This is a genomic window from Coleofasciculus sp. D1-CHI-01 (genome assembly GCF_040218875.1).
GTDB lineage: Bacteria > Cyanobacteriota > Cyanobacteriia > Cyanobacteriales > Coleofasciculaceae > Coleofasciculus.
On sequence record NZ_JAVJQP010000008.1, the window covers coordinates 1 to 56994 of the forward strand.

64 protein-coding genes and 1 pseudogene are annotated in these 56994 nt (G+C 45.1%); 40 read left to right on the plus strand and 25 right to left on the minus strand.

The window, feature by feature from the left end; translation table 11 throughout:
• The first annotated feature begins 489 nt into the window (after window positions 1-489).
• From RIB93_RS01090 to RIB93_RS01100, 3 genes are all read left to right on the plus strand, one after another.
• On the plus strand, window positions 490-888 hold the full coding sequence (locus tag RIB93_RS01090; RefSeq protein WP_446369461.1) for a hypothetical protein: 399 nt from the start codon (window positions 490-492) through the stop codon (window positions 886-888).
• Window positions 885-1304, plus strand: a complete 420-nt coding sequence (locus RIB93_RS01095) for a PIN domain-containing protein (protein ID WP_446369463.1) — start codon at window positions 885-887, stop codon at window positions 1302-1304. The genes RIB93_RS01090 and RIB93_RS01095 overlap by 4 nt, the downstream gene beginning before the upstream one ends.
• Before the next feature lie 390 nt (window positions 1305-1694).
• Window positions 1695-2594 carry an Rpn family recombination-promoting nuclease/putative transposase gene (locus tag RIB93_RS01100; RefSeq protein ID WP_446369616.1) on the plus strand — a complete coding sequence of 300 codons (900 nt, stop codon included), beginning with the start codon at window positions 1695-1697 and terminating at the stop codon, window positions 2592-2594.
• A 492-nt stretch (window positions 2595-3086) separates the two neighbouring features.
• On the opposite strand, the gene RIB93_RS01105 is transcribed toward RIB93_RS01100, so the two are convergent.
• A complete protein-coding gene (locus RIB93_RS01105) occupies window positions 3087-3275 on the minus strand; it encodes a hypothetical protein (protein WP_446369465.1) in 189 nt (62 codons plus the stop codon).
• Window positions 3276-3369: 94 nt separating this feature from the next.
• On the opposite strand from RIB93_RS01105, the gene RIB93_RS01110 reads away from it, so the two are divergent.
• The 5 genes from RIB93_RS01110 to RIB93_RS01130 all read left to right on the plus strand — a co-directional run bounded on the left by RIB93_RS01110 (window position 3370) and on the right by RIB93_RS01130 (window position 8954).
• A complete protein-coding gene (locus tag RIB93_RS01110; RefSeq protein ID WP_446369467.1) occupies window positions 3370-4695 on the plus strand; it encodes a methyltransferase domain-containing protein in 1326 nt (441 codons plus the stop codon).
• A 125-nt stretch (window positions 4696-4820) separates the two neighbouring features.
• A complete protein-coding gene (locus tag RIB93_RS01115; RefSeq protein ID WP_446369469.1) occupies window positions 4821-5399 on the plus strand; it encodes a type IV pilin-like G/H family protein in 579 nt (192 codons plus the stop codon).
• Window positions 5400-5520: 121 nt separating this feature from the next.
• Window positions 5521-7755 carry an O-linked N-acetylglucosamine transferase, SPINDLY family protein gene (locus RIB93_RS01120; protein WP_446369471.1) on the plus strand — a complete coding sequence of 745 codons (2235 nt, stop codon included), beginning with the start codon at window positions 5521-5523 and terminating at the stop codon, window positions 7753-7755.
• 150 nt (window positions 7756-7905) lie between these two features.
• Window positions 7906-8409 carry a DUF4365 domain-containing protein gene (locus tag RIB93_RS01125; protein WP_446369473.1) on the plus strand — a complete coding sequence of 168 codons (504 nt, stop codon included), beginning with the start codon at window positions 7906-7908 and terminating at the stop codon, window positions 8407-8409.
• On the plus strand, window positions 8406-8954 hold the full coding sequence (locus tag RIB93_RS01130; protein ID WP_446369475.1) for a hypothetical protein: 549 nt from the start codon (window positions 8406-8408) through the stop codon (window positions 8952-8954). Before RIB93_RS01125 ends, RIB93_RS01130 begins: the two co-directional genes overlap by 4 nt.
• A 113-nt stretch (window positions 8955-9067) precedes the next feature.
• On the opposite strand, the gene RIB93_RS01135 is transcribed toward RIB93_RS01130, so the two are convergent.
• The 3 genes from RIB93_RS01135 to RIB93_RS01145 all read right to left on the minus strand — a co-directional run bounded on the left by RIB93_RS01135 (window position 9068) and on the right by RIB93_RS01145 (window position 13652).
• Window positions 9068-10033 carry an FkbM family methyltransferase gene (locus RIB93_RS01135; RefSeq protein WP_446369477.1) on the minus strand — a complete coding sequence of 322 codons (966 nt, stop codon included), beginning with the start codon at window positions 10031-10033 and terminating at the stop codon, window positions 9068-9070.
• 66 nt (window positions 10034-10099) lie between these two features.
• Window positions 10100-11689: an FkbM family methyltransferase gene (locus RIB93_RS01140; protein ID WP_446369479.1), complete on the minus strand. Its 1590-nt coding sequence runs from the start codon at window positions 11687-11689 to the stop codon at window positions 10100-10102.
• A gap of 304 nt (window positions 11690-11993) precedes the next feature.
• Window positions 11994-13652 carry an O-linked N-acetylglucosamine transferase, SPINDLY family protein gene (locus RIB93_RS01145; protein ID WP_446369618.1) on the minus strand — a complete coding sequence of 553 codons (1659 nt, stop codon included), beginning with the start codon at window positions 13650-13652 and terminating at the stop codon, window positions 11994-11996.
• Window positions 13653-14462: 810 nt separating this feature from the next.
• Here RIB93_RS01145 and RIB93_RS01150 point away from each other — a divergent pair.
• Together RIB93_RS01150 and RIB93_RS01155 are read left to right on the plus strand one after the other, a co-directional pair.
• Entirely contained in the window at window positions 14463-14858 is a 396-nt protein-coding gene (locus RIB93_RS01150) for a hypothetical protein (RefSeq protein WP_446369481.1), read from the plus strand.
• Complete coding sequence (locus RIB93_RS01155; RefSeq protein WP_446369483.1) at window positions 14848-15282, plus strand: HNH endonuclease; 435 nt, start codon at window positions 14848-14850, stop codon at window positions 15280-15282. The genes RIB93_RS01150 and RIB93_RS01155 overlap by 11 nt, the downstream gene beginning before the upstream one ends.
• A gap of 315 nt (window positions 15283-15597) precedes the next feature.
• Here the strand turns inward: RIB93_RS01155 and RIB93_RS01160 are convergent, their stop codons facing one another.
• On the minus strand, window positions 15598-15816 hold the full coding sequence (locus tag RIB93_RS01160; RefSeq protein ID WP_446369485.1) for a hypothetical protein: 219 nt from the start codon (window positions 15814-15816) through the stop codon (window positions 15598-15600).
• A gap of 168 nt (window positions 15817-15984) precedes the next feature.
• Window positions 15985-16179 carry a hypothetical protein gene (locus RIB93_RS01165; protein ID WP_446369487.1) on the minus strand — a complete coding sequence of 65 codons (195 nt, stop codon included), beginning with the start codon at window positions 16177-16179 and terminating at the stop codon, window positions 15985-15987.
• Between the two features lie 139 nt (window positions 16180-16318).
• Between RIB93_RS01165 and RIB93_RS01170 the strand changes: the two genes are divergently transcribed.
• The 4 genes from RIB93_RS01170 (at window position 16319) to RIB93_RS01185 (ending at window position 19354) form a co-directional block, all read left to right on the plus strand.
• Window positions 16319-17455 (plus strand): flagellar assembly protein H, encoded by a 1137-nt coding sequence (locus tag RIB93_RS01170; RefSeq protein ID WP_446369489.1) that lies wholly within the window; start codon window positions 16319-16321, stop codon window positions 17453-17455.
• A gap of 235 nt (window positions 17456-17690) precedes the next feature.
• Entirely contained in the window at window positions 17691-17813 is a 123-nt protein-coding gene (locus RIB93_RS01175) for a hypothetical protein (protein WP_446369491.1), read from the plus strand.
• A gap of 492 nt (window positions 17814-18305) precedes the next feature.
• Complete coding sequence (locus tag RIB93_RS01180) at window positions 18306-18809, plus strand: DUF4365 domain-containing protein (RefSeq protein WP_446369493.1); 504 nt, start codon at window positions 18306-18308, stop codon at window positions 18807-18809.
• Entirely contained in the window at window positions 18806-19354 is a 549-nt protein-coding gene (locus tag RIB93_RS01185; protein ID WP_446369495.1) for a hypothetical protein, read from the plus strand. Before RIB93_RS01180 ends, RIB93_RS01185 begins: the two co-directional genes overlap by 4 nt.
• Before the next feature lie 117 nt (window positions 19355-19471).
• Here RIB93_RS01185 and RIB93_RS01190 read toward each other — a convergent pair whose 3' ends face one another.
• A complete protein-coding gene (locus RIB93_RS01190; RefSeq protein WP_446369497.1) occupies window positions 19472-19714 on the minus strand; it encodes a hypothetical protein in 243 nt (80 codons plus the stop codon).
• A 164-nt stretch (window positions 19715-19878) separates the two neighbouring features.
• Here RIB93_RS01190 and RIB93_RS01195 point away from each other — a divergent pair, with 164 nt between their 5' ends.
• From RIB93_RS01195 to RIB93_RS01205, 3 genes are all read left to right on the plus strand, one after another.
• The gene (locus RIB93_RS01195) at window positions 19879-20922 is read left to right on the plus strand and encodes a flagellar assembly protein H (RefSeq protein ID WP_446369499.1); all 1044 of its coding nucleotides are present in this window, start codon (window positions 19879-19881) and stop codon (window positions 20920-20922) included.
• 10 nt (window positions 20923-20932) lie between these two features.
• Window positions 20933-21073, plus strand: coding sequence for a hypothetical protein (locus RIB93_RS01200; protein ID WP_446369501.1), 141 nt, complete (start codon window positions 20933-20935; stop codon window positions 21071-21073).
• A 280-nt stretch (window positions 21074-21353) separates the two neighbouring features.
• On the plus strand, window positions 21354-21518 hold the full coding sequence (locus RIB93_RS01205) for a hypothetical protein (protein ID WP_446369503.1): 165 nt from the start codon (window positions 21354-21356) through the stop codon (window positions 21516-21518).
• A 194-nt stretch (window positions 21519-21712) separates the two neighbouring features.
• On the opposite strand, the gene RIB93_RS01210 is transcribed toward RIB93_RS01205, so the two are convergent.
• Window positions 21713-21943: an antitoxin gene (locus tag RIB93_RS01210; protein ID WP_446369505.1), complete on the minus strand. Its 231-nt coding sequence runs from the start codon at window positions 21941-21943 to the stop codon at window positions 21713-21715.
• A 289-nt stretch (window positions 21944-22232) separates the two neighbouring features.
• On the opposite strand from RIB93_RS01210, the gene RIB93_RS01215 reads away from it, so the two are divergent.
• From RIB93_RS01215 to RIB93_RS01240, 6 genes are all read left to right on the plus strand, one after another.
• On the plus strand, window positions 22233-22610 hold the full coding sequence (locus RIB93_RS01215; protein WP_446369507.1) for a hypothetical protein: 378 nt from the start codon (window positions 22233-22235) through the stop codon (window positions 22608-22610).
• Entirely contained in the window at window positions 22552-22836 is a 285-nt protein-coding gene (locus RIB93_RS01220) for a hypothetical protein (protein ID WP_446369509.1), read from the plus strand. Before RIB93_RS01215 ends, RIB93_RS01220 begins: the two co-directional genes overlap by 59 nt.
• Before the next feature lies 1 nt (window position 22837).
• Window positions 22838-23335: a hypothetical protein gene (locus RIB93_RS01225; RefSeq protein WP_446369511.1), complete on the plus strand. Its 498-nt coding sequence runs from the start codon at window positions 22838-22840 to the stop codon at window positions 23333-23335.
• A gap of 290 nt (window positions 23336-23625) precedes the next feature.
• The gene (locus RIB93_RS01230; protein ID WP_446369513.1) at window positions 23626-23847 is read left to right on the plus strand and encodes a hypothetical protein; all 222 of its coding nucleotides are present in this window, start codon (window positions 23626-23628) and stop codon (window positions 23845-23847) included.
• 226 nt (window positions 23848-24073) lie between these two features.
• Window positions 24074-24472, plus strand: a complete 399-nt coding sequence (locus RIB93_RS01235) for a hypothetical protein (RefSeq protein WP_446369515.1) — start codon at window positions 24074-24076, stop codon at window positions 24470-24472.
• Between the two features lie 5 nt (window positions 24473-24477).
• Window positions 24478-24741, plus strand: coding sequence for a hypothetical protein (locus RIB93_RS01240; protein ID WP_446369517.1), 264 nt, complete (start codon window positions 24478-24480; stop codon window positions 24739-24741).
• A 48-nt stretch (window positions 24742-24789) separates the two neighbouring features.
• Here RIB93_RS01240 and RIB93_RS01245 read toward each other — a convergent pair whose 3' ends face one another.
• Together RIB93_RS01245 and RIB93_RS01250 are read right to left on the minus strand one after the other, a co-directional pair.
• Window positions 24790-24936: a hypothetical protein gene (locus RIB93_RS01245; RefSeq protein ID WP_446369519.1), complete on the minus strand. Its 147-nt coding sequence runs from the start codon at window positions 24934-24936 to the stop codon at window positions 24790-24792.
• Window positions 24937-24975: 39 nt separating this feature from the next.
• Window positions 24976-25116, minus strand: coding sequence for an antitoxin (locus tag RIB93_RS01250; protein WP_446369521.1), 141 nt, complete (start codon window positions 25114-25116; stop codon window positions 24976-24978).
• A gap of 72 nt (window positions 25117-25188) precedes the next feature.
• Here RIB93_RS01250 and RIB93_RS01255 point away from each other — a divergent pair, with 72 nt between their 5' ends.
• Complete coding sequence (locus RIB93_RS01255) at window positions 25189-25356, plus strand: hypothetical protein (RefSeq protein ID WP_446369523.1); 168 nt, start codon at window positions 25189-25191, stop codon at window positions 25354-25356.
• Window positions 25357-25488: 132 nt separating this feature from the next.
• Window positions 25489-25806 (plus strand): hypothetical protein, encoded by a 318-nt coding sequence (locus RIB93_RS01260; protein ID WP_446369525.1) that lies wholly within the window; start codon window positions 25489-25491, stop codon window positions 25804-25806.
• Window positions 25807-26130: 324 nt separating this feature from the next.
• On the opposite strand, the gene RIB93_RS01265 is transcribed toward RIB93_RS01260, so the two are convergent.
• Window positions 26131-27681, minus strand: a complete 1551-nt coding sequence (locus RIB93_RS01265; RefSeq protein ID WP_446369527.1) for an ATP-binding protein — start codon at window positions 27679-27681, stop codon at window positions 26131-26133.
• 223 nt (window positions 27682-27904) lie between these two features.
• Here RIB93_RS01265 and RIB93_RS01270 point away from each other — a divergent pair, with 223 nt between their 5' ends.
• Window positions 27905-28705: a hypothetical protein gene (locus RIB93_RS01270; RefSeq protein WP_446369529.1), complete on the plus strand. Its 801-nt coding sequence runs from the start codon at window positions 27905-27907 to the stop codon at window positions 28703-28705.
• A gap of 144 nt (window positions 28706-28849) precedes the next feature.
• Here the strand turns inward: RIB93_RS01270 and RIB93_RS01275 are convergent, their stop codons facing one another.
• The gene (locus tag RIB93_RS01275; RefSeq protein WP_446369531.1) at window positions 28850-29305 is read right to left on the minus strand and encodes a hypothetical protein; all 456 of its coding nucleotides are present in this window, start codon (window positions 29303-29305) and stop codon (window positions 28850-28852) included.
• 384 nt (window positions 29306-29689) lie between these two features.
• A complete protein-coding gene (locus RIB93_RS01280) occupies window positions 29690-30175 on the minus strand; it encodes an allophycocyanin subunit alpha-B (protein WP_044207711.1) in 486 nt (161 codons plus the stop codon).
• 318 nt (window positions 30176-30493) lie between these two features.
• Between RIB93_RS01280 and rlmD the strand changes: the two genes are divergently transcribed.
• The 3 genes from rlmD to RIB93_RS01295 all read left to right on the plus strand — a co-directional run bounded on the left by rlmD (window position 30494) and on the right by RIB93_RS01295 (window position 32914).
• Entirely contained in the window at window positions 30494-31900 is a 1407-nt protein-coding gene (gene rlmD, locus RIB93_RS01285; RefSeq protein ID WP_446369533.1) for a 23S rRNA (uracil(1939)-C(5))-methyltransferase RlmD, read from the plus strand.
• 18 nt (window positions 31901-31918) lie between these two features.
• Window positions 31919-32050, plus strand: coding sequence for a hypothetical protein (locus RIB93_RS01290; protein WP_446369535.1), 132 nt, complete (start codon window positions 31919-31921; stop codon window positions 32048-32050).
• 417 nt (window positions 32051-32467) lie between these two features.
• Window positions 32468-32914: an ATP-binding protein gene (locus RIB93_RS01295; RefSeq protein ID WP_446369620.1), complete on the plus strand. Its 447-nt coding sequence runs from the start codon at window positions 32468-32470 to the stop codon at window positions 32912-32914.
• Here RIB93_RS01295 and RIB93_RS01300 read toward each other — a convergent pair.
• Complete coding sequence (locus tag RIB93_RS01300) at window positions 32911-33183, minus strand: DUF6439 family protein (RefSeq protein ID WP_446369537.1); 273 nt, start codon at window positions 33181-33183, stop codon at window positions 32911-32913. The two genes, RIB93_RS01295 and RIB93_RS01300, sit on opposite strands and share 4 nt — an antisense overlap.
• Window positions 33184-33292: 109 nt before the next feature.
• On the opposite strand from RIB93_RS01300, the gene RIB93_RS01305 reads away from it, so the two are divergent.
• Together RIB93_RS01305 and asnS are read left to right on the plus strand one after the other, a co-directional pair.
• Entirely contained in the window at window positions 33293-33661 is a 369-nt protein-coding gene (locus RIB93_RS01305) for a DUF2203 domain-containing protein (protein ID WP_446369539.1), read from the plus strand.
• A 576-nt stretch (window positions 33662-34237) separates the two neighbouring features.
• Window positions 34238-35629, plus strand: coding sequence for an asparagine--tRNA ligase (gene asnS / locus RIB93_RS01310; protein WP_446369541.1), 1392 nt, complete (start codon window positions 34238-34240; stop codon window positions 35627-35629).
• 1204 nt (window positions 35630-36833) lie between these two features.
• On the opposite strand, the gene RIB93_RS01315 is transcribed toward asnS, so the two are convergent.
• Window positions 36834-37637 (minus strand): hypothetical protein, encoded by an 804-nt coding sequence (locus RIB93_RS01315; RefSeq protein WP_446369543.1) that lies wholly within the window; start codon window positions 37635-37637, stop codon window positions 36834-36836.
• Between the two features lie 968 nt (window positions 37638-38605).
• On the opposite strand from RIB93_RS01315, the gene RIB93_RS01320 reads away from it, so the two are divergent.
• Entirely contained in the window at window positions 38606-39376 is a 771-nt protein-coding gene (locus RIB93_RS01320) for a DUF4058 family protein (RefSeq protein ID WP_446369545.1), read from the plus strand.
• A gap of 219 nt (window positions 39377-39595) precedes the next feature.
• On the opposite strand, the gene RIB93_RS01325 is transcribed toward RIB93_RS01320, so the two are convergent.
• A complete protein-coding gene (locus RIB93_RS01325) occupies window positions 39596-40444 on the minus strand; it encodes a hypothetical protein (RefSeq protein ID WP_446369547.1) in 849 nt (282 codons plus the stop codon).
• A gap of 608 nt (window positions 40445-41052) precedes the next feature.
• Complete coding sequence (locus tag RIB93_RS01330) at window positions 41053-41304, minus strand: hypothetical protein (RefSeq protein WP_446369549.1); 252 nt, start codon at window positions 41302-41304, stop codon at window positions 41053-41055.
• Window positions 41305-41494: 190 nt separating this feature from the next.
• Here RIB93_RS01330 and RIB93_RS01335 point away from each other — a divergent pair, with 190 nt between their 5' ends.
• From RIB93_RS01335 to RIB93_RS01355, 5 genes are all read left to right on the plus strand, one after another.
• Window positions 41495-41710 carry a DUF3285 domain-containing protein gene (locus RIB93_RS01335; protein ID WP_446369622.1) on the plus strand — a complete coding sequence of 72 codons (216 nt, stop codon included), beginning with the start codon at window positions 41495-41497 and terminating at the stop codon, window positions 41708-41710.
• 61 nt (window positions 41711-41771) lie between these two features.
• Window positions 41772-42299 carry an rRNA maturation RNase YbeY gene (gene ybeY, locus RIB93_RS01340; protein ID WP_446369551.1) on the plus strand — a complete coding sequence of 176 codons (528 nt, stop codon included), beginning with the start codon at window positions 41772-41774 and terminating at the stop codon, window positions 42297-42299.
• A 50-nt stretch (window positions 42300-42349) separates the two neighbouring features.
• Window positions 42350-42865, plus strand: a complete 516-nt coding sequence (locus RIB93_RS01345; protein WP_446369553.1) for a diacylglycerol kinase family protein — start codon at window positions 42350-42352, stop codon at window positions 42863-42865.
• Between the two features lie 72 nt (window positions 42866-42937).
• Window positions 42938-43558: an anthranilate synthase component II gene (locus RIB93_RS01350; RefSeq protein WP_446369555.1), complete on the plus strand. Its 621-nt coding sequence runs from the start codon at window positions 42938-42940 to the stop codon at window positions 43556-43558.
• 26 nt (window positions 43559-43584) lie between these two features.
• Window positions 43585-44373: an MBL fold metallo-hydrolase gene (locus RIB93_RS01355; RefSeq protein ID WP_446369557.1), complete on the plus strand. Its 789-nt coding sequence runs from the start codon at window positions 43585-43587 to the stop codon at window positions 44371-44373.
• Between the two features lie 40 nt (window positions 44374-44413).
• Here RIB93_RS01355 and RIB93_RS01360 read toward each other — a convergent pair.
• The 3 genes and pseudogenes from RIB93_RS01360 to RIB93_RS01370 all read right to left on the minus strand — a co-directional run.
• Window positions 44414-44734, minus strand: a pseudogene (locus RIB93_RS01360) (Fic family protein); the annotation flags it as partial.
• A gap of 201 nt (window positions 44735-44935) precedes the next feature.
• Window positions 44936-45058, minus strand: coding sequence for a hypothetical protein (locus RIB93_RS01365; RefSeq protein WP_446369559.1), 123 nt, complete (start codon window positions 45056-45058; stop codon window positions 44936-44938).
• A 109-nt stretch (window positions 45059-45167) separates the two neighbouring features.
• Complete coding sequence (locus tag RIB93_RS01370; RefSeq protein WP_446369561.1) at window positions 45168-45524, minus strand: hypothetical protein; 357 nt, start codon at window positions 45522-45524, stop codon at window positions 45168-45170.
• 308 nt (window positions 45525-45832) lie between these two features.
• Here RIB93_RS01370 and RIB93_RS01375 point away from each other — a divergent pair, with 308 nt between their 5' ends.
• Together RIB93_RS01375 and RIB93_RS01380 are read left to right on the plus strand one after the other, a co-directional pair.
• Window positions 45833-46909: an SGNH/GDSL hydrolase family protein gene (locus RIB93_RS01375; protein ID WP_446369563.1), complete on the plus strand. Its 1077-nt coding sequence runs from the start codon at window positions 45833-45835 to the stop codon at window positions 46907-46909.
• Window positions 46910-47887: 978 nt separating this feature from the next.
• The gene (locus RIB93_RS01380; RefSeq protein ID WP_446369565.1) at window positions 47888-52285 is read left to right on the plus strand and encodes a response regulator; all 4398 of its coding nucleotides are present in this window, start codon (window positions 47888-47890) and stop codon (window positions 52283-52285) included.
• 187 nt (window positions 52286-52472) lie between these two features.
• Here RIB93_RS01380 and RIB93_RS01385 read toward each other — a convergent pair whose 3' ends face one another.
• The 5 genes from RIB93_RS01385 to RIB93_RS01405 all read right to left on the minus strand — a co-directional run bounded on the left by RIB93_RS01385 (window position 52473) and on the right by RIB93_RS01405 (window position 56029).
• Window positions 52473-52931 carry a GUN4 domain-containing protein gene (locus RIB93_RS01385; protein ID WP_446369567.1) on the minus strand — a complete coding sequence of 153 codons (459 nt, stop codon included), beginning with the start codon at window positions 52929-52931 and terminating at the stop codon, window positions 52473-52475.
• A 104-nt stretch (window positions 52932-53035) separates the two neighbouring features.
• Window positions 53036-53335, minus strand: a complete 300-nt coding sequence (locus RIB93_RS01390) for a putative quinol monooxygenase (RefSeq protein ID WP_446369569.1) — start codon at window positions 53333-53335, stop codon at window positions 53036-53038.
• A gap of 236 nt (window positions 53336-53571) precedes the next feature.
• Window positions 53572-53925, minus strand: a complete 354-nt coding sequence (locus RIB93_RS01395) for a DUF1257 domain-containing protein (RefSeq protein ID WP_006100016.1) — start codon at window positions 53923-53925, stop codon at window positions 53572-53574.
• Between the two features lie 144 nt (window positions 53926-54069).
• The gene (gene ycf46 / locus RIB93_RS01400) at window positions 54070-55581 is read right to left on the minus strand and encodes a stress-responsive protein Ycf46 (protein ID WP_006100306.1); all 1512 of its coding nucleotides are present in this window, start codon (window positions 55579-55581) and stop codon (window positions 54070-54072) included.
• An 85-nt stretch (window positions 55582-55666) separates the two neighbouring features.
• Window positions 55667-56029 (minus strand): hypothetical protein, encoded by a 363-nt coding sequence (locus RIB93_RS01405; protein WP_446369571.1) that lies wholly within the window; start codon window positions 56027-56029, stop codon window positions 55667-55669.
• A gap of 256 nt (window positions 56030-56285) precedes the next feature.
• Between RIB93_RS01405 and RIB93_RS01410 the strand changes: the two genes are divergently transcribed.
• Window positions 56286-56786, plus strand: a complete 501-nt coding sequence (locus tag RIB93_RS01410; protein WP_446369573.1) for a hypothetical protein — start codon at window positions 56286-56288, stop codon at window positions 56784-56786.
• The last annotated feature ends 208 nt before the right edge of the window (window positions 56787-56994 follow it).

Sequence of the window (56994 nt, forward strand, 5' to 3'; positions counted from 1 at the left end):
TAAATGCCGAACAGCGTAGGGTAGCACAGCCAGACGTGCACCCTTGTGGTAAATGGCGTCACCGATGATGATCTAGAAGCGGTGCGACGGTTGAGGTAGGAATTGTCATGAGTGAATGCGATCGCGTGTTTATTCATGGTATACTTTTCATCGTGGGAAAATGTGCCTACCTATAGACCCCATCAACCGTAAGCCGTAGGGTGGGTTAGGCAGTATTCAATTAAGAGAACAAATCATTTAATTACCTAGGAGCCGTAACCCACCAAGTTATCGTTTCTAACCAGTGAACAAAAGATTCGGGCTTTTTCAATCACATTACAAGGATGTACCCTAACAATAGTGCAGCGAGGAACCCTTACATTACCTACATTATCAAATGCACCTGACGGATGCAGCAAGCCCATGCGATCGCTAGGTGTTGATCCAGACTCTTGGTGATAACACAGATGACACAGATTGAATCACATTCTGCTGTAAAGTCACTCTTAAATGACACAGATTGACGTTTTCAGCGATCGCACCCAAGACCCAATTGTTGCGATATCGGGTAGGATTGAGCTGATGATGGAGAAAATTGGGTTCCCAGTGAGTCTAAACTCGGTTATCTGTGTCTGTTATAATTTTTCCAAATCGGGAGAGTCGATTATGCAAATCACAGCGATTAAACGCGGTCAAACGTTAGAATTTTCAGAACGTCTGGATATTCCTGAAGGTCAAGTCGTAAGAATTGAAATTATTGATACTCCAATTAATCAGGATAAAGGCAAGTTTGGTGACAAGTTAGAGGAATTTAGGCTCAGGTATAATATTGCTGAACTAGATATTGATGTTGATGCTATTTTTGGCGATGTGCGCGATAAATCTCCGGGACGCGAGGTGAATTTGTGACACTTCGATTTTTGCTAGATAGTAATATAATATCTGAACCGATGAAGCCAAAGCCTGATGCCAGAGTTATGGCAAATTTATCCCGTTATGCTGGAGAAATGTCAACAGCAACGATAGTCTGGCACGAGCTGTTATTCGGTTTGAATCGATTACCACCATCAAGAAAGCGTCAAGCTTTAGAACAATATCTTCAGGAAGAAGTCAAAGCGAAATTACCTTTTTTTGCTTACAATGAAGCCGCCGCAGAATGGCACGCCCACGAGAGAGCGCGTTTGGTTAAACTGGGCAAAACTCCCTCGTTCGCAGATAGTCAAATTGCGGCAATTGCTAAGGTGAATCAGTTAATTTTAGTGACTAATAATGTATCCGATTATGCCAATTTTAATGAATTGCAAATCGAAAATTGGTATTTCTAAAGCCTGGTTGATTTTCTCCGGCTGATCTGCGATCGCGTGTTGGTTTATGGTATACTTTTCATCATGGGAAAATATGCCTACCTATAGACCCCATCAACCCTAAGCCGTAGGGTGGGCTCTTGCGGTATTCAATTAAGAGAACAAATCATTTAATTACCTAGGAGCCGTAACCCACCAAGTTATCGTTTCTAACCAGTGAACAAAAGATTCGGGCTTTTCCAATCACATTAAAGGATGTACCCTAACAATAGTGCAGCGAGGAGCCCCTACATTCCCTACATTATCAAATGCACCTGACGGATGCAGGAAGCTCATGGGATAGCTCTTCGAGTAGAGCTTACAGCAGCTAGCGTGTTTTTTAGGTCTAATTTTAATGGGGAGAAAATGAGTATGATTTTCATTAATCCAAAAACTGATTTTGCCTTTAAAAAAATATTTGGTTCTGAACAAAACCCAGATATTCTAATTAGTTTCCTGAATTCCCTCCTCTACGGTGGATATCCCCGCATCACCGAGTTAGAAATAATTAACCCTTATCTCGCTCCGAAGATTCAGGGAATTAAAGATACGTTTCTGGATGTAAAAGCCAAACTAACCGATGAGACAACGGTGATTATAGAGATGCAAGTCCTGAATTTATCGGGGTTTGAGAAGCGGATATTGTATAACGCTGCTAAAGCCTATTCGATTCAATTGCAACCGGGAGACGATTATACCCTATTGAATCCGGTGATTGCGTTGACGCTGACGGACTTTGAAATGTTTGAGGATTTGCCCCAAGTGATATCTAACTTTGTTCTCAAAGAAAAGAACTTGTTGACGGATTACCCGATTAATGAGTTGGAATTAGTCTTTGTCGAATTACCCAAGTTTACCAAAGAGCTGGAAGAATTAGAAACCGTAGCAGATAAATGGATATACTTTATCAAATGTGCTAGAGGATTAGAAACAATTCCAGAAACAATGGCGCAAGTACCGGAAATAAGGAAAGCGTTTGAAGTAGCCAATCAAGCGAATATGACTCGTGAAGAGTTAGAAGCGCTAGAACAGCGAGAAATGTATATTCATGATCAACGGAATGCGATTAAACTGGCGTTGAGACAGGGAATTGAACAGGGAATGGAAAAGGGTATTCAAGTGGGACGAGAACAGGGTATTCAGGAAGGAAGAGAACAGGGTATTCAGGAATCTAAAGTAGAAATGGCTAGGAAAATGATTGGGGTTGTCGATGAAGATGCGATTAGTCAAATCACTGGCTTGAGTTTAGAAGAGGTGCGACGGTTGAGGTAAAAATTGTCATGAGTGAATGCGATCGCGTGTTTATTCATGGTATACTTTTCATCATGGGAAAATATGCCTACCTATAGACCCCATCAACCCTAAGCCGTAGGGTGGGTTCTTGCGGTATTCAATTAAGAGAACAAATCATTTAATTATCTAGGAGCCGTAACCCACCAAGTTATCGTTTCTAACCAGTGAACAAAAGATTCCGGCTTTTTCGATTACATTAAAGGATGTACCCTAACAATAGTGCAGCGAGGAGCCCCTACATTACCTACATTATCAAATGCACCTGACGGATGCAGCAAGCTCATGCGATCGCTAGGTGTTGATCCAGACGCTTTGTGATAACACAGATGACACAGATTGAATCACACTCTGCTGTAGACTCACGATTAAATGACACAGATTGACACAGAAAACCGTTTCATATCTGTCTCAATCGAATCTTACGTTGATTATGTCCTCACACCTCCATCTGTGTCTGTGAAATCAGTGGGGCTAACCTCTCACATCTCCACCCCTACGGTTTCGATAAATCTGAGAAATCAGTGTTTTTTCTGGTATACTTTTCAAAATGGGAAAATGTGCCTGCCTATAGACTCGACACATAAAGTTATCAGACAAGGACACAGAAGGAGCGATCGCACCCAAAACTCGGTTGGCATCCGGGGTAGGATAGAATCTCATCGGTATTTCTCTGTAAAATCAGTGTGAGTAACACCCATCGCCCCACCCCTAACCTTTCTAGAAATCCGTGACATCAGTGTTATGAAATTTAACAATGGACAATCTATCTCCCGAAATCATTGAGAAAATTCGCCAGCAGTTTGAAAAGGCACCTTATCCGAGGGTTCCCCTCGATCAGTCTCCGAAAGATGACTTGAATGCTCTCTATATTCATAATCTAGTTACGGCTTATTATTTAAGACAGCAAAAAGTTATCGAAACCCAAGGAAAAGTTATTCTGGATGCTGGTTGTGGCAGTGGTTACAAGGCTTTGATGTTGGCTGAAGCCAATCCTGGAGCCAAAATCGTTGGCATTGATATTTCTGAAGAATCGGTTAAGCTAGCGCGACAACGGTTACAGCATCATGGCTTTGAGAATGTCGAGTTCCATGTTCTCTCAATTTATGACTTAGCCAATCTGGGTCAGGAATTTGACTATATTAATAATGATGAGGTGCTATATCTGATTCCGGATATATTTGCGGCTCTAAAGGCGATGAAGTCGGTTTTAAAGCCCCAAGGAATTATTCGCACGAATCTGCACAGTGCTATCCAGAGATCTGGTTATTTTCGCGCTCAAGAACTCTTTAAAACGATGGGTTTGATGGATGGCAACCCAGAGGAGATGGAGATAGAGGTTGCCATCGAAACGATGAAAGCCCTGAAGAATGGCGTTGAACTCAAAGCGAGGGCTTGGAATCCAAGTTATGAAACCCCTGAAGGAAGAGCAGCACTATTGTCTAATCATTTGCTGGTGGGTGATAAAGGATATACGATTCCGGAAATGTTTGCGGCTTTGAGAGAGGCAGATTTGGAATTTGTTAGTATGGTGTACTGGCGATATTGGGATGTCACAGATTTGTTTCAAGAACCGGATAATTTACCCGCTTTATGGGCGATGAGTTTACCAGAGATTGCGTTAGAAGAACGGTTGCATCTTTATGAACTTCTCCATCCCATACATAGGTTGTTGGACTTCTGGTGCGCCCATCCCAGTCAAGTAGATTTGGTAGTTCCCGTTGAGCAGTGGGAGCCGTCGGATTGGGAGAAATCACGGGTGCATCTGCATCCCCAGTTGAAGAGTGCTAAAGTGCGGGAAGATTTGCTCAAGTGCATTACTGAGCAGAAGCCGTTTGTAATCAGTAGTTATGTGACACTGCCAGCATTGGCTCCTGTGGAGATTGATAGTACGGTGGCAGCTTGTCTGCTACCTCTGTGGGATGGATCTGTGCTGGTTAAAGCTATTGTGGAACGCTGGCTGAAAATTCGACCTTTGGATCTAGTGACGTTGGCACCTGTGAGTGAACAGACGGCGTTTGATGAGGTAAAGCAACTTTTAAGGAAGCTGGAAGTCTTTCTCTACGTGCTTTTGGAGCGATAAGTTTGAGAGATATTCCTAGGGTTGAACAAAATTTTTCGGCGAGGGTGATCAGAAACGGGGCGTAGATGGGTAAGTTAGGTTCAGGAGTTAAAGTCGGACACCCCCACCCTAGAGAGGAAATATTCATGAAGACTGAACTGAAAGCTAAGTTTCTACAACACCTCAATCAAAAGAAGCAGGATCAGGGCTTCACGCTGATTGAACTGCTCGTTGTTATTATCATTATTGGTATTCTCTCTGCTATTGCGCTGCCATCCTTCTTGAACCAGGCGAACAAAGCGAAGGAGTCGGAAGCGAAACAGTACACGGGTTCTATGAATCGCTCTCAACAAGCTTACTACCTGGAGAAATCAGATTTTGTAGTTACAACCACTGACATCGGCAAATTAGGTCTTGGTATTTCGACTCAAACTACCAATTACAATTACCAGATTGACGCACCAGCAGCAGCAGCAGATGGTAGTACTCACACGGCTGTCGCTAATATTGGTGAACCAATCAAGCAGGTACTCAGAGCGTATGTAGGAGGCGTAGGAGTAGCAACCACTACGGATACCAGTGAGACGACAACCTTAGCTGTGTTGTGTCAGGGACAGACACCTCCGTCAGCTAATGGTCCCACAGGTGATCTTACTGCCGTGACGTTTGATCCCCAGCAGGCACCCGAATGTGAGCCGGATACCTATGAAAACTTAGATGGTTAGGAGAAGAGAAACTATTGTTATGAGGGGTTTTGCCAAACTGAGTTAGACATTTTTTTGGAGTGGGTAAATGATTATACCCACTCTGTTTTATAAAGATGATAGGTTAAGAAAATAATAGCTGATGAATCCTCCATCTTCTTTAACTAATCTGAGTAACTGGCAGGAGCAAGCTGAGCAATATTTGATTAAGGGAAACTACAGTAAAGCAGCAAACCTGTATGAACAAGCCATTGAAGCCGAACCAGATGTCAAGTCTCATTACTGGAATTTAGGTTTGATGTTGCTGTTGCAGGGGCAGGAAGCAGAAGCCCAAACAACTTGGTTTTTAGCAATAGCGGAAGGTGAATCAGAAAACGTTGATTTATGGACAGCTGAGCTACTTCAAGTTCTACAAACTGAAGCTGAGCGGCAAGAAGAGCGTGGAGATTTTTCGCTGGCTTGGGCAATTCGTCAGCATATCCGGGAAATCAACCCAAATGACATCAATAATCTGTTGCAGATTATTCAACTTTCTATCAAGCTGGAGACGTTTACTGGAGATGAATTAAAGTCTCTAGGAGTTATAGAGATTCTCCAGTCAGAAACACAGGTGAAAGTTGACTCTGATTTATTGCTTCAGGTGCTGAAAAATGGCTTAAAGCACGCACCCCTTCACCCCTTACTGCTAGAATTCGTGGAAGCTTGTCTTCCTCATGTGGATGATGCTTATGCTTTTACTTATATTGTAATTGATGCAGCTATAGATATTGCTTATTTTATCAAGCAACCCGGAGTAGCCGCACGGCTGGCTGAGCTATGCCTGAATGTAGATGCCAATCGTTTAGAGGTAATGATGAGTCTGGCATCCTTTTATCAAAATGCGACCCTATATGACAAAGGCATAGAAACAGCTAAATTATGTTTTTCAGAAGCACAGACATTACCCGCAAAAGTTTATACAAGCCACATTCTTCTGCGAGCCTTAATGAATGCTGGTGGATATTGGCAAGAATCTCTTTCTGTTTTTCAACAGCACGAATTGTTATTATCGGAGCTAATTCAGGAAAAACCGCTTAATATTAGTCAAGGTTATGTCCTAGGCTTATTTTGTTCGACTTTCTTTCTATGTTATTTTAAAGATAATGCAAAAAGTAATCGCTTAATTCATAATCAAGTCGCTCAAATTTGCCAAAATAATCTAGAAATTTATGCGAATGAACAATCAGTACGATACCGCCAAGGTTTATTACTCAATAAAAAGAAGAATATTTCTCCTAAACCATTAAGAATTGGATATTTGTCTAGTTGCTTAGGGAGACATTCTGTTGGTTGGTTAGCTAGATGGATATTTCAGTATTATGATCGTGATCGCTTTCAAGTCTATACCTATGCTGTGACAAATGAATTCATAAATAATGCTTTAGAAGAATGGTATATTAATCAAGTATTCAAAGCTCACCGATTAGGAAAAGATAGTATAAAGATAGCTGACCAAATTTACCAAGATGAAATTGATATTTTGGTAGATCTCGATAGCCGCACAGCCGATGTTAGCTGCGAAGTAATGGGGCTGAAACCTGCCCCTGTTCAAGTCACTTGGTTGGGTTGGGATGCTTCGGGATTACCCTCAATTGACTATTTCATTGCTGATCCTTACGTTTTACCCGATTCCGCGCAGGATTACTACACAGAAAAAATCTGGCGATTACCTCAAACTTATATAGCCGTTGATGGTTTTGAAGTGGGTGTACCTAGCATAAGGCGTGATCAGTTAGATATTCCTAGTGATGCAGTTGTATATCTTAGCGCACAGAGAGGTTACAAGCGTCATGCTGATACAGTACGATGGCAGATGAAAATTATCAAAGAAGTGCCGAATAGCTACTTTCTGATTAAAGGTTTAGCAGATCAGGAATCACTTCAAAGACTTTTTCAACAGATTGCAGAAGAAGAAGGAATAAACGGTAATCGCCTGCGTTTTCTGCCAATGGTTCCTTCAGAGGAAATTCATAGAGCCAACTTGGGTATTGCAGATGTGGTACTTGATACCTATCCCTATAATGGAGCAACGACAACTCTAGAAACTCTTTGGATGTGTATTCCTATAGTAACGCGAGTTGGTGAACAATTTGCCGCTCGTAACAGTTACACAATGATGATGAATGTGGGTGTAAAAGAAGGCATTGCCTGGACTGATGAGGAATATATAGAATGGGGTATTCGCTTAGGTAAAGACGCTGCCCTGCGGCAACAAATATCTTGGAAACTCCGGCAATCAAAGCACACATCTCCCCTCTGGAATGGCAAACAATTCACCCGCGAAATGGAAAAAGCTTATGAGCAGATGTGGGCAAATTATGTGGAAGGGAATAAATAGATTGATGAGTCATGAAGGCTACCGCCGTCAATATCCAAATTCCCCAACGTGCAAAACGTCTATCAAGTAAAATCTGAGTAAAAGAAAAAGCAGGGGAGACACTCTTATGATTTAATCAAACACTTGTCTTCATTCAAGGTGAATATCGCAGTGGATATTAACATCCAAAAAGAAGAATTTAGCTATGCCTATATTTATGCCATTGCTGCAACCGCAGGTTGTGCCGTTCAGAGAACAACCACACCCCTAGATCGACTCGGTGTAGACCTAATCATCACAGGCATTAATAATCAAGATATAATAGACTTCCCTCTCCTCTATGTTCAAGTCAAATGTACGTCCAGACAAGTCCTGACTGATAACGCTATCAGATATCCTCTCTCCGTCAAAAACTATGAAGAATTAAGAATCCGCGATCGCTATCCTCCCTTAATCTTAATTGTCGTCATCGTCCCAGACCAAGTAAATGACTGGTTAAATCAATCCGAAGCTGAACTCTGCCTCAAGCGTTGCGCTTACTGGATATCTTTAGCAGGTAAAGCACCAACCCAGAATCAAGAAACCATCACCGTTTATATACCCAGAGAAAATATATTCACTGCCAATGTACTTAAAACCATGATGCAGCGCATTACAGTAGGAGAACGGTTATGAATGTAACAGTTAAAGATATTGAATTACTCAAAGCCATACATCCCCAACAGGTAGCAACTTACCTCCAGGCAAAGGGTTGGCAACAAAAGCAGCAGATACCAGATCAGGCAATAATTTGGCTCAAAGACAAAGAATCCCACGGGCAATTTAACCTTGTCTTACCCCTAAATCCAGACGTTCCTGATTTTCCCGTTTCCATGAACCTTCTGCTGGAAACTCTTGCCAAAGCAGAAGAACGTTCCCAACTTGATATTCTCAATGATTTAATCATTAAACTTTCCAATAGAATTATTCAGGGAGTGGTTATGCAAATTAACTCGCCTAACCCCGATAAGCTCAGCGGAGAAATCACACTAATTAGTGTGATTTTTGATAAATTTTGTAAAATCAAAGCAGAGTTATTTGATCATGACTATATTAAAGCGATTAAAGCCTATCAAGAACGCTTACCTGTATCCTGTATAGGGGACTTAATCAAGGAAGGTAACGTCTTTATTCTTAATAATACTCGCAATTTTACCATAGATGAAGCCTGGAAAAATTAACCGTGGAGACATTCTAGTGATTGAATCCAAAAAATCATCTTCATTCAAAGTGAATATCGAATTGAATAACAAAGAAGTCGAACAAGCCATTTTAAGACTGGAATATTTGGACACTATATATAATCTCGAATACTAGCAACAATAGGTAACGAATCTAACCCTTGTTGCACCAGTTCAGGAAACTGAGAAAGACTTTCTAGAATAGTGTTAGCAAAATTATAATTAGTATCTGTGCCATATTGAAGAGTTAAATACTCTAGTAACTCCAAGGCATAATCTGAAAAATTCATAATGTCAGCGATGCAAGCTAACTTGAAAATTTGCTCAGGTGTTTTTAAAGGTATACTGCTATCCTCTCCTATCAAATCCCGAAAGTAATATGCATCAGCCCAGAGTAATTGTCCAGGATGAACCGAGGATTGAATTGGTGATCTAGCCCGAATACGGTAAGCCTTAGAGAGATCAAACAAAGTAAAATCCTGTTTCCTCAAAAAAGTATCTACATCAGCAAACAGAGGTTGATTGAGATACAAGCTGGAAAACTCAACTTCAACTTGAACCGCTAAAATACTACGTTCTAATATCCAACGCGCTCCCTCTAATACCTGAAATTCTGCACCTTGAACATCAATTTGCAGAAAATCAATTTCATTGATTCCTTCCTTTTGACAAAAAGCATCTAACGTTGTTGTCTCAATTCCTATAGTAAAATCTAAGTTAACTAATTCTGGTAGCCCTGCAAACCTTGCTAAATAAGGTTCATTAGGAGGATATAGGGAACTACACATCGGATGTTGAGTGACATAGAGTGTAGATTCTCCTACAGAGTTTCCCAGTGCTAAAGGAATGTGTTTTTCTGTCCAATTCACCTGTCGCGCTTCCAGATCAGCATTTGCTGCATCACAAGCATCCACATCAGCATCAAAGCCGTAAATAGTCAAGTGAGGCGCAAAAATACCCCATCCTTGACTCGCATAGTCATCATCAACTCCCACTTTCCGAGAGCCGATATTACATAGAGTTATATGAATCTGATCCAGATGACCACTTTTCTTTAAGCTTGAAAGAAATACCGACATTTAATCATCCTCTATTAGCACTTTATAAAAAAATATGATAATTTGGGGAACGCTAACGCTAACTATTTACTTCAAAGTTTTCTTATCAACCATGGCAATTAGGTTTAGCATTCCGGCTAAATCTTCGGTCGATTCTATAGGAAGTAACTGCTCCAAGAAAGGTTTATACTGAAATAGCTGATACCCTCTATCTCTGAGAAAATTAGCCACAGCCACGTTAGCGCCTTGACTCCCCGCAATATTCTCATACATGATACAAGGTTGGAATTCGGTTAAAATCCGGCTACTTCCCTCTAAAACCTTAAGCTCATGCCCTTCTGCATCAATTTTCAACAAATCAACCTGATTGATATCTTCTTCCTCAATCAAACTATCCAGCGTAAAGCAGCGCACCTCCTCAAACATTCCTGGCTGCATCCTTTCCCCCTCCCCCTCAACAATCTGATTCAGTTCATTCGCCCCTTGCAACGCCAACCGAGCCGTACCCTGGTGATCACTCGCCGCACCTGCACAAACTTTCACCCAATCTAACTGATTAACTTTACAGGTTTCTTGCAAACAACGCACACACCCAGAAAACGGCTCAACCGCTAGCACACGCCCTTCTGCTCCTACCCTGAGCGCCGCACTAAACGTATAAACCCCCACATTCGCCCCCACATCAATAACCGTCATCCCCGGTTTAATCCAACTCCGCCAAAACTCCATTTCCTTCTCAAACCAATCTCCCTCGGTAATCAGCACACTGGTAACAATACTGCGTAAACTAGGCTCTACAGCTAACAAAAGCTGATTTTCAAAGGGAACATAACTAACGTGACTCTCTTGTGCCAACCGAGTCCAATACAACTCTAACCCCTGTGACGTTCCCTGGCTCAACTGAGTACCAATCCTGCGCCATACCCTAGCACTCTCCATCTGTCCTAAATCTCGATAAGCCAAATAGAGCGCTTGTAAAATATTACCCCGTTCTGGCTCCAGCTTTCTCGCCCGATGTAAATAAAACAATCCTTCCTGTTGATTATTCGTCAAACTGGAAATCCCCAGCTTTAAATTAACCGCAGCCGATTCAGGATAAAGTTGAGCCGCTAAATGGAGAAATCGCAGTCCAGCAACATTGTAAAAAACCAGAACTGAATAACACAAAACCTCACTTAATAGCCGCAGGGATTGAGTATAACCATTCTCAGTTCCGAGAATTTCCGCCAGCTTTTCCCCGCGACTATCGATACAATGATTACCATGAGGCAAATAAACTATCCCTGAATCAATGGACTCCTCAACATAAGCAGGCATTAAACATTGGATAAACGTAGAAAACGCCATCTGCATTCCCTGTCCCGTTTCTCCAGTCATCCCATAAACCAGAGCCAGATGAGCCGCACAAAGGGGATGTCCAGACAACTCCACTCCCCGATTCAACGCCTCAACCGCCATCTCAAAATACAGCAAACGCACCGAAGCATCCTGGCTTTGTTCCGCTTCAATCAACGCCACAACCGCAACATTATTCAACTCAACAGCCGATGTCGGCTCATCCCAATCCGTCTTTTCCAGACTAGCCGTTACATAAAATAACGCGGCTGAATCCAGGGTCAGACCGATACGTTTAAGATAGTTCCAATAGGAATCAATCGGATGAAAAGAAGAGTCCATAAAAAGTTAATTTATAGTACGTTTCCCTATATCCCATCGCCAAGGGGAGTCTACACCTAACTTTACCCCAATTTCAACATAATCTGCCGAATCCGGACAGTGCGCCTGTTCTATACCCCTCAACCAAGATGGTGCGATCGCAGGTTAAGACCATTTCCGTCAATTGTATTGGGCGCAAGGGTTTAAGCCGAGGGCGACCCGATCCAATGGAGTGGATTGGAGTTGTTCATTGATGCAGGCGGGTCGCCCCTACAAGGATCACCTGTTCCCTCCCCTTCAAGGGGAGGGTTAGGGAGGGGTCAGATCAAGGTATTATCTGCTGATAAAAAGCCTCCAAACCAGCCACACAAAGCCTATCCTCATAAAGATAGTCAAGTCGCTGTGCCATACGTTCCCCGATTTCCCGTCGCCAAGCCGAGTCTACACCCAACCTTACCGCAATTTCCACATAATCTACCTCATTCTCAGCAATTGTCTGTGTCACCCCCAGCATTTTCAGAAAGCTATACGAATGACGACCCCGCATAAATTCCCCAGGACAGGTAACAATAGGTAGACAACAGGCGATCGCCTCTAACGTTGTATTCCCTCCAGACCAACAAAATGTATCCAGGTAAACATCGGAAAGTAAGTTGATCATTAAATAGTCTAGCCGTTCGGGAATAGCACGAAACACACAATACTCTTCACTCCTCAAACCTACTTTGGCAAAAGCCCGATTTAAGCGCGGCTTCAGTAAATCACCCCGCAGAAACAAAAACTGAGCCTGAGGAACCCGACGGGCAATTTCCGCCAAGATCCAATCATATTGAGGCAGATATTTAAACGGCGCTTGACAACACAAATAAATAACCGCATCCTCCCGAAGCTGAAAATCTGAACGGGACTTAACTCGTGGCGGAATATAGGGTTTAGGATAAGCCACGCCAATATTTGGCAAACGAATCAACCTCTCCGAATAATGATCTTGTGCTTTTTCCGGTTCCATTAACTCACTCGACAAAAAGTAATCAATCGTCGGTAATCCTGTCGTAACCGGATGACCCCAAGCGACACACTGCACGGGGACTAATCGTAGACTCCCCATTTGCCTAATTTGCGGGTCCATCCCAATTTCTGGAAAGACGAGAATATGAAGTTGATCCCGAATGATTTGTTCACAAACGTTTTCGAGATTACCAGGACTATGGTAAAATACATCACTATAGTTTTGGAACTGTTGGGTAACCGCATCCGGCGTATTGCCCGTATAGTAACAATAGATCTCAAAGCGGGTGCGATCGCAATAACGCAACCAGCCTGTTAACCAAAGAGTTCCACTGTAAGCGTGAAGATAAGCGGAAACGTAACCAATCCGAATTTTATCATTTGCCCGAAGCGGTGGTATAGAGACAAGAACTACCCATTGCGGATAGTTTGCTGCCATAATTTTATGGACTAATTCTCCATACTGAGATTGCAGTTCTCGATCATTTTGAGCTTGATAGGGCAAATAAAAGTTCGTCAGGCTACCTATCCCTACCAGAGCATTCTTTTGATTTTCATAGGTTTCTAGAGAGGTTTCCTGAATTAATGCTTGTAGTCCTCTGATAAATTCTTGTCGATAGCCAGCCATTTCCGCTTGATTATCATAGATTATAGGTAAAAGCAAGTATTTCAGGATTTTAAACCTATAATTACTAGGAAATAATTCTGAAGCAATCTTCGCCCGGTTTCTTGCCTCTTGAATACGACCCATGGCGTGCAAATTCATGATTAACGAGAAATGCAGCTTACCTTCTTTTGGGTACAATTCAATTCCTTGAGTAAGAAAGCTAATCGCTGCATCAGTCAGCCGTAAATATCTCAAACATTCACTCAACCGCCAATACAGTTCTGCATCTCCAAGCCCAACTGCCAGAATTTTTTCATAGCACTCCCTAGCCGCTTGCCATTTTCCCTGTTGAAATAACCCATCCCCCAATTCCTGCAAAAAAAATCTAGCATCTTTCTGACTCAAGCTTGCCAAATCATAGGCAGGAATAGATTCAGCGTGAGCGTGGGAAATTGCCAACTGATTTTCACACTCCAAAACCAGTCTAGCTTGAATATGAGGCAAAAGAGCCTGCCACTCACTACAACTCAGCTTGCCCGTGAGTACAATTTCCGCACCTTCAGTAACCTGGAAATCTTCTGCCATCAAAAGATGCATTGTCACACCAGACAAAAACAGTTCAGCATCAGCTTGAGCAATGGTACTTGTATCAATCAACAACGTGATATACCGACTCGCCAGATGAGTCGCACTCATCCTTACCACTTGTTGTAAATCACGTTCTAAGAACTCCTCAGGTTGAGTCCAATCGGGAAAGAGAACGAAATTGATATCGTTGAGGTTAATCAATGGTGATTGCTGTCCTTGCGACCCTATCGACTTCCAGACTATCAACCGAGGCACTCTCTTTAACTTACCCACTTCTGTACCTAAAGCGATCATCTGACTTAAGCAAGGGTGCAAGCTGGGGTTGTCCATGCGCCAATGACAAACGGTGCGATCGCAGGTTGTTTCCATTTCCGTCAATTGTATTGGGCGCAAAGGTTTAAGCCGAGGGCGACCCGATCCAATTAAATGGATTGGAGTTGTTCATTGATGTAGGCGGGTCGCCCCTACAAGGATCGCTTGTTTCCTTCCGGTCAATTCAATCGTGCGATTCACGGTCAATCAGAGATTAGACCGTGAGGCTTCTCGCCGATAAAGCTAAAATATGAATTAACCATGACTTAGGGATGGACAATGGCTCCTGCTACTGATATTCACCAAAAAGCGATCGCGCTGATTGGACAGCTACCTCAGGACAAATTAATAGCAGTTGTGCAGCTATTGGAATTTTTAGCGCAGCCGCCTCAGTCGAGTACAGTTAGTCCCCAGGAAGCCCAATTGCTTGAGGTGATAGAGAGCCATATCTCTGAAGAGGAACAAGTACATCTAAACACATTACGCGATCGCTGTGAATGGGGTGAACTGAGCGAAGCGGAATATCAGGAACTTATTGGTTACGAAGACTTGCTAGAGGAGAAGCGAGTAAAACGATTAGAAGCCCTGATCCAACTCGCGCAGATTAGGAATATTGACCTAATCCGCTTAAACCAACAAATTCAGTTGACATCCCAACCTTCCCATGCCATCTGACTATGAACGAATCCCCACAGCACTGAGACAGGAAATCGCTCAACGGGCGAAGCATCGATGCGAATACTGCCGTTGCCCAGATGAATTCTCTCCTGATAGCTTTACCGTTGATCATATTAAGCCTCGGCAACTAGGCGGAGCAACCACTACTGAAAATCTAGCCTGGGCGTGTTTCGGCTGTAATGGTCGTAAATACACCCGCACTGTTTATCCTGACCCACAGACTGGACAAGAGATTGCCCTATTCAATCCTCGTCAGCAGAATTGGACAGAGCATTTTGATTGGAGTGAAGATTTAACTCAACTACTCGGTCCAACCCCCTGCGGTCGTGCAACCATCGCAGCACTTGCACTCAACCGTCCGGGAGTCGTAAATCTTCGACGTCTACTTATCTTAGCCGGACTGCATCCACCGAATCAGTGAACAGAAAGAATCCAAAAGCTTACTATGTAATTATTCATTGATGAGGTGCATCTCGCCCCTAGCAGGATCGCCTGTTTCCTTCCGGTCAATTCAATCGTGCGATCGCCTCCGGCACTGCGCTCCGCGCAATCGCAGCCTTATTCCCAGCAAGCGCCAATCTTGTTCCCTCCCCTTGAAGGGGAGGGTTAGGAAGAGGTCAGATCAAGGTATTGCTTTGTTGATTAAGTAAAGGGCGACCCGATGCAATTGAAGGGATTGGAGTTATTCATTGATGCAAGCGGGTCGCCCCTACAAGGATCGCTTGTTTCCTTCCGGTCAATTCAATCGTGCGATCGCCTGTTCGGTTCCAGTTAATTCAATCGTGCGATCGCTCCTGTTTCCTATTCCCATCAATTTTATCGGGCGCACGTCAATAGCCCCTACCCCCGGACGACAAACAGTGCGATCGCCTTTTCCCTTCCGGTCAATTCCATGGTGCGATTGCCTCCCTTCTGCGCTCCGCGCGATCGCAGCCTGGTTCCCAGCAAGCGCCAATTTTGTTCCCTCCCCTTCGAGGGTCCGGTTAGGGAGGGGTCGCGTCAAAGTATTGGTATTGTTGATTTAGTATTGGGCGACCCGATCGAATTGAATGGATTGGGGTTGTTCATTGATGCAGGCGGGTCGCCCCTACAAGGATCGCCTGTTTCCTTCCGGTCAATTCAATCATGCGATCGCCTGTTGTGTTTGAGTCAATTGAACCGTGCGATCGCAGGTTAAGACCATTTCCGTCAATTGTATTGGGTGCAAGGGTTTGAGCCAAGGGCGACCCGATCCAATTAAATGGATTGGAGTTGTTAAGTAATGCAGGCGGGTCGCCCCTACAGGGATCGCTTGTTCTATTCCGGTCAATTCAATCATGCGATCGCCTGTTCGGTTCCGGTCAATTCCATCATGCGATCGCCTGTTCGGTTCGGGTCAATTCCATGGTGCGATCGCTTTCTTTTCCCCAACTCCGGTAAGATAGACAGCTAAACTCGTAGACTATCCCCATTTCTCAATGACTCGATTCCCCCACGACCAATTTGCCAAAGACTACCTCGACCAACTTTTATCTCCCATCGGAACCGTTGAGACAAGTCGAGATATTGCCGGGGAAGTACGAGAGGTTGATGTTTACTTCACCCCCACCTCTATCTCAAATGACTACCTCCTCTCTCTGGGACTTTTAGGACGCTTCGCCACAACCTCCGCCGTATTTGAACCCTTTCGCAACGCCGTTACCCCCAGTCAAATTCGCAGCTGTCTTTCTAAACTGTTTGACCTATATGCTGAATTGGAACGACGCGCCAGACGGGACTCTGCTTCCCTGAACCCCAGTGAACTCCCCCGACTATGGATACTTACCCCCACAGCTTCAACCCGATTACTAGCAGGATTCGGAGCCGTAAGCAACGAACAAAACTGGTTAAGTGGACTTTATTTTTTGCCAGAGTATCTCAAAACCGCCCTAGTTGTGATTCATCAACTTCCTCGCACCCCAGAAACTCTGTGGCTGAGACTTCTAGGAAAAGGCACAGTCCAACAGCAAGCCATTCAGGAAATCACCGCATTACCCGAAAACAGCCAAATGCGGCAGTCTACGCTAGAGTTATTGTATGACTTGCAAGCCAACTTACAAGCCAACCAAAACCAAAAATTAGACACAGAGGAGAGGGCGTTAATTATGGCATTAGCACCCCTATATCGGCAACAACTGGATGCAGCTCGACAACAAGCCAAGGAACAAGGGCTGCAACAAGGCATACAACAAGGCATACAACAAGGCATACAACAAGGCATACAACAAGGACAACGCCTGATTATTGAAAATCTTCTCCAGACTCGTCTGGGGCAGTTGACTCCCACCCTCGCGGCTTTAATTACTCCTTTATCGGCATTACCTCCTCAACAATTAACCCCATTTCTCCTGCAACTCTCTCAACTGGAAAACAGTGAATCAGGGATTCAACAAGCACAGCATTTCATTGTCGAAAATTTGCTGAAAATTCGATTTGGAGAATTGGACGCTCAACTTACTGCACGGGTCACTTCTTTATTAGCATTACCCCCCCAACAGTTAAGCCAACTCCTCTCGCAACTGTCTCAGCTATCCCGTGAGCAACTCCTAGGGAGATTCCCCCAAGCCAGTCCTTAAACTGTCGCCAACGACGAACCGTGCGATCGCACTCTTATCCGATTCCCGTCAATTTGATCGGGCGCACGTCAATAGCCCCTACGTGTCGGCGACAAATGTTGTGATCGCCTGTTCGATTCCGGTCAATTGAATCGTGCGATCGCTCCCTTATTCCCATTTCCGTCAATTGTATTGGGTGCAAGGGTTTGAGCCAAGGGCGACCCGATCCAATTAAATGGATTGGAGTTGTTAAGTAATGCAGGCGGGTCGCCCCTACAGGGATCGCTTGTTCTATTCGGGTCAATTCAATGGTGCGATCGCCTGTTCGGTTCCGGTCAATTCCATCATGCGATCGCCTGTTCTATTCGGGTCAATTTAATTGTGCAATCGCAGCCTGATTCCAAGCCTGCGCCAATCTTTCTTGTTCCCTCCCCTTCGAGGGTCCGGCTAGGGAGGGGTCGCGTCAAGGTATTGCTATTGTTGATTAAGTATAGAGCGATCCGATCGAATTGGATGGATTAGAGTTATTCATTGATGCAGGCGGGTCGCCCCTACCAAGATAGCCTGTTCTATTCGGGTCAATTGAATTGTGCGATCGCCTCCCTTCTGCGCTCCGCGCAATCGCAGCCTGATTCCCAGCAAGCGCCAATTTTGTTCCCTCCCCTTCAAGGGTCCGGTTAGGGAGGGGTCGCGTCAAGGTATTGCTTTGTTGATTAAGTATAGAGCGATCCGATCAAATTAAATGCATTGGAGTTGTTAATTAATACAGGAGGGTCACCCCGACAAGGATCGCCTGTTTCCTTTCCAAATGAGCGAACGGTGAGTTTTATGATTTAATCAAACAATCGTCTTCATTCAGGTACATATCGAAGTGGATAGTAACATTCAGAAAGAAGAATTTAGCTATGCCTATATTTATGCCATTGCCGCCACTGCAGGTTGTGCCGTCCAGAGAACAACCACACCCCTTGATCGACTGGGTGTAGACCTGATGATCACAGGCGTTAATAATCAAGATATAATAGACTTTCCTCTCCTCTATGTTCAGGTAAAATGTACATCTAGACAAGTCCTTACTGCTAATGCTCTCAGGTATCCTCTCTCTGTCAAAAAGTATGAAGAACTAAGAATACGCGATCGCTATCCTCCCTTAATCTTGATCATCGTTATCGTCCCTGACCAAGTGAATGACTGGTTAAATCAATCCGAAGCTGAACTTTGCCTCAAGCGTTGCGCTTACTGGATATCTTTAGCCGATCAAGCACCCACCCAGAATCAAGAAACAATCACCGTGTATATACCCAGAGACAATATATTTACTGCCAATGTCCTGAAAACGATAATGCAGCGGCTTATAGCAGGAGAACGGTTATGAATGTAACAGTTAAAGACATTGAATTACTCAAAGCCATACATCCCCAACAGGTAGCGACTTACTTACAGGCACAGGGTTGGCAACAAAAGCAGCAAATAACTGACCAGGCAATAATTTGGATGAAAGATAATCAGTCTCATGGACAATTTAACCTTGTCTTACCCCTAAATCCCGACGTTCCTGATTTTCCCGTTTCCATGAACCGGCTACTGGAAACCCTTTCCCAAGCGGAAGAATGTTCTCAACTTGATATTCTCAAAAATTTAATTAGTCAACTATCCAACCGGACGATTCAGGGAGTCGTCATGGAAATTTACTCGCCTAATCCCGACCAACTCAGCGGCAAAATTACACTGATCGGCGTGATTTTTACTCAGTTATGTAAAATCAAAACCGAGTTATTTGACCATAACTATATTCAAGCCATTAAAGCCTATCAAGAGCGCATACCTATATCCTGCACCGGGGATTTAATTAAAGAAGATAACATCTTTATCCTGAAAAATCCTCGGAATTTTACCCTAGATGAAGCCTGGAAAAATTAAAGGAGACAATTATTGCGAACAAAGGGTTGATTGAACATAATCTACCGAATCCGGACAGTGCGATCACAGGTTTCTCCTATTCCCGTCAACCTTATATGGCGCACCATCCGTGCGCCCCTACGTGCAGGCGACAAACAGTGTGATCACCTGTTGTGTTTGGGTCAATTGAAACGTGCGATCGCAGGTTAAGACCATTTCCGTCAATTGTATTGGGTGCAAGGGTTTGAGCCAATGGCGACCCGATCCAATTAAATGGATTGGAGTTGTTAAGTAACGCAGGCGGGTCGCCCCTACAGGGATCGCTTGTTCTATTCCGGTCAATTGAATCGTGCGATTGCCTCCCTTCTGCGCTCGGCGCAATCGCGAAATTTCTCCAACTCCGGTAAGATAGACAGCTACATTCGTAGACTATCCCCATTCCCCAATGACTCGATTCCCTCACGACCAATTCGCTTGCATACTTTCTCGACCAACTCTTATCCCCCATCGGAACTGTTGAGACGAGTCGAGACATTGCTGGGGAAGTGCGAGAGGTTGACGTTTACTTCACCCCCACTTCTGTCTCAAGTGACTACCAAACCACCCTGGGACTGTTAGGACGCCTAGCCACAAAACCTGCCGTTTTTGAACCCTTTCGTAACGCCGTTACCCCCAGTCAAATCCGTAGTTGTCTGTCTAAACTGTTTGACCTACATTCAGAATTAGAACGACGCGCCCGACGGGAAAATACCTCCATTAACGATAGTGAACTCCCCCAGTTGTGGATTCTCACTCCCACCGCTTCAAGCCGATTATTAGCAGGATTTAGAGCCATAAACGATGAACCTAATTGGCTAGAGGGAATCTACTTCATGGGAGAATCATTCAAAACAGCCATCGTCGTCATCCACCAACTCCCCCGTACCCCAGAAACTCTATGGTTAAGGCTTCTGGGAAAAGGTAGAGTCCAACAGCAAGCGATTGAGGAAATCAGCGCATTACCAGAAAACCATCCATTGCGTCAATCTGCGCTAGATTTATTGTATAACTTGCAAATGAACTTACAAACCCATCAAAACTTAGGTAAACAGGAGAGGGAGTTAATTATGGCATTAGCACCCCTATTTCGGCAACAACTCGACGCCGAGCGGCAACGAGGCATAGAACAAGGCATACAGCAAGGTATGCAACGAGGCATAGAACAAGGCATACAGCAAGGCATAGAACAAGGCATACAGCAAGGACAACGGCTGACTATCGAAAACCTCCTCCAGACTCGTCTGGGACAGTTAACTCCCACCCTCGCGGCTTTAATTACTCCCTTATCAGCATTACCCCCTCAGCAATTAACTCCATTTCTCCTGCAATTATCTCAACTTGAAAACAGTGAATCAGGCATTCAACAAGCACAGCATTTCATTGTCGAAAATTTGCTGAAAATTCGATTGGGAGAATTGGATGAGCAACTCACCGCACGGGTCCCTTCTTTATTAGCATTACCCCCCCAACAGTTAAGCCAATACCTCTTGCAATTATCTCAGGTATCCCGTGAGCAACTCCTCGCTCGATTTCCTATAGCCAGTCCTTAAATCGGCATCAATGACGAACCGAACCGTGCGATCGCCTGTTTCCTTCCGGTCAATTCCATCATGCGATCGCCTTTTCCCTTCCAGTCAATTCCATGGTGCGATCGCAGGTTCCATTCCGGTCAATTTAGCCGTTGTTGTTCCCTCCCCTTAGCAAGGGGAGGGTTAGGGAGGGGTTAAATCAAGGTATTGCTTTGTTGATTTAGTATTGGGCGACCCGATCCAATAGAAGGGATTGGAGTTATTCATTGATGCAGATGGGTCGCCCCGACAAGGATCGCCTGTTCGGTTCCGGTCAATTGAATCATGCGATCGCGCCAAGCTTATCAGCCAGCGCCAATCTTGTTCCCTCCCCTTCGAGGGTCCGGTTAGGGAGGGGTCGCGTCAAGGTATTGCTATTGTTGATTTAGTATTGGGCGACCCGATCCAATTAAATGGATTGGGGTTGTTCATTGATGCAGGCGGGTCGCCCCTACCAAGATCGCCTGTTCGGTTCTAGTCAATTGAATTGTGCGATCGCCTGTTCGGTTCCGGTCAATTCCATCATGCGATCGCCTGTTCGGTTAGGTCAATTCCATCGTGCGATCGCGCCAAGCTGATCAGCCAGTCATACTACCCAGTTTTCCCAAGTCAAGCCGGGAATGCGGGAAAATTATCTCACGTTATTGGTAACTAAATTGATGCCACGATCAAGTGCTTGCATCAGATGGACTGAGGCTTTGAAACTTTTCGAGTACCTTGGCGGGTTTTTCTCTGATAATGTAGATGCAAATATTAGTATCCAACAAAAATCTTATTGCCATGTTTCTCTCATTTCCAGGCTAGGCTGTTCCCGGTTCTTCATAAAGTCATCCGAAAATAGGTTCAAGCTTTCTCTTAACGTTTGCCAAGGATTAGCTTTAGGAATCAAAATCAGTACATTACCAATTTTTTTAATATAAACTTCGTCATCCTGGAATTGAAACTCTTTGGGTAAGATAACCGTCTGATTATCATCATTAATTAATAATTTGGCTGTCTTCATCTATGTTTCGCGGCTGGATACCTCCTCTATGTTTCTTATGGGGAGAAGAAAGCCGCGCCTCCTAATAATTACAACAATAACACAAGCATTGAACCGATCTCGCCGATTTCCTTGCGGTCAATTCAATTGTGCGATCGCTCCTGTTTACCATTTCCGTCAACTTTACAGGGCGCAGGTCAATAGCCCCTACAATGCGATGGGTTTAATCACACTCTCTTAGTGCGATCGCGAAATTTCTCCAACTCCGGTAAGATAGACAGCTACATTCGTAGACTATCCCCATTCCCCAATGACTCGATTCCCTCACGACCAGTTTGCTAAGGAATACCTCGACCAACTCTTATCTCCCATAGGAACCGTTGAAACAAGTCGCGACATTGCTGGGGAAGTACGACAGGTTGACATTTACTTCACCCCCACTTCTACCCCCAATGACTACCTCCTCTCTCTGGGACTTTTAGGACGCTTCGCCACAACCTCCGCCGTATTTGAACCCTTTCGCAACGCCGTTACCCCCAGTCAAATCCGCAGTTGTCTGTCTAAACTATTTGACCTACATTCAGAATTAGAGCGACGCGCCAGACGGGAAAACACCTCCATCAACGACAGTGAACTCCCCCAACTATGGATACTTACCCCCACCGCCTCAACCCCCTTACAAGGGTAGCTTTGGCGCCTTTGGTGACGAACAAAACTGGTTCAATGGACTCTATTTTCTCCACGAGGCGTTCCGAACAGCCATCGTCGTCATCCACCAACTCCCTCGTACCCCAGAAACCCTCTGGTTGAGACTTCTCGGAAAAGGCACAGTCCAACAACAAGCCATCGAGGAGATCACCGCATTACCTGAAGACAGCCAACGGCGGCAGTCTACGAAGCGAGTTATTGTATAACTTGCAAGCCAACTTACAAGCTAACCAAGACCAAAAATTAGACACAGAGGAGAGGGAGTTAATTATGGCGTTAGCACCCCTATATCGGCAACAACTGGATGCCGCGCTGCAACGAGGCATGGAACAAGGATTGCAACAAGGCATACAACAAGGACAACGACTGATTATCGAAAACCTCCTCCAGACTCGTCTGGGACAATTGACCCCCACCGTGACGGCTTTAATCACTCCCTTATCGGCATTACCCCCTCAGCAATTAACCCCATTTCTCTTGCAACTATCTCAACTGGAAAACAGTGAATCAGCCATTCAACAAGCACAGCATTTCATTGTCGAAAATTTGCTGAAAATTCGATTTGGAGAATTGGATGAGCAACTCACCGCACGGATCACTTCTTTATTAGCATTATCCCCCCAACAGTTAAGCCAATACCTCTTGCAATTATCTCAGGTATCCCGTGAGCAACTCCTCGCTCGATTCCCTATAGCCAGTCCTTAAATTGTCGCCAACGACGAACCGTGCGATCGCTCCCTTGTACCTATTCCCGCCAATTTTATCGGGCGCACCATCCGTGCGCCCCTACCCCCGGACGACAAACAGTGCGATCGCCTGTTCTATTCGGGTCAATTGAATAGGAGCGATCGCAGCCTGATTCCAAGCCTGCGCCAATCTTTCTTGTTCCCTCCCCTTCGAGGGGAAGGCTAGGGAGGGGTCGCGTCAAGGTATTGGTATTGTTGATTTAGTATTGGGCGACCCGATCAAATTGGATGGATTAGAGTTATTCATTGATGCAGGAGGGTCGTCCCTACCAAGATCGCCTGTTCTCTTCCGGTCAATTGAATCGTGCGATCGCCTGTTCCCTTCGGGTCAATTCAATGGTGCGATCGCAGCCTGATTCCAAGCCTGCGCCAATCTTTCTTGTTCCCTCCCCTTCGAGGGGAAGGCTAGGGAGAGGTCGCGTCAAGGTATTGGTATTGTTGATTAAGTTTTGGGCGACCCAATTAAATTAAATGGATTGGAGTTGTTAATTAATACAGGCGGGTCGCCCCTACCAGGATCGCCTGTTCGGTTCCAGTCAATTGAATCGTGCGATCGCTCCCTTATTTCCAGCAAGCGCCAATCTTGTTCCCTCCCAGTACATTGCTAATTTGTTTAATATAAACTTCGTTATACTGGCGGTGATCGGTCTGATTCTTGAGAAACGGTATAACTTAATAATCATTTACACAAATAACCATGCCAGACGTACAGCTTCTTTCTCCCAAACAACATGCTTTCTCTATCCAACTCGACTTGCAAAAAATCCAACCTTACTGTGGTACACCTATAGCGGCTGTCTACGCAGATAGTCTGTTGCGAACCTTGAGGACTATTCGTGATCAGTTTCCCTTTGAACCATTAACCGAAATCCTGATGGCTTTTTACGACGCGATCGCCTTTGAGAATCGCTGGATTGACTATCAGGCTAATCAGTATCAAGGGGTTCGCGATCTGCTCACCACTTTAGTTGATTCCCCATTGAGTAATGAAGATGTCGAACAAGCCATTTTAAAACTGGAAGATTTGGGCTTCGACACCCTGCCCTTTTGCGTAAAATTTAACTCTAGTATTGAGCTAGGTAGCGATGAGGACTAAACACTATGCAAGCTAAAGATAGTCCTCAACATTTTCTTGATACCTCCGTTGTCCGTTCCATGCTATTGGGGACTCAAGCTTATCGGCAGTATTTTAACTCCAACCTTGCCGAACGTCCCCTCTACATCTCCAACTATATACAAATGGAGATGAAACGCAGCTATTTAGAACACACTGATAATTCCTTTGACTACTTATGTCCACCTATCGAGCAACATCACAACAAGCACCCTTCCGAAAAGCAGGTACTTACCGATAGTTCTGGCTAAACAACAGGAATAACTTAAAAGATGGTGCGATCGCCTGTTCTCGTCGGGTCAATTCCATGGTGCGATCGCCTGTTCCCTTCTGGTCAATTCAATTGTGCGATCGCCTGTTCGGTTAGGGTCAATTCCATCATGCGATCGCGCCAAGCTGATCCGCCAGTCATAAATTTCCAGGTTAGGCTGTTCCCGATTCTCCATAAAGTCATCCGAAAAAAGGTTTAAGCTTTCTCTTAAATTTTACCAAGGATTAGCTTTAGGAATCAAAATTAAAACATTGCCAATTTTTTTAATATAAACTTCGTTGTCCTGAAAATGGAACTCTTGGGGTAATATAATCGCCTGATCATCATCATTAATTAATAATTTTGCTGTCTTCATCTATTTTTCGCGGCTGGATACCTCCTCTATATTGCTTATGCGGGGAGAAAAGCCGCGCCTCCTAATAATATAATGACAACAATAACACAAGCATTGAACCAATCTCGCCGATTCCCTTCCGGTCAATTGAATTGTGCGATCGCTTTCTTTTCTCCAACTCCGGTAAGATCCGTATTTGAACCCTTTCGCAATGCCGTCACCCCCAGTCAAATCCGCAGTTGTCTTTCTAAGATTTGCTAAACTATGAATTAACCATAACTTAGGGATGGACAATGGCTCCGGCTACTGATATTCACCAAAAAGCGATTCTCTTCGAGACGCTTCGCGAACGCGCTGATTGGACAGCTACCTCAGGACAAATTGATAGCAGTTGTGCAGCTATTGGAATTTTTAGCGCAGCCGCCTCAGCCGACAACAGTGAGTCCCCAAGAAGCCCAATTGCTTGAGGTGATAGAGAGCCATATCTGTGAAGAGGAACAAGTCCATCTAAACACATTACGCGATCGCTGTGAATGGGGTGAACTGAGCGAAGCGGAATATCAGGAACTAATTTGTTACGAAGATTTGTTAGAGGAGAAGCGAGTAAAACGATTAGAAGCCCTGATCCAACTCGCGCAGATTAGGAATATTGACCTAATCCGCTTAAACCAACAAATTCAGTTGACATCCCAACCTTCCCATGCCGTCTGACTATGAACGAATCCCCACAGCACTGAGCCAGGAAATCGCTCAACCGTCCGGGAGTCGTAAATCTTCGACGCCTACTTATCTTAGCCGGACTGCATCCACCGAATCAGTGAACAGAAAGAATCCAAAAGCTTACAATTTGAATGGATTGTAATTATTCATTGATGAGGTACATCTCGCCCCTACCAGGATCGCCTGTTCCCTTCTGGTCAATTCAATCATGCGATCGCTCCCTTGGCGCGATCTCTTATTCCTATTCCTGTTAATTGTATTGGGCGTGGTGGAATTATCGTATCCTAAATCTTTAAGTTGGAAACCGCATAATCCTCAACCTCGAATCACAACAACTGGGCGATCGCAGGGTGTCTTTGCCGACTCTGTGGTGGTGCGTTCAGCAATCGGTGGAAGTCCCTGGCGCTGGTCAAAAATCACCAGCCAACCTGTCTCCAGCCCTAACCCCGCCAGATACCGATCCAACTGATCGAGTCCAGCTTGTATCGGGTCAGGGCGTCCCTGGCGCCATACTTTCAACTCCATCGCCAGTGTGACATCCCCATAGCGCAGACATAAGTCCATCCGATCCGAGCCAATAGCATATTCTCGCTCTAGAGTACCGCCTCCATTCACCACCCGATGCAAAAATGCCATTAAGACCAAATGAGGCGCAATCTCATGGTAGGGGGCGCTTTTGAGTAAGGGTTCCCCATGCTGTCGCCAAAAGCTGAGAAAGGCTTGCAGCAGTTGCTCTTGATCAAGTTTCCCCTCAGGCGTTAACCAACTGGGGGAAATTTGGGGTAAGGAGGCTTGCGGGGTTTGGCTTAATACCAGAGGTAACACTTCTTGGTAAATTGGATTCGCGATCGCTAAACCGCCCTGTGAACTCATGCGACACAAGCCTAAATCAATCAGGAATTGCAAATCATCTTGAGGAATATCCGCTAACTCTTGCCCAATCAACATCGGTTCAATCACCGCCCGCACTCGGTCTTCTCGCAGAATACTAGCTAAACTATCCAGGTGAGTATCTTGGCGTTGAATCAGAATTTCTTTGGCTGTCTCAATATGATCTACAGTAATCAGTTGAGTCGGTTCAGTAACCAACTCTTCCACAATTTCTTTGGCTAAGGCATTCACCAACCAGGGTTGACCCTGAGTTAATCCAAACGCTCGCTCTACTGCCTCCCTCTCAAACACCTGCCCGGTTTCAGTAGTATGCTGCTCGTACAATTGGGCGACTTCGGTACAGGTGAAGTTTCTCAAAGTTAGGGATTTAATCTTGATATTGAACGGACTCGAGGTATTCAGACGGCGACTCCCTCCAGATGCCAGCTTATAATCTCGTACATCCCGCACCCCAATCAGCGCCAGCGCCTGGGGAAATCCGTTTGGTCGCTTCGGATAACCATTTCTGAGCTGGCGTAACACAGAAATTAAGGTTTCATCTTGCAGAGAATCAATTTCATCAATGAACACAACCAATGGACGCGAGGACTGTTGCGCCCAAGCACTCAGCGCCGCCCCAATCTGTCGCCCTGGCTCAGAGACGGGAAACTCTGGAGGATAGAGTTCGGGGGGAAGCCAAAAGGTGGCGTCATCGTTCCAAGCGTCGAGCATCGCCTTTTCCGCCGCCCCGGGGTCATGGGGAAAGGCGGCGCCCACTTCTGCGGATACCATCACGGCGGTGTATTGCCCAATGGCAGTAAGGTGCTGGGCTAGGGCAAGCATGGCGGTGGTTTTGCCTGTTTGCCGAGGCGCATGGATGACAAAATAGCCCTGCTGTTCAATCAGTCGCTCTAGCTGGGGTAGCCGAGTTAAGGGAGGGAGCATGTAGTGAATGTCCGCTTTGCACGGTCCTGCCGTGTTAAACCATTTGGGCATGGGCAGAGAGCAGGTAAGCCATTTTTCAATCTTACTATCAAGTTGGGTTGAATCTTCAATTGTGCGATCGCCCCCTCCTTGACCCTCCCCTTGGCAAGGGAAGGGTCAAGGAGGGGTAAGATCACCCCAAGAAACCCGGTTTCTTAACCGATGTATTAGGCTGGTTTTATTGGTGTGGCTGTGTTTCAACTGCCCTAACCCATAATCAATACATTGACAAAAAATGCTGACCCAATCTCCTCAACCCCTACGCCAATCTCTCATTCCTTCCCTAATTGCCCTCCTCTGTATCATTGCTGTGGGGGTGTTGCAAATTCCCCAACTTAATCAACTCCAAGGCAAAGGCGAAACTCCTTCTTCCCTAGAACTACAACGCCAAATCGAAGCCGAAAAGGTACGCCTAAATCTCCTCCAGAAAGTACCAACATTCGGATTTGATAACCTAGTAGCCGATTGGGTTTTTCTCAATTTCCTGCAATATTTTGGTGATGATAAAGCTCGTGATGTCACCGGCTATCAACTTAGCCCAGACTACTTTGAAGTGATTCTAACCCGTGACCCCCGCTTCTTAGACGCCTACTTTTTCCTTTCAGGTAGCACATCCCTCTATGCTGGTATGCCAGATCGGTCAGTAGAACTAATGGAAAAAGGACTCCAGCAGCTTTCCCCCAAAGTCCCTCGCAAATCCTATTACATCTGGCGCTATAAGGCAATTGATGAACTGTTATTCCTCGGTGACGCCCAAGCCGCCCGCCAATCCTTTGAGAAAGCCGCAGAATGGGCAAGCACTTATGAAGATGAAGAAAGTCAGTATATTGCCTCAATTTCCCGCCAAACCGCCCAGTTTCTTGCCCGCAATCCCTCAAGCAAATCAGCCCAAGTCAGTGCTTGGTCAATGGTGCTACAAAACGCTATGGACGATCGCACTCGTCAACGTGCCATTAATCAGATTGAAGCACTCGGCGGCAAAGTAGTCATCACCCCAGAAGGTGCTGTGAAAATTCAACTCCCACAAAGGGATTAAAGTTTGGAGGGAAGCAGGGGTAGCAGGGGCAGCAGGGGCAGCAGGGGGCAGATGAGGGAGATGAGGGAGATGGGGCAGATGAGTAAGTTAACTCAAAACTCTACCTTAACTGTTAACTATTAACTATTCCCTGACAAATGACCTTCATAAAATACTGCTCATGATCTGTTGTGCAATTATGCCTAACCCATAGCCAACCAGGGAAAAGATGACCAAAACACTGAAAGCTTTCCATTCACCAAAGTTGGCAACTTGCAAATCTAACCGCACTAACGCCCCGGCTGATAGCAGCACCAGAATTCGGACAAAAACATGTATCCAGCAGAGAATCAACACTGCCAAAAAAGCGCCCACAATCACGGAAATAAAAGCGCGAGTATCTGACTTCAGCCAACTGCTATAAACGCTCTGAATCAGCGTTAGTGGGGCAGTTAGGGCTAAATCAATAAATACGATATATATTGCCCCCATCAGCCACAATACCCAAGGTCTATCCGCATCTGCGATTAACTCAGAAGCCGCGATCAACCAGCCAAAGACGCAATGGGTGGCGAACAAGATCGATAAGGAAGTCCAAGGCAGTTTTTTGACAAACAACATAGCCTAGAGCCTCGGTTGGTGTAATACATCTCGCCTCACCAGCAAACATTACAATTGGCTACGATCAAGTTCACAACCAATCACTGATCGAGATCGCAATCCTCAGGCGGATTAATTTTGCATACTAGCTAATGACTGAACTCTAGCCGAGTCATCAATAGGGAACACACAAATAGCCGACAGGTTCTCCCCATAGAGACTGTCGGTTTTTTATACTTGATCATCAAGGATTTGTCAATAAATCATTGAGGATTGGTGAGATGAGGCGGTGATTGGGAAAATTGGGAATCTATACTTATGAGCAAAATGCTTCCCCATCCCGAATCCCGAATCCCGAATCACCAATCCAAAGGTGACCTGATGACCAAGTAATGTTGTCTCGAGTCAGGACATCGATTGAATGATGTAATCAAAATAAGGAGCCGCTTCCATGGCATCTTCCTGACTTAGCAACTCCAAGGAGGCATTTTTGAGGCAACGAATCGATTCGACCATTCCGGCGACGGGGACGCCAAGAGAGTTATACATCTCCTTGACCCCAATCAAACCAATTTTTTCAATCGGTTCCTTTCCTCCAGCTAGAACACCATAGGTAATCAATCGCAAATACCAGCCATAGTCCCGTAGGCATAGCGATCGCTGGCGCTCCCCATAAGCATTGCCTCCTGGTGAGATAAAGTCAGGACGCTTTTGCCAGAGCTGCTTACTGGCTTCCTGGACAATCTTCTTTTCATTTTCTGCTAGGGTGGAAGCGATACGCATCCGTTGCTCACCCGTCTGCAAAAAGGCTTTAATACCCATCAGTTCACCGGAGCTGGGATACCGCAGCTCGTCGTCGGCTTGGAGGATAACTTGGCTAACTACGCTCATCTTATTGGGTTAACTTAGATAACATTTGTAGTTTAGCGACTCAAGCTACAACAAATAAAGTCAGTCGAGCGAAAAGTTTTCGGTTGAGACGCGGCGCTCCAGGTGTAGGGGGGCTCCAGGTGTTCCAGGTGCAGTAACCAAAGTTAGCGGTCGCAAGAAGCAAAAAGTCAAGTGTAGGGGCGGGTTTAGGGACTAATGCTAATTAAGACCAATAACTGAACAACAAAACCCGCCCTTCTTAGCCATCCCTTATACGCCTCTTTTGTAACAATCTGGCAATCCCTTTGGTCACTATTCACACATCTACATTTTATTTTTATGGATCACTCTGTCTCCTCGCCCCCTCGTCCCCCCGTTTCCCCTGATCAGTGGCAACAAGGTCAACTGGTGGAACTGACGATCGCAGACCTAAATGATCGGGGCGATGGTGTGGGACGGTTGGGGAATCGCGTCGTTTTTGTCCCCAACACGGTAACCGGGGATCACGTCCGCGTCAGACTGGTGCGGGTCAAACCCAATTACGCGATCGCGAAACTGGATCAACTTCTCGAACCCTCTCCCCATCGCATTCGCCCCCACTGCATCGTGGCAGATAAATGTGGCGGTTGTCAGTGGCAGCATGTTGATCCCCAGTATCAGCGATCAGTCAAAGAAAATCTGATAGAGCAAGCCTTAACTCGTATCGGCGGCTTCACTTCAATCGAAATCGCCCCGATTTTAAGCGCTGACTCTCCCCTAGCTTACCGGAACAAAGCCACCTATCCGATGCGGCGATCGCCAACGGGTCAAGTTCAAGCTGGGTATTACCAGAAAGGGACGCATCAGCTAATTAACCTGAATCAATGCCCCGTTCAAGATGATCGCTTAAATCCCCTATTAGCCCAAATCAAGCAGGATATTCAGCAACAAGGTTGGTCAATCTACAACGAACGCCGTCATCAAGGGCGATTGCGTCACCTGTCACTGCGGATTGGACGCCGGACTGGGGAAATGCTTTTAACCTTAGTCACAACTGATGCCAATTTAACCAATCTGGAAACGCAAGCCCAAACCTGGCTCGATCGCGATCCTAACCTGGTGGGTGTTTGTGTGAATGTGAATCCCCACCGTACCAATGTCATTTTCGGTGATCAAACCCATTGTGTCCGAGGTCAACCGTATCTGCGGGAGATATTCGCGGATTTAGAGTTTCAATTAAGACCCGATACCTTTTTCCAAGTCAACACCGAAGCCGCAGCAGCTTTATTCAATGTGATTCAGCACAAGCTGGCACTCCAAGGAACAGAATATCTCGTCGATGCCTATTGTGGCATTGGTACATTCACCCTACCCTTAGCTAAACAGGTACATCAGGCATTGGGGATCGAAGTGCAAGGGACAGCCGTGGAGCAAGCCCAAATCAATGCCCAGATTAATGGGATTACCAATGTCACTTTTGAGACAGGAACAGTGGAAACTGTGCTGCCGCAACTGGGGATCACGCCAGATATCGTATTACTCGACCCGCCACGCCAGGGCTGCAACCTCCAAGTGATTGATACCCTGCTGTCAGTTCTACCTCAACGCCTTGTCTACATTAGCTGCAAGCCAGCCACCCTAGCACGGGATATTAAACGCCTCTGTCATCTGGGTGGCTATCAATTAACCCACGTTCAACCAGCAGACTTCTTTAGCCAAACACCCCATGTTGAGTGCGCGGCGTTCCTGGAGAAACAGGAGGGATGAGGGAGTTATCAGTTATCAGTGAGCCAGTTATCAGGAGCAGGGGAAGCAGGGGGAGCAGGGGAAGCAGGGGGAGATGGGGAAGTTAACTCAAAATTCTACCTTACCTGCTCCCTGTTCCCTGTTCCCTGTTCCCTGTTCCCTAATGAATGACGAATCCCCAATTTAAAACAAAGCTCTGGTGTTTAAAGGAGAGTTTCGATACAATAGTAGATAAAGTCCATTCTCTAACTAATTCAGAGAAAAACTACCCCTTAGAAAAAAATTTGACTTATCATACCACAATCTACCAATAAATGGGCAGTAGTTGAAAGTATTCACCACAACCATAAGAAGCTCACCAAGCTGCTGACGTTCAGAGAAACTCAAGATTGAGCATGAGGATTCTACAAAATTTGATCAGCGCATTCAAAGATTAGGGTGCTAGTATACAAAATCTGGACAAACCTTTATTATAACTCATACCTGAGTGTGGAGAGTCTGGTTTGAGAAAAATGAGATCAAAAAACACGGCAATAGCCCGTGTCATGCATCCAGTCCACCAACAAAAAGTTAGGGGTTTTTTAAGTGATTGCTGTATCATCTTTGCGCCCAGTTGAACGCAACTGGGGAACAATTAGCTTTGCTTCTACCCTTTACCTATGCCCAATTCTCGACCTACTTGTCGAACAAATTCCGCGCAAATGGCGACCGGAGATCCGACTTGGACTCCAAGAGGCATTGGTCAATGCGGCAAAGCACGGCAATAATTTAGACCCAAGTAAGACCGTAATGGTTCACTTTTGTGTCATCAATGACGAATATTGGTGGATAATCTCAGATCAAGGTCCCGGCTTTTCTCCGCCTTGTCGTCAAGAGATTTCGGACGACGGTTTGCCCCATGATGAATCCGAAAATGGTAGAGGGTTATGCCTCCTCTACCAAATTTTCGATCAAGTTCACTGGAATCCGCAAGGGACTGAACTGCGAGTGTGTAAGCACATGAAGAGTCGATCAAGGTTACCTTTGATTCCCTAGCGATCGCGATTTCCATGGGTTGGGCAAGGGGGGGCTGAGATCGAGTGATCCAGCCATCCTGACGCCTGACGCAGCCGTTCTAGAGCTTCCTCTGGCTGTTCTTTGAGCAGAAAGACTAAAGCCGCTGCTGTTTGCTCCTTGGCTCTAGCTGGGCGATTTGACTTTAATCGATGCCAATCTTGGGGCGTAATTCCTAAGCGTTCTGCCAAGGCTTGGGCAAGTTCCAGGGTACTGGCATCCTTGAGGCTATCGGTTTTTGTCAATTCCATCGGTCTAGGTATAAGTTTATTAAGTGAATCCCCTAGCTCATGCTCTTGGGGCTTTCGTTTTCGATTGTATCTTTTTTCACGATTGTATTGATCTGTTACCTGTTCCCTTATGAGCGCTGATTCTGATCCCAATCAGCAAAATCCAGATGCTGACGAATTTGAGCAAGCCTTATCTGAGGTCGAGCGATCGCTGGAAGCTCTCAAAGAGCGCTATGCACAAGTTCAACGGGATCAGCAGCGACAAGCCCAGCTTCAGCACCGTCGCGAGCAAATTAGACAATCCCCCCGTCAAATCCGTAACCAACCCGCTTTGAAAGCTGAACTCGGGCAAATTAAGCAGCAGCTTGACACTATTGAACTCAATCTAGAGAGTCGCCTTTTTTCCTGGAGTGCTTTGAAAGAACCCTTTTGGCAAGCCGTTCGCTTTGGCGGACTGGGGATTGCGATCGGCTGGTTGCTCAAATCTTGTGCTGGGTGAGGAGTCGGGGCGGATTTAGTCTCATCTGGGTACAATCAAAGAGATAGTAGTCAAACCCGCCCCTACATAATCTCCTACACTCCAACTCTCACTCCCTTCTCCTTGCACTGACTTTTCACGCCATCTAGAAAAATCGATATCAAACATTTTGTTCTATGGGGGAAGCCAGAGGATGCGAGAGCTTTTGTTGCACGGAAGGGGGAGAATTCAAAGCCTCTCTCCTTGTAGGAGAGAGGTTTGGAGAGAGGTTTTCCAGATCCCGACCAAAAGTAAGCTCCTTGCCAAGTGATGACCCAACCCTTCACAATAGTTAATGAACCGCCGAATCTGTCCATCCCGTTTCTACCCGGATTTCTAGTCGCCGAGCCTGAAAGATTGATCCACGCCAAGGCGGTGAAACGATCTATCTCCAGCTCATGACAAATTCCCCGCTTATTCGCGAAAATAATTGATCCTATAGTGTTTTAAATTGATCCCTAACTTGATTTCCTATTCAACTGACAATAAAAAAAGCTGAATCAATTGTCCAGAAATGGGCAGATTAGGTAGGACTGATTTGGGTAAACTGTCAAAATTATGCAAAAGAAACCGATCGCACAACTTTTACGCGCGGGTCAGCCGGATGAAACTGTAACCATCCAGGGCTGGGTACGCACCAAACGAGAACTGAAAGAGTTTGCCTTTATGGAGGTGAATGATGGCTCCTGTTTGGCAAATTTGCAAGTTATCCTGAATCCTGATATACCCGATTATCAAACGACTCTCCAACGGGTCAACACTGGGGCGTCCGTGGAAGTTACTGGCGTATTGGTGCCATCTCCGGGAAAAGGTCAACGGATTGAGTTGAGAGCGAATTCTGTCCAGGTTTATGGGGAAGCTGATCCCGCCACCTATCCACTACAGAAAAAACGCCATTCCTTTGAGTTTTTGCGAACCATTGGACATTTGCGATCGCGTACCAATACCATCGGTGCTGTGTTACGGGTGCGTAACGCCTGTGCTAGTGCTATCCACCAATTCTTTCAGGAACGGGGGTTTTTGTGGATTCACAGCCCGATTATCACCGCGAGCGATTGTGAAGGGGCGGGAGAACTGTTTACTGTAACCAATCTCAACCTCAACGAGATTCCCAAAACCGAAGATCAATTGGTCGATTTTAGCCAGGACTTCTTTGGACGCCAAGCTTACCTGACGGTTAGTGGTCAACTGCAAGCCGAGGTGATGGCGATGACATTTGGCAATGTGTATACCTTTGGTCCGACATTCCGGGCGGAAAATTCCAATACATCCCGCCATTTAGCCGAGTTTTGGATGGTGGAACCGGAAATGGCATTCTGCGATTTACAGGGCGATATGGATCTGGCGGAGGAGTTTCTCAAATACGTATTCTCCTCGGTACTAGAGAACTGTCCCGAAGACATGGAATTTTTCAATAAGCGGATAGATAATAGCGTTCTGGCAACGGCGGAAAATATTATCAACAATCAGTTTGAGCGAATTACTTATACCGATGCGATCGCGCAATTAGAAAAAGCTGACCGCAAGTTCGAGTACCCCGTTGAGTGGGGGACAGATTTACAGTCGGAACACGAGCGCTATTTGGCAGAGGAATTATTTCAGAAACCCGTTATAGTTAGCGATTACCCCATAGGGATCAAGGCATTCTATATGCGTTTGAACGATGACGGCAAAACCGTCGCCGCCATGGATGTGCTAGCACCGAAGATTGGGGAAATTATCGGCGGTTCCCAACGGGAGGAACGCCTCGATGTTCTCCAGCAGCGCATCCAGAATCAGGGAATGAATCCAGAGGAGTTTTGGTGGTATCTAGACTTACGGCGCTATGGTACTGTTGCCCATGCCGGGTTTGGTTTAGGATTTGAGCGATTGGTGCAGTTTATGACGGGGATGGGAAATATACGAGATGTGATTCCCTTCCCCCGCACACCCTTGAGTGCCGAATTTTAAGTTGAGTGACATCTCCTACACCAACCTAGACTGCACCCACAGTGAGGGCATTCATGTCAACGAACGTGCAACTTTTTAGGAGCTTTATCGCCACAATTTTAATTTCAGGGACAGCTTTGTCTTCCAGGGAAAGCGTTATCCTGATAGCTGATAACTTACAAGCGATAGTTTAAGCTCTGGCGTTATTGTAATCCTTGCCAGTTTGGTGTTTTACTGAAAAACAATTCAGTGATTAATTCGCGATCGCGCTCGGAATCTTCACCGATTATCGCTTTGCAGTAATATTCCCCGGTGACAGCAGTCTCTAGTCGATAAAACAACGAAATAAAAACACTTTCAGCCTTTTTAGTCCAGCTTCACACCAAGGAGCCGCGTAGCTTGGTTTATCGCTTTGGGATTATTGAGATTTATAAGTTTTGCTTGGGTGGAATTCCCGCGATCGCCTGGGAATTTCTACCATCAGGTCATCTGTGGAGAGTTAAGCTGTTCGGCGTTTAAACCTTAATGTCAATAATAGCGAAATCTTTGTAGTGCGAGCATCTTGCTCGCTACTAATACCCAATTTAAATGCATGACAGCTTACCCTGATGGCACAGTGGTTCAGATGGAATGTATGATTATCAGGTAGAACCTGGATAACTTACCGCATTGCCGTTAATCCTTTATATCATGTCAGGGCGCGATCGCTAATTTCTCTTTACTCCTACAATTTTTGAGATTTTTGCTGGAGTACAGGCGGATCAGGAGTTTACATCAGTAGTTTTTCCGCTTTTGGCTTCTCTTCTTTTTCTTCTTCTCTGGGGGGTTCGCTCTTTGACCCGCATTTCTCACACAAAGAGCGATCGCAAACTATAAAAGCCTTGGCAGACAGCGATTTGACCTCAGTTAGCTCCTCCAGTCGCACATAACAGTGTGTTGTTCCTTCAATACTCTAAATCCGAGTCCTCCTTAACAAGCTAGAAAAGATAAATTAAGACGCATATTTTTACAATAGAAACTTCTTAAAAATTCTACTGACCTTCAGAACAAAAGATAATTTTGTGAGGTATTAGCTGAGTAACTGCTGATAATAAGTTTCAGATAATCTGGTTTCGTTGGCATCCAGTGTGAATCTGACATTCTCGCCAGTTACAAACAATTGGTGCGATTTTTGCTTTGACTGCGGATTCTGCAATTTATGATTGTAGGTCTTCCCAGATGAGAGCTAAGTTGATGAGTTATTTCTACCAAGCTGCTCTAGATATAACAGTTGCTTGGCAAAGGGAGAACGTTCACAGTTTGTAAATCCCAATCTTAAGTAGCTTCTTTTAAATTCTTCAAATCCAGGTCTATTATTTAGAATGGCATAGGGGTTGATAAAGACTTTAGAAGTTGCTCCGTACAGAAGATATTTGTTGCAAAAGTAGTTGGATTGTTCGTAGCCATAGGGGATAAAGCGACTCGCAAGAAGAAAAATTCTATCGTTCCTATAATAGACTAATTCAGAGAGGTGAGAATACCCTTCTAGGTCATAGTCTTCATAGTAACCAGATGTTATTAAAAAAACTGGTCGCTTTTCTTTAATAGCTCTCATGAGCATAGATAATTTACCTGTGTCTATTCCTAGCTCATCTCCATCCTGACCATCAAAATGTCCGCAATAACCTGCTTTACTAACATTATGAGTTTGAATGTAAATCGAGCCTTGTGATGTTGTAAATACTGGCTGTTCTGGTATTTGGGTGTTATTTAAAGGCGGTTTATAGTGATTTATAGCCTGTCTTTCCAATCTAATTAAAACTTTTCTAAGGTCTGTAATTTTTGCCAATAAATCATCGGTTAACAGCCGATATTGAATGACAGCGTTCTCAATATTCTCGAACTGTGCTTGACGATGATGATTTATATGTCGATTCTTTAAGTTACATGAAAAACCGATATACATTACTGGACAGACAGAATTACCTATATAGTAAATGCCGGGTTTAGGCGGCAGTTCCCTACGTGAACTATAGGATAGAATTGCCATCTTCTTGTAGTTAAGATTTAATTTCATGAGTGGGAACCAGATTATCTACAAAGAGTTTGCGAACATAATTTTTTTAAGCAAATATATGGTTGAAATGTACGTTATTTTAGTCTAGCTAATCTACCAACACAAAAAATGTGACTCCTCAATTTTAACTGTCACTTTAATCATATCTTGTCCAGAGTGGAAGCATAAGCTGCTCCTATAACTGTGATTATTTTTCGCGATCGCACTCCGATTAAAAGGGTTGAACTCCAAAAAGCTTGTAGTCAATAGACTTATGGCTACATCCGGTTTTTACAACTGGCGGGACACTTTATGGTTCCATTTTCAACTTCGGGACACCTTATGGTTCTACCCAAGTCCGATTGTCGCTCTCCCTCCTACGAGGGAATGAGGGTTACAGCCAAAGAAAACGGACAACTTATGCGTTTTACCGAAATCTCCTCTATACAAGGAATTGAAGGATTTACCTTTTCTTGTTCGTTTGAGGTTGTCAGTGAAATATTAATTTTGCTCTCAGCTAAAGTGTCAGTTTCTTGTGATTCAGTTATTTCAATGGTTTCAGACTTTCTAACTGACACTTTATCAGGTATAGGGGGGGACTTCCCTCTATCTTGATAGACTCAATTTCTGGCTTGTTGTCACAGGATTCTTTTGGTTCATAATCATAAGGATTAGATATGCCATAGACCTTATTTCGTTTTCCTGTGCCTGATGGACGCTTGGTAATCAGTCCCCGTTTGAACAATCGTCCTAATGCCTGATACACACTATCCTTTTTCTGGGGAGGGATACCTAATGACTCAGATATCTCTACCTGTTCATATTACCACTTGGTTGCAAACTCATCCGTATTAAGCGAAGACGGATTTAATTAATCTGTCTGATTCCGGGATTTCCCATCGCCACCGTAAAACGACGATAAAATTTAAGGAATGAGAATCGAATGCTGAGGAGGGACTTTTATGCCAAACCCTTTTCCGGGGATGAACCCTTACCTAGAACATCCTGAAATCTGGCCCGGAGTCCATCACTGGCTAATTGTTGAATTAGCTAGGTCACTTTCTCCTCAACTGCGCCCAAAATACAGAGCAGCGGTTGAGGTGCGTCTGTATGAAACCGCTGGCGAACAATCCCTACTGATTGGTATTCCTGATTTAACGGTCAAACGTTCACAGGCGACAACGAAACAGCCAATGAGTAATGTTGCTGTCGCCCCATCTCCAACTCAACCTCAGACGGTACAAGTTCCTTTACCGGAAACAATTAAACAAGGGTATTTAGAAGTCCGAGAAGTCGCCACGGGTGAAGTTGTCACCGTCATTGAGATACTCTCTCCGATTAATAAACGTTCGGGAGAAGGTCGCGATCAATATGAAACTAAACGAAATAAAATCTTCGGCAGTTCAACTCATTTAGTGGAAATTGATTTACTGCGGAAGGGTCAACCTATGCCAGTTTATCATAGCAATGGTCAAACTCATTATCGAATTTTAGTCAGTCGAGGAGATCGCCGTCCTCAAGCTGATTTGTATGCCTTTAATCTACCAGATACGATTCCCTCATTTCCCTTACCATTGAAGTCTGGAGATCAGGAACCTTTAGTCGATTTACAGGTATTGTTGAGTAATGTGTACGACCAGGCAAGTTATGATTTGGCAATCGATTATACTCAAGAACCCGTACCGCCATTGTTGGCAGATGATCGGGTTTGGGTTAAGCTGTTCGGCATTTAAACCTTAATATCAATAACGGCGAAAGCCTTGTAGTGCGAGCATCTTGCTCGCTACTAATACCCAATTTAAATGCATGACAGCTTAATACATTGTTAACCGAGCAACAACTGCGATCGCACTAGCAGGGAAAGCTGTCGCAATTCTGACTTATTTTTATGACTAACTGTGGTGGCTGAACTAATGAGGGCAATTCATGAATTGCCCCTACATGTAATCCTTCTATCGATTCAGCTTTTGAATCAACTTACGAATTCCCCAAGCACCCATGGCAAATAAACCTAATGCTGTAGAGGCTTCTGGAATATCGACGGGTTCTGAATCAGTGGGAATCCGAGTAATAGCAACCGCATCAAGATAGGATCGATTTTGGCGGAACCGAAAACTGAGGGATTCAAAGTAGTCTTGACCTTCTAGGTTATCTTGAATACTGACGCTCATGGGTAGTGTTGAACCATCTTTAGCTGAAAAGGCTTGCCAATTATCATTCAGCCAATAATAGGGCGTAACTTCAACCGTATCCACTCCCGTTTTACTGAGAGTGAGCCGGAAACTCTCGTAAGTTTCAGTATCAGGAAATTGATCCGGAACAACCAATTCTTGCTCAACTTCATGGGGAATATGAAAGCCGGGATCAACGTAAAGTAAATAGGGTAAATTGCGGAAATTGCCATCACGGGGAGAAATAGGACGGATATTCCAGTTAATTTGGCGCGGTTCCTGAGTATCTGTTGCTACAACATTCAGTTCCATAAAGAACTTACCCAGTTCGGGTTTACTTCGATCTGTGCGAGCGCTCCAGTAAAGAGCGATATCACCCTCATCTAAATCCAATTGATTCAACGATGAGAGATCGTAGTAGGCTGATGCCCAATTCGCCTCCGGATTAGCCTGAAGTTCACCCTGAGCGACGGTAGTATTGTTTAGCTGCCAATCTTCGGCGTCATCAAATGTGCTGTGATAAATTTCTTGCTCATTCGGATTATAGGTAAAAAAATTCGCCGCTTGCGCTTTTGCTGCTACACCAGCGACGAAGGCGACTGATAGTAAAAATGTTAATTTAAGTTTCACAGAATTACCTCTACACACGAGTTTTGTATACTCGCCATCATAATTAACCTTCACTGGCGAATAGGAAAAATCCGTATGAAATTACTAAGCAAATCTATGAATTTTTAGTGAAGTTATTTTATTTTTTTGAATAAATTTAGTTTTGTTACAGCGCTTGGCGCTGTAATAAAGTACAGTAGATCAAAGTCCCCCTATTTGATCCCCCTACCGTCCCCCTACCCCCCTCGTTCCCACCTACCCCCCTCGGTCCCCCCTAACAGAGGGGGGAAGACAGAGGATGGGGGAGCTTTTTTTTCACGGGGGATGACAGAGGATGCGGGAGCTTTTTTTGCACGGGGGATGACAGAGGATGCGGGAGCTTTTTTTGCACGGGGGATGACAGAGGATGCGGGAGCTTTTTTTGCTTATGGGATTTAGGGGGATCGACAATGTACCGCATAGCAGAGCAAACTGCTGTAACTTATGTCAAAATTTATGGTCTGAATCTTGACAAATCAGGGGCAACACCAAAATAAAAAGCTCTATTTTTCTCTAAAAAGAAATTAATCAACAGGATTTGTCCTGTTGATCCAGCCTTGTTGTATCGGATTTCAAAGAAGCCGGGGGAATCACCACTTCAAAAATGCGGCATCAGCTCCCTGTTCGCGGCGAATCTTGCTGTCTTGTTCAAACCAATCAATCACCTGCTGAGGCGTTAACTCTTCAACAGCCACTCCTGTGTCTTGGGCAATATGGGTTAAAAGGCGCAGGGATGAAATAGTTAATCGGGTTAAAAACTTCTCATGAGATGCGAGTAACGCTTTATCTACCGCAGCAGATTCCTCTGGACTTAAAAATTGTGTTGTCGGTTGTTGGGACATAGGGGAGATGAGGAAGATGGGGGAGATGAGGGAGATGGGGGAGATGGGGGAGATGAGGGAGATGAGGGAGATGGGGACGAATGACAAATGACAAATGACGAATGACAAATGACAAATGACGAAGGACAATTTGTTACATTCTGTAAACAAAGGCGATAAAATAGTTTTTAGCGTCAAATTACCATTACTGATGAGTCAATCCTCAACACCCCCGGATACAGCGAAGCCGCCGTTTGCTGAACAGCCAACACCAGCTAACGCCGCTTTGAATGAACCGAAACCTAGTTACGTGAAATTAGCCATGCGTAACATGGTGCGTAAAGGAGGCAAATCCCTACAACACTTTTTTCTAACCACTGTGGGTCTATTAGCTGTGCTGATTGGTTTAGCTTACCTGACTCGTTAACGTTCCCATATCTCATCTCACAACTCATCTCACAACTCATCTCACAACAGAGGCGGCACAAGTGAATATCGAACTAATAGTGCAGGATTGTTTCTTTGAAGCCTCCCAGTCAGCGACTCCGGAAGCAAATTCCCTGACGAACCCAATTTCCACCTCCACTTGGGAACATTGGTTCAGCCAATGGCTAGAAACACTGCACCCCGATAGTCCGCCAGCGCCGACGCATGAACTGACACTACGCCTGACTGATGACGCAGGAATCCAGGCACTTAATTCTCAGTTCCGCCACAAAAATCAACCCACTGATGTACTCGCCTTTGCCGCATTAGAGGTAGACTCGCCTCAGATACCTCCAGATATGCAAGCGGCTGAATCAGTCTACCTGGGCGATTTAGTTATTTCAGTGGAAACCGCTTATCGCCAAGCCCAACATCAGGGTCATCCCTTGAGTATAGAGCTGGCTTGGTTAGCAACCCATGGGTTGCTACATCTTTTAGGGTGGGATCATCCGGACGAGGAAAGCTTGCAACGAATGCTAAACCAGCAGCAGGCTTTACTCCAGATTGTCAACTTGACGTTACCCGTATAATGACACTGGATTCGGTGTCAGTTCATCACTAGCAATGGAATTCAATCCCCATGGTTTATAACAATACTCACTCTCCCAATTCTCAATACCTACTTCCAAGTTCCCGGTCAATAGTGCATAACTTGTCACTGCCAAATCCGCCAGAGTCTGACCCGAATCAGAGCTTTAAACGAGACTTGGCTTGGTGCATTGCCCCAACCCTGTTGGTCAGTTTTAAATATGCTTGGGCGGGAGTACGCTATGCCTTTGTCACCCAGCGGAACTTCCGTATTCATACCCTGATTGGCACAGTAGCAATTACCTTGGCGATTTGGTTAGAGTTAACGCCTGTGGAAATTGCCGTAATTGGCTTAACCAGTGGGTTAGTGATGACTCTGGAATTGCTGAATACAGCAGTTGAGGCGGTGGTTGACTTAACCGTTAAACAGTCCTATCATAAGCTGGCAAAAGTTGCCAAAGACTGTGCGGCAGGTGCTGTTCTCATCTCCGCGATCGCAGCCCTACTTGTTGCGGGTTCCCTACTTTTACCGCCCTTGGTGACTCGTATCCTGTTACTGATACGCTAAGCTATTTTTTTAACTTAAATTAAAGTGTAATGTTTTGTCGTGGTTAGGGTAAGCTACCCAGGAGTGTAAATTTTGATTGTAGTCATTGATAACTACGACAGTTTTACCTATAACTTGGTGCAGTATCTAGGGGAACTTGGGTTCACATTACCGATTGCCACGGATATTCAGGTATACCGCAATGACCAAATTGACCTAGATCAACTGCGCCAATTAAATCCTGATGGGATCGTGATTTCCCCAGGACCCGGACGCCCAGATGATGCCGGGATCTCGTGTGAGTTAATTCACCAGCTTGGGGCAACTGTACCCATCTTAGGTGTTTGTTTGGGTCATCAAAGTATTGGTCAAGTCTTTGGCGGCAACATTATCTCCGCTTCTGTGTTGATGCATGGCAAAACCTCGGAAATTTATCACAACGGTGTTGGTGTTTTCCAGAATTTACCCAATCCCTTTATCGCCACTCGATATCACAGTCTGGTGATTGAGCGAGAAACCTGTCCAGACGTACTGGAAATTACGGCTTGGGTAGAAGATGGCACCATTATGGGGGTGAGACACCGGAACTATCCCCACCTCCAAGGCGTCCAATTTCATCCAGAGAGTGTTTTGACCGATTGCGGTAAACAGTTATTGCAAAATTTCCTCGTTTCTCTTCCAGCATCGACTCAAAACCCGATGGTTCTAGCTTAAGTTTGAGGAGTATTGATTAACTAACGATGAAACGGCGACAGTTGATGCGCTACGTGGGTGCAGGGGTGCTTGGCACTTTAGGAACGACACTGGCTTCACAATTTCAGTCGGCTGAGGCGCAGTCGGCGAGTGGAACACTGACAGTTAAGTGGTTAGGACATACCTGCTTTTTGTTTACAGGTGGAGGGATGCGGATTTTGGTGAATCCGTTTCGGACAGTCGGGTGTACAGCAGGCTATCGTCCACCGAAAGTGGAGTCGGATTTGGTTTTAATTAGCTCTCAGTTGTTGGATGAAGGTGCGGCTGAGGGATTGCCAGGAAATCCGCGTATCCTCTTTCAACCGGGCGTTTATCAAATTGGGGGGATTCGATTCCAAGGGATTAGTATTCCTCATGATCGCCACGGGGGACGCCGATTGGGGAATAATGTGGCATGGCAATGGGAGCAAAGTGGGATTAAACTGCTCCATTTAGGTGGGGCGGCTGCACCGATTGAAATTGAGCAGAAAATCCTCATGGGGCGTCCAGATGTGGCATTTGTGCCTGTGGGCGGCAGTATTAAAGCCTATAATCCGAGGGAGGCGAAAGACGCGATCGCGGTGTTGAATCCGAAGATGGTAGTCCCGACTCATTTCCGTACCCAAGCAGCGGATGAAACCTGTCAGGGGGACTATGGGATTGAACCGGTGGATGAGTTTTTAACGGTGATGGAGGGAATGCCTGTAAGTCGGGTGAACAGTGATATGCTGACGTTGAAACCCTCAGATTTGCCCCAGGATGGTTCGATGATTAAACTGTTGAGTTATCGATTTTAGAGTTTGTAGTAAGCGCTTAAGCGCTTCTGGCACTTTAGTGCCTACTACGAACTGTTCCCCTCGCAGAAGTAACGACTCCCACCCTTGTCTCAAACTCCCGATACGCTGACAGCACCATAACTCCCAAAAAATATTCCCACCAAGGTAATAGGTTATGCTGTCCTTCATGCCAATCTTGGGAAGACTGGTAAAGCGTATCATAGTAACTTTCCTTCGTTCTCTCGACAATCCGCTCTAAGCTAATAAATCGCCCCACCTCATAACCCGCTTTATAAAGCAGCAATAGGGTAATTAATCGTGCCATTCGCCCATTCCCATCTAAAAACGGGTGAATGCACAAAAAATCTAGGATATAGGTAGGGGCTGCTGAATAAGTCTTGTGGTGAGGGGGAGCTGGGGAAGCTGGGGAAGCTGGGGGAGCTGGGGGAGCAAGGGTACATTTTACCTGAGCAAGGTGATGCCCTACTTATGAAGGATGCTACCCCATTTCCTTGCACTTTATCCACTGTAAATATGGCTCAAAGCATTGATAGCTAAGGGTTTCGGCTTTGTGCAGCAAGCCCTAGGTAGGAATGAGTAATAACGGTTCGATCGCACCCGAGTGCCAACAGCGATTAAACTGCTCATGCAAACGTTCCATGGCTTCAGGTGTGGCATAAGCTGGAATGGGTCGAAACCGCACCACTTTAGTTCCATCCGGATAGGTAGCACTAATTTCGTTATCTACCGTTTTCCAGCGCCCACCTGTATTGACCGCAAACTGGTAAAGGTCACGATGAAGTTGTAAAACAATATTAGGCGTAAAAGGGATATGGGCATAGCTCGTGTGAATCGTCGTTAGGACATCCCGATACCCAGCAATTTCCTGTTCCGAGCGATTCGCTTACGCGATAGCTTCGCTTCATGCGTGGCGTTGTTTTTTCCGTCACCAGTTTCTTAATCCGCTCCAACGGTACCGTAATCCCTTCAATCCGGTTAGAAGACTCCGTACTCTGAATAACCGCCGCTTGGCGCAGCGTTTCCAGAACTTGGGGCGCTTGTTCTTTGAATAACTCTTGCTTTCCCTTATACTCTCCAATCAGGCGAATCGTTTGCAGCAGTCCTTGGTTAATTGGTTGCTGCTCAATCAACCCCTGTTCAAATGATTTCATTGCCAGTCTTTATTGCCTTATTAAGTTTGAGAAACCGCCAAGCTTTCCCAAAGAGTATCATTGCAGTGCTGATACCTGTTCCCTGTTCCCTCAGAACCCTTTTGACTTGTGTTTCCTGCCTTCTGCTATCACTGCTATTGACCTACATTGACCTACCTGTTTCATTAGAACACAATTAATGAGCCTTTACATCAATAAATATTTACAAAAAACAACATAATAAAGATTCAATACAACTTGTTTTTTAGATGCTCATTTCCGGCGAATTCGGTGTATAAGAGTCGTGACAGGAGTGTGACATTAAAATCATGAAAATTACCGCAATAGCCACAGGATTTTCCTTTTTATCTTTATTGTACCCGCTAAGTGCTGAGGCAATCCAATTCAATCAGATTTATGTGTTTAGTGATAGCTCCGCTGATCCCGGCAATGTCTTCAATGTGACGTCAGCCGCCAACTCGTCAGGTTTACCCGTACCGATTACCCCTAGTCCACCTTATTTTAAAGGACGTTTTTCTAATGGCTACAACTGGATAGACATTCTCACATCGGAATTGGCAGTTGATTTGATTCCATCGACTGAATTAACGGTGGGAGAACCAATCATTCCATCAACCCCACCAGGGGTAAGTTTTAACTTCGGTGGTGCTACAGCAACCAATAGCGTTAACTTTGCCTTTGGTGGTGCTAAGACAGGATTGGGTAATGTCAATCCTCAGTTAGGCGTAGGAGTTCTCACCGAGATTAATGGTTTTATTAATGACCTAAATGTCGCTCAAACATCGGCTAATCCTGACGCCCTTTATATTGTCTGGGCTGGTAATAATGATTACAGCAAGAGTGGGCTGCGTGATAGTACTGAACCCATCAACAATTTATTTACTGGGGTGACGGCTTTAGCGGAAGCTGGCGCTCGTAATTTCTTTATTCCTAATTTGCCCGATTTGGGTAAAACGCCCCGAGCGATTATACAGGGAGAAGCAGCGGAACTCACCCAAGTGAGTGCGGAACATAACGCGGGTTTAACGACAATGTTCGATGATTTGCGTCTCACCTATGATGATATAAACATCATACCGTTTGATCTGGCGTCTCTGTTTCAAGAGATCATCACCCAGCCTGATGAATTTGGTTTTACCAATGTGACTGAGCCTTGCTTCACTGAATTGGGTGTATGTTCTAACCCCGACGAGTACTTATTCTGGGATGAGATCCATCCAACAGCTAAAGGTCATGCTTTATGGGGAGACTATGCATACGAGGCACTCCAAGATGCTGGTGTAGAACCTCTATCCGTTCCAGAACCGGCGTTTTCCATCCCACTACTATTCATGGGGGTGGGTTTTTTGCTGCAATCAACTGTTCGTCATCGCAATTCTCTATGAAGGAGAGCGCTGACTTAAGCCTAGAACTAAAGTTCTGGCTCAAAGCTTAAACCCGTTAAAACGGGTTCAAAGAGTTAGCCAGTAAGTTCCATTCTTACTTGAACCTAAAGATAAGACATTTATTTACTGGTCTGCGAATTGGCAATATTTCGCTTAAGTCAGCGCTATTCCAGTTAGGATAATTAGCTTAACTACTGATGGAAGCATAATCTGAAATCAGACCCTACAGGTCGGCACATTTTCCCATTATGAAGTAAGTCTAAGGGAAAACTACCGTATCTGTCAATACCCCAAATCCGATTATTTTCCTCCAACCTGCTTTTGATAAAATCTCCGGCATTGCCATCTAAATTCTACGTTAGTCGCATCGGTTCATAAAAAGCGCGATCGCATCCGTCTCTTTGGTGACTTGAGTCTTATTTTCACCAATACAGGACTTTTGTTCAAAGTTAGGGCTATTTGATTGATACTGCTCAGATAATACTCTGAAACTATACCCTATAGGTCGGCACATTTTCCCATTATAAAGTAAGTCTAAGGGAAAACTACGGCATCTGTCAATACCCCAAATCCAATTATTTTCCCAAACCTGCTTTTGAGCAAATTTTGACCTAAGCCTAAGTCAGTTAGTGGAAATCACATCAACTCCATTAACTTATATAAACAGTCCTTAAACCCTGACCAAGGACAAATCAAGAAGGACAAAGGACAAAAAGCCCATAAATTTAATCGGCAAAAATAAAAATTCACCCATCCTTCACTTAAATTTTATTCAAACAATTTCCTCTTTTCGTCTGCATCTGTGTCGGCTACAGTATAAGAGAACGTCCCATTCAGGTGACATTAATCTTCTGCCAAAATTTTGTCAGACTGTGCCACCTGATGATCCGGAATGTTCTGATAAATATCCGAAGGATAAAATAGTGACGGGAGACAGCTATGAAACTGAAGACCAAATTTATCTCAGGCTTTCTCGGGGTGGCATCGCTGGTCGCTGTTTTGGGAATTATTACAATTCAAACAAAGAAAAATGTTGATGAGCAATTTAATCAGATTACCGAGGGTACTACCCGCCAACTGGTGGCATTAAATCAGATTAAGGCAGCCTCCTTACGGTTAACCAATAAAGCCTATAGTTATGCTGTGATCGAAGGAAAATCGACCACCACCTCGCCAACAGCTCAAGACGAAGAACCGGAAAAACAAGCCAAAGTTGACTTCCAACAATCCGTTGCTGCTCTGGATCAGTATTTAGCCGAATTTCAGTCCTTTGCCAATAACCCTCAAGCTCAAAGCTTTTATCGGGAATTAAAAATCAGTAAACTGCTATTGGCAGAAATCAGCCAGGAAATTTTAGCCTTAGATGACACAAACTTCCGACGCACTGATATCTTGGCAAAACGGCAAGCGTTAGAGAATGCAGAAGACCAATTTTTAGCCGTTGTTGATCAAGCCATTACTTTTCATACGAATACTCTAGAAGAAGAAAATCAAACCGCAAATCGCAGTTCAACCTACTCACTGATTATTAACCTCACAGCAATTACTGGAGTTGTCGCCGTATCAATTATTTTCGGTATTGTTTTAGCCGATCGCGTCACCAAGCCGATTGTTAAACTCAAAGAAGCCGCCTCAAAAATTGGCGAAGGGGACTTCGATACTTATGTTGAGGTGCAAACCAAGGACGAACTAAGTGTCTTAGCGGATACCTTTAATCAGATGAGTAAACAGCTCCAAGAAACGACGGTATCTAAATCCTATCTCGATAATATTATCAGTTCCTTGAGTGATGGACTCATTGTGCTGAATAAAAATATTAGAGTTGAGAGTTTTAATGAAGCTACATTATTTCTATCCGGATATTCTCCCAAAGAACTGCGGGATCAACCCTTAGAGCGTTTCTTTAAAGAAGATAACTTCCTAGCTCATTTACAGGCAAATGATTCGCAACAAAGTGGCTTTCTGGGTCGGTACGAAACCACCTTCTTTACGAAAAAAGGGACTTCTGTTCCCGTGTCTGTAACCGCCTCAGTGATGAAAAATTCATCCGACAGGATTCAAGGAATTGTTTGTTTAGTCCAAGACATTTCAGCTCGCAAACGGGCAGATGAGGCATTGCGCCGCCAAGCGTTAATGTTTGAAACGATTTATGATGGTGTTATTGTCACCGATTTGAAGGGTCATATCCTGGACTGGAACCCAGCAGCAGAACGTATTTTTGGCTATGAAAAAACCGAAGTATTAGGTCAAACCTGTGGCATGGTTTATCAACCCGATGAAGCCACCGCCCTAACGCAACAAATGCTGGATAGTTTACTACATGAAGGACGCTGGACGCGGGAGATTGAATTTATCCGAAAAGATGGCAATAAAGGGGTGTGCGAAACCGTGGTTGTGCCGTTGCGGGATGACCTGGGTAGACCCATCGCCGCGATTGGGGTGAACCGGGATGTGACTGAACGAAAAGAGTATGAAAATAAACTGGTAGAAGCGCGGGAAGCCGCCGTCGAAGCCGCCCGGGCAAAAGCTCAATTCTTGGCAAATATGAGCCATGAAATCCGCACACCGATGAATGGCGTGTTGGGAATGAGTGAATTGCTGTTAACGACAGATCTTAATCCCCGCCAACTGGATTTTGTCAAAACCTTGCAAGTCAGTGGTGAACATTTACTGGGTGTAATTAATGATATTCTCGACTTCTCCAAACTCGAAGCCGGAGAAATGCGCCTCGATGTTGATGAGTTGAACATTAATCGGTCGTTGGAAGATGTCTTAGATTTGTGTTCTCCCCAAGCCGAAGCCAAGGATTTAGAATTAGCGCTGTTAGTGGATACGGATGTACCGCGACGACTGATGGGAGATGTGGGGCGATTGCGTCAAATTTGCACGAATTTAGTCAGTAATTCGATTAAGTTTACCGAATCTGGCGAAGTGGTGATTCGGGTGTCGGTTCATCAGGAATTGCCGGATCAAGACAAGCTTCAACTGCGATTTGCTGTGCGGGATACAGGGATTGGGATTAACCCAGAGGATAAAAGTAAACTCTTCCAAGCCTTCTCTCAAGTTGATTCCTCGACTACCCGCAAATATGGGGGGACAGGTTTAGGTTTAGCCATCTGTAAGCAACTGGTAGAAATGATGGGGGGTGAGATTGGCGTCGAGAGTCAACTGGGTGTGGGTTCGACGTTCTGGTTTACAATTACCTTTGGGAAAGTACCGGTGGGTACTGAGGAGAATCAGAGCGATCGCATCTTTAGTAATTTACCCATCTCCCCCGAATCCCTGCAAGGGAAACGGGTATTAATCGTCGATGACCGCCCAATTAATCGCCAAATTGTCAAGTATCAGTTAGAGGCGAGGGGCATGGAAGTCGATGAAGCTGATAATGGTATTATTGCGCTCAATGCCATGCAAGCCTCTGCCGAAGCGGGTAAACCCTATGATGTGGCGCTACTGGATATGAAAATGCCCAAAATCGATGGGTCAACCCTAGGACGGTTGATTCTGGCTGAACCGGATTGGGCAAAAACCAAGTTAGTCCTAATGACTTCGATGCACGCCGGAGATTCCGCCCAACCCTTGCTGAAAAGCGGGTTTGCCGATTATTTAGTTAAACCGGTTAAAGAATCTCAATTGCTGGAATCGTTACAGAAAATTCTGGCGGCTGAGATTCCCGCTACCCTCTTCAGTACCCAATCAGCTATCCTTGATCCGTCTCAGCCTGCACCCCAACCCACTTGTCTGAAAATTCTCTTAGTCGAAGATACACCAATTAACCTGAAACTGGTACGCCATCAGGTGCAATTATTGGGACATGAATCAGAGTCGGCAGAAAATGGTCAAGAAGCCCTTGACAAAATCGCCCAAAATGACTACGACATCGTGTTAATGGATTGTCAGATGCCCGTAATGGATGGCTACCAGGCAGTCCGAACCTTACGCCAGCGAGAAGGAACAGACCGCCATACCGTAATTATTGGCATGACCGCTTACGCCATGCAAGGCGATCGCGAAAAATGTCTAGCTGCAGGAATGGATGACTATCTGAGTAAGCCTGTGATGGTGAAAAACTTGGCACCCGTATTAGAACGATGGTCCTCCGTGGTCAAAGGCGTCTCCCCCAAACCTGAACGTCCCTCTCCGGCTCAATCCACGAGTAGTCTACTCTCTAATGTCGTAGACTGGAAGCGTCTCAAGGAAATCTCCGAAGGTGATCCAGGATTTCAACTCGAGTTAGTCCAAGGCTTTATTAAAGAAGGCGCGAGTTTTATTAACCAAGCAAAACAGGCATTAGCGAATAAAGACTGGGTTATGGTTACCAATAAAGCCCACCAACTCAAAGGTGCCAGTTCCTCCGTCGCCGTGCAAACCATGCCCGATGTGGCGGAACAACTGCGACATGAGGCGAGAACAAAAAATGGCGAGAGTAGCGCTAAACTAATTGGGGAGTTAGAGAAACTCCTTGAGCAACTAAAAGGACATATCGACCTAAATACCACCTCGCTGAAAGAGGAACTACCCAACAAAGGATGGGATTTTCAACAAGAGGTTGCTGAGTTAGCAGCAAAGACATCGAAATTGAAAGCGGAAACAGAACCACAGCAGTCGCTAACTCTTTTGTTAGTGGAAGATACGCCAATTAACCTGAAATTAGTCCAGCATCAAGTCCGCCTCCTAGGTCATCAGTGGGATTCTGCGGAAAATGGTGAAAAAGCCCTGGAAAAATTGGCAGAGAATGATTATGACATTGTGTTAATGGATTGTCAGATGCCAGTGATGGATGGCTATGAAGCCACGCAAGCCTTACGGCAACGGGAAGGTAAAGACCACCATACGATTGTGATTGGCATGACCGCTTATGCGATGCCAGGCGATCGAGATAAATGTATTGCAGCGGGAATGGATGACTATCTGAGTAAACCGGTGATGGTGAAAGAACTGAAAGTCATGTTACAGCGATGGTCATTGGTGGTCAAGGAAAATAAGGCAAAATCCAGCAAACAGATGGACAGCCAAGATAGGACCCAAGGGACTGTCGATCCGGTGGATTGGAGTGCATTGTCAGAAATTTCTGGTGGTGATCCAGAGTTTCAGTTGGAATTGGTGAAAGGATTTATTAATGATGGGTCAATGTTTCTCTCCCAAGTCCACCAAGCCTTGGCGGATCAAGATTGGGTAACGTTAGCGAATAAAGCTCATCAACTCAAGGGTTCTAGTGCGTCTGTGGCGGTGGAATCGATGTCAGATTTAGCGCGTCAACTGAATGATTGCGCTGATGAGAAAAATTTAGAGGAGGCGAAGGAATTGATGAGTCAAATGGAGGAAATTATGGCGCAGGTTAAGGCGTCGGTGGAGAAGAAAGCAGCAGGGGGATAGGAAAAGTTTGAGTTTATATGCACTGATGTGTATTAGTCAGAACTTCCATTCGTAAGTGAGGTACACAGATCCCCGACTTCTTAGAGAAGTCGGGGATCTAGCTTGGATAGTGACATTTAAAACCCTTATACATCAAGGTTTAGCTGTTCCCTACCCTGACCACAACAGTTATTCAGCAAACCCTATACTAGAGATTGCACGTACTAACACGAGCAAACAAATCATCACGAAGATCTCCCCACGCCAACCATCCCATGACTCCACCCGCAGGAAGATGTCCTATTGGTGCATTCTGATTAAATATCAGCTCATTGTAACTTTGCCACCGATTCGACACCCGCCAGCCAATCTGATCAGCAAATGCCATCAAATTTTTTCCTGATTGCTCATAAATCCGCTTCTGAACACTAAAACCTAATTTCCCACTGCTAGACTTAATCCAAAGTTGATCAATCGCCCTAAGTTCCTGACAAGGAAATTGCTGAATATCTTGATTCGTTAAATAGCCGCGTTTATCCGCACCCGTAATTTCTAAGATAATCGTAAACGTTTCCTCGTCTGCTTCTCGCCACTGCCCTGCTGCTAACAGTTCGTCAAGTTTACTATAGTTTGCCCCTTCAGAAGAGCTTAAACTATCTTCAAACATACGCTTTCTTGTAAATCAATATACAGTAGAGATTTGGTATCCTGATCACCCAGTTTTTTCTACTGTATAACTTAATCAATCATTCCCTACCCGAATCAGAACGATTAAGCTAACAATACATAATGACGAATATCTGGCGGTGCAGCGAACAACTCTTCGCCTTCTAAAAACGCTTGCTGAATGTGAGCCGAGTCCAAATGTACTCGCCACGCTTGCTCACTTTCCCATTCTGCGACAAAGGCAAACTCTGTGGGAATCGCTGGACTTTGTAATAACTCGTAAGTGATACAACCGGGTTCCTTGCGCGTCGCTTCAACGATTTCTAACAACAGTGCTTTGAGTTTCTCTTCCTTCCCCGGATGCGCGACGACACGAGCTAATACTCGGATTGCTGAGTTTACCATGATAATCAATCCTCTGCGTACATCTCCTCACCAATAAAAGGCTACCGCAGTTCGGAACGCGATCGCAAAAACCAAGCCCATACAAAAATACGGCGGAAAAACTCCCTGGATCAGAGGTTTTCCCGCCGTTATTATGTTATGGAAAAGACTAGAACATTTGTTCTATAACCTTTGAAAAAAACGGGTCAACCCCAAATCAATTGGTTAACCCGTAAGCTTGGGAACGCCTTGATGGACTATTTTTGTACCACCAGTTTAACGTTGGCATTTTGTAAGCCACGTTGCTTGACCTCTGCTAAGGTCTTGTTAACGGCATACTTCTGGTTGATCGAGTTGATCAGTTCGGTTTGGTTGTGCTTTTTAGCAACACCCCACAGGTCAGCGATCAGGTCAAAGGAACCATCGCCATTGCGAGACCAACCGAGGTCATACTCGCCTTCGAGAACAGCAACGATGTCCGAACGAACACGTTGACCGTTGTAGCCGCGCACATCAGCTTCCGTTTTAACGGAAATACCTAGATCGCTCAAAGAAGCCTTTAAGATTTCGGCGTCGGTGATCTTGGTACGCAGAGTGCTAAAGTGAGACATTTTAGATTTCCTCCAGTAGAGATAGAAAACAAACGACAACGTAGCTTTTTTCTTGGGTCTGCCGCGGTTAAATTGCGGCGTCTTTTGAAACTGCTAGCAAGTATTTGCTAGCCTTTCCTCCTGTTGGGAGCAGGAGAAAGCCTTTTAGAACTCCATTCGCTGATATTCAGCAACGGAGGCTGCAGCAGGTCGCGCTCTCTGTCTTGCCCAGTCCCTCAGGGCTGTGACCTGCTCAGTCATTGTCCGAGAAAGCGGTAGCGTGGCTTTGATCGCCGCTATAATATCCAGTTGGGTGAATTCCCGGTCTTGTGCAAATGCCTCGTACATTGCAGCGATGAGGGCTTGCTCAATTTCTGCACCGGAAAAACCGTCACAAATTGTCGCCAACTGTTCGATATCAAAGCGCTCTATATCTCGACGCCGCTTACTCAGATGAATCTTAAATATTTGCTGACGCTCTTCTTTATTCGGTAAGTCAACAAAGAATATTTCGTCAAATCGACCTTTGCGGAGAAACTCTCCCGGTAGCCGTTCCACTCGGTTAGCTGTCGCCATGACAAATACAGGCGATGTTTTCTCTTGCATCCAGGTTAGGAAGGAACCAAAGATGCGGCTAGAGGTGCCACCATCGGAGTCAGCCGAACCACTGCTCCCCGCAAAAGACTTGTCCAGCTCATCAATGAAAAGGATGGCGGGTGAAATCGATTCTGCTGTTTTTAGGGCATTTCTCAAGTTGGCTTCTGAGCGACCAACCATGGAACCATCATACACCCGACCCATATCTAACCGCAATAGCGGTAGTCCCCAAAGGCGAGACGTTGTCTTGGCAATGAGGGATTTTCCGCATCCGGGAACTCCCAGAATCAGCATCCCTTTGGGTTGGGGTAAACCATACTCTCTTGCCCGTTCAGTGAAAGCGCCCGATCGCTGTTTCAGCCATCGCTTCAGCTCTTCTAAACCACCAATGGCATCAATGGTTTCATCCTCTTCAATATACTCTAAAATACCATTGCGACGAATGAGCTGTTTTTTCTCAGAAAGCACAATATCGACTTCCGCTTCCGTGAGACGCCCAGCTTTGACTTGGGCTTTGCGATACACTTTCTCCGCTTCGTCTCGCGTCAAACCCAATGCGGCTTTCAGGAGTTTCTCCCGCGTTTCCGTGGTGGTGCGACGCCCTTTGGTTTTTTCCAATTGCTGAGACAGCACTTGGTTAAGTTCGGTCAAATCCGGTAAGGGGTAGTCGATAACCACCACTTCCTTCTCTAACTCGATCGGCACCTGCTGCATGGGAGACATGAGTACAATCGTCTTCTGAGCCGCCTTGAAGCTCGCGATCGCATCCCGCAGCCATCGGGTTGTTGCTGGAGAATCAATAAATGGATGTAGATCCTTAAATATATAGATACCAGGTTCTTTTTGTTGAATAACCCATTGAACAGCTGCTTCTGGAGAGACTGTATTGTGTTGGGTGATGTGGCGTGATTGACCATACTCCACAATCCCATGGGTGACAGTCCACACGAATACGCGCCGTTGCTGATTCTTATTTTGAGCAATCATGGCTATTGCCCGTTCTGTCCGCTCTTCCTCTGACGTCACCAGGTAGATTAGAGGGTATTGAGCTTGAATGAGAATACTTATCTCTTCTTGCATGACTATCGACCTACTTAGAGACGGCACAACCACTGCCCAAACATCATTAATAGAACTCTCGCAGTTAGCTGTTTTTGTAACACTATCAACAAGGAACAAGTTCCTCTTCGCCCTGAGAATCGGTATGAGAATCGGTACGGGATTTAACTTCTTCTCGCACTTTCTCGACAGGCAGTTCATCATCCAGAAGGCTGGGCTGATTTTTTAGGGCAACCATATCTCCATCTTGAATAACAACTGAGTTAGAACATTCGGGGCAATTGTATACCCGATGAGTATTCCCGTAGGATGCTTCTACCTCGTCAACCACTTCCGGGTGGTGTAGATAGAATACGATTGCTCTCTCGACCATCGCCGACATTGAGTCTGAGTCAACGGCTGCTCGGATTTTGAGCTGGCGATGAAGTCCTGGTGGGAGATACAACGTAACTTTTTGCTTGTCTTGCATATTATTTTCAATCGTTTTACCCGGGTATGTATGCCAGATTAGCGCCATTCTCCTTGGCTGTCAATACAGTAAGCCAGCATGACGGCAACTTTGTAATATTTCTTTACATTATCCCGTTCTGATGCCCGATCAGGCGTGGAGAAGATGGGGAAGATTGTGTAGGGGCGGGTTTCACTACTATCTTTTCGGTTACACCTAGATGTAAATAAACCCGCCCCGACTTTACAAATGACCAATGACAAATGACTCTTGATAAATGACCTGGAAATTCATTGCTAGAATCGCGCCACTGGCTGTCTTACTCGTAAGCTGTCAGGGTACTAACGTGGATTTGCCAGAAAGCTGGAACACCTACCGCAACCCCCGCTTTAACTTTGAGTTCCTCTATCCCAACAATTGGATACCCTTTCCCATACCTGACAATCTTGATGGTCGAGCCTTTCGTGATCCGAAGAATCCCGACTGTGAGATTAGGGGATGGGCAGAATTTGCCGAACCAGGAACCCCATCACCTGAGAGTACATCCAAACCACTCAATCCATCTCAACCTCAAAATTTCTTCACTGAACAAGGTGAAACGGGTCAACTTCAGGTGAACCTTGACTCTGATATCAGTTTGATGACCCTAACCCTGACCCAGGAAAATGTAAGCTACAACTGGCAGGGACGTTGTGAGAGCGAACAATTTGCTGATTACTATCGCTTTTTCTATTACATTGCTCGTCAGTATCGTCTTCCAGTAGCTGAGGAGAACTGATAGCTGCAAATCCGCATCCATACAAAATGGGTAGTTGCGCTGTCTTCTCTATCAGTCTCGGCATCACCGACAATAAACTCTTTCTTAATTCAAGAAAATATGCTCCGATTTGCCGCCTTGCAAAAAGGTTGATGTAGCAACGGTTAAGGGATTGCGGGATGTTTAGCGCGATCGCATCCGGCTATCCATCTAAAAGAACACATCCTTT

Bases quoted from the DNA above. Each gene is read 5' to 3' on its own strand.
- RIB93_RS01100 (WP_446369616.1), top strand. From the start codon at position 1,695: ATGATTTTCATTAATCCAAAAACTGATTTTGCCTTTAAAAAAATATTT.
- RIB93_RS01170 (WP_446369489.1), top strand. From the start codon at position 16,319: ATGACTCGATTCCCCCACGACCAATTTGCCAAAGACTACCTCGACCAA.
- RIB93_RS01375 (WP_446369563.1), top strand. From the start codon at position 45,833: ATGAAAATTACCGCAATAGCCACAGGATTTTCCTTTTTATCTTTATTG.
- RIB93_RS01230 (WP_446369513.1), top strand. From the start codon at position 23,626: ATGCAGGAGGGTCGTCCCTACCAAGATCGCCTGTTCTCTTCCGGTCAA.
- RIB93_RS01090 (WP_446369461.1), top strand. From the start codon at position 490: ATGACACAGATTGACGTTTTCAGCGATCGCACCCAAGACCCAATTGTT.
- RIB93_RS01115 (WP_446369469.1), top strand. From the start codon at position 4,821: ATGAAGACTGAACTGAAAGCTAAGTTTCTACAACACCTCAATCAAAAG.
- RIB93_RS01105 (WP_446369465.1), bottom strand. From the start codon at position 3,275: ATGAGATTCTATCCTACCCCGGATGCCAACCGAGTTTTGGGTGCGATC.
- RIB93_RS01155 (WP_446369483.1), top strand. From the start codon at position 14,848: ATGCCATCTGACTATGAACGAATCCCCACAGCACTGAGACAGGAAATC.
- RIB93_RS01275 (WP_446369531.1), bottom strand. From the start codon at position 29,305: ATGTTGTTTGTCAAAAAACTGCCTTGGACTTCCTTATCGATCTTGTTC.
- ycf46 (WP_006100306.1), bottom strand. From the start codon at position 55,581: ATGCAAGAAGAGATAAGTATTCTCATTCAAGCTCAATACCCTCTAATC.
- RIB93_RS01240 (WP_446369517.1), top strand. From the start codon at position 24,478: ATGCAAGCTAAAGATAGTCCTCAACATTTTCTTGATACCTCCGTTGTC.
- RIB93_RS01245 (WP_446369519.1), bottom strand. From the start codon at position 24,936: ATGGAGAATCGGGAACAGCCTAACCTGGAAATTTATGACTGGCGGATC.
- RIB93_RS01315 (WP_446369543.1), bottom strand. From the start codon at position 37,637: ATGGCAATTCTATCCTATAGTTCACGTAGGGAACTGCCGCCTAAACCC.
- RIB93_RS01270 (WP_446369529.1), top strand. From the start codon at position 27,905: ATGCTGACCCAATCTCCTCAACCCCTACGCCAATCTCTCATTCCTTCC.
- RIB93_RS01370 (WP_446369561.1), bottom strand. From the start codon at position 45,524: ATGAAATCATTTGAACAGGGGTTGATTGAGCAGCAACCAATTAACCAA.
- RIB93_RS01110 (WP_446369467.1), top strand. From the start codon at position 3,370: ATGGACAATCTATCTCCCGAAATCATTGAGAAAATTCGCCAGCAGTTT.
- RIB93_RS01300 (WP_446369537.1), bottom strand. From the start codon at position 33,183: ATGGAATTGACAAAAACCGATAGCCTCAAGGATGCCAGTACCCTGGAA.
- asnS (WP_446369541.1), top strand. From the start codon at position 34,238: ATGCAAAAGAAACCGATCGCACAACTTTTACGCGCGGGTCAGCCGGAT.
- RIB93_RS01250 (WP_446369521.1), bottom strand. From the start codon at position 25,116: ATGAAGACAGCAAAATTATTAATTAATGATGATGATCAGGCGATTATA.
- RIB93_RS01355 (WP_446369557.1), top strand. From the start codon at position 43,585: ATGAAACGGCGACAGTTGATGCGCTACGTGGGTGCAGGGGTGCTTGGC.
- RIB93_RS01235 (WP_446369515.1), top strand. From the start codon at position 24,074: ATGCCAGACGTACAGCTTCTTTCTCCCAAACAACATGCTTTCTCTATC.
- RIB93_RS01395 (WP_006100016.1), bottom strand. From the start codon at position 53,925: ATGTCTCACTTTAGCACTCTGCGTACCAAGATCACCGACGCCGAAATC.
- RIB93_RS01135 (WP_446369477.1), bottom strand. From the start codon at position 10,033: ATGTCGGTATTTCTTTCAAGCTTAAAGAAAAGTGGTCATCTGGATCAG.
- RIB93_RS01130 (WP_446369475.1), top strand. From the start codon at position 8,406: ATGAATGTAACAGTTAAAGATATTGAATTACTCAAAGCCATACATCCC.
- RIB93_RS01265 (WP_446369527.1), bottom strand. From the start codon at position 27,681: ATGCCCAAATGGTTTAACACGGCAGGACCGTGCAAAGCGGACATTCAC.
- RIB93_RS01255 (WP_446369523.1), top strand. From the start codon at position 25,189: ATGACAACAATAACACAAGCATTGAACCAATCTCGCCGATTCCCTTCC.
- RIB93_RS01385 (WP_446369567.1), bottom strand. From the start codon at position 52,931: ATGTTTGAAGATAGTTTAAGCTCTTCTGAAGGGGCAAACTATAGTAAA.
- RIB93_RS01210 (WP_446369505.1), bottom strand. From the start codon at position 21,943: ATGAAGACAGCCAAATTATTAATTAATGATGATAATCAGACGGTTATC.
- RIB93_RS01200 (WP_446369501.1), top strand. From the start codon at position 20,933: ATGACGAACCGAACCGTGCGATCGCCTGTTTCCTTCCGGTCAATTCCA.
- RIB93_RS01165 (WP_446369487.1), bottom strand. From the start codon at position 16,179: ATGATTGAATTGACCGGAATAGAACAAGCGATCCCTGTAGGGGCGACC.
- RIB93_RS01185 (WP_446369495.1), top strand. From the start codon at position 18,806: ATGAATGTAACAGTTAAAGACATTGAATTACTCAAAGCCATACATCCC.
- RIB93_RS01410 (WP_446369573.1), top strand. From the start codon at position 56,286: ATGACCTGGAAATTCATTGCTAGAATCGCGCCACTGGCTGTCTTACTC.
- RIB93_RS01120 (WP_446369471.1), top strand. From the start codon at position 5,521: ATGAATCCTCCATCTTCTTTAACTAATCTGAGTAACTGGCAGGAGCAA.
- RIB93_RS01175 (WP_446369491.1), top strand. From the start codon at position 17,691: ATGCAGGCGGGTCGCCCCTACAGGGATCGCTTGTTCTATTCGGGTCAA.
- RIB93_RS01140 (WP_446369479.1), bottom strand. From the start codon at position 11,689: ATGGACTCTTCTTTTCATCCGATTGATTCCTATTGGAACTATCTTAAA.
- RIB93_RS01345 (WP_446369553.1), top strand. From the start codon at position 42,350: ATGGTTTATAACAATACTCACTCTCCCAATTCTCAATACCTACTTCCA.
- RIB93_RS01205 (WP_446369503.1), top strand. From the start codon at position 21,354: ATGGATTGGGGTTGTTCATTGATGCAGGCGGGTCGCCCCTACCAAGAT.
- RIB93_RS01280 (WP_044207711.1), bottom strand. From the start codon at position 30,175: ATGAGCGTAGTTAGCCAAGTTATCCTCCAAGCCGACGACGAGCTGCGG.
- RIB93_RS01305 (WP_446369539.1), top strand. From the start codon at position 33,293: ATGAGCGCTGATTCTGATCCCAATCAGCAAAATCCAGATGCTGACGAA.
- RIB93_RS01390 (WP_446369569.1), bottom strand. From the start codon at position 53,335: ATGGTAAACTCAGCAATCCGAGTATTAGCTCGTGTCGTCGCGCATCCG.
- RIB93_RS01335 (WP_446369622.1), top strand. From the start codon at position 41,495: ATGAGTCAATCCTCAACACCCCCGGATACAGCGAAGCCGCCGTTTGCT.
- RIB93_RS01320 (WP_446369545.1), top strand. From the start codon at position 38,606: ATGCCAAACCCTTTTCCGGGGATGAACCCTTACCTAGAACATCCTGAA.
- RIB93_RS01150 (WP_446369481.1), top strand. From the start codon at position 14,463: ATGGCTCCTGCTACTGATATTCACCAAAAAGCGATCGCGCTGATTGGA.
- RIB93_RS01330 (WP_446369549.1), bottom strand. From the start codon at position 41,304: ATGTCCCAACAACCGACAACACAATTTTTAAGTCCAGAGGAATCTGCT.
- RIB93_RS01405 (WP_446369571.1), bottom strand. From the start codon at position 56,029: ATGCAAGACAAGCAAAAAGTTACGTTGTATCTCCCACCAGGACTTCAT.
- rlmD (WP_446369533.1), top strand. From the start codon at position 30,494: ATGGATCACTCTGTCTCCTCGCCCCCTCGTCCCCCCGTTTCCCCTGAT.
- RIB93_RS01215 (WP_446369507.1), top strand. From the start codon at position 22,233: ATGACTCGATTCCCTCACGACCAGTTTGCTAAGGAATACCTCGACCAA.